The organism is Neorhizobium sp. P12A (genome assembly GCF_008365395.1).
In the GTDB taxonomy this organism is placed as follows: Bacteria; Pseudomonadota; Alphaproteobacteria; order Rhizobiales; family Rhizobiaceae; genus Rhizobium.
This window is the reverse complement of the sequence record NZ_QOVX01000014.1, coordinates 57,672-114,486: the sequence shown is the minus strand read 5'-3', so window position 1 is coordinate 114,486 and position 56,815 is coordinate 57,672. Positions and strand designations below refer to the sequence as shown.

The following is a 56,815-nucleotide window of genomic DNA, read 5'->3' as shown; positions in this document are numbered from 1 at the left end:
AGCCCTCGAGCATACACAGACGCGAACCATAGGCGCCGATCATCGCCGCTGCCTCATCCGTGATCACCCGCTGGTAGCTGTGGGTCTTGAGAAACTTGCCGACCCAGAGGCCACCGGTGTAGCGGCCGGCCTTCTTCGTGGGTAGCGTGTGGTTCGTACCGATAACCTTGTCGCCATTGGCAACGTTGGTACGCGGTCCCAGGAACAGGGCGCCATAGCTATGCATATTTTCCAGATACCAGTCGTCGCGATCGGTCATGACCTGCACATGCTCGCTTGCGATATCGTTCGCAACCGCCAGCATCTCGTCATGGGTATCGCAGAGGATGACCTCGCCGTAATCTTCCCAGCTGCGCGAGGCCGTATCAGCGGTGGGCAGGATTTTCAAAAGCCTGTCGATCTCGGCAAGGGTGCCCTCGGCAAGCTTACGGCTGTTGGTCACAAGAACCGCCGGAGAGTTGTAGCCGTGTTCGGCCTGGCCGAGCAGGTCGGTCGCACAGATTTCGGAATCGACCGTATCGTCCGCGATGACCATCGTCTCCGTTGGGCCGGCAAAGAGATCGATGCCCACGCGGCCGTAGAGCTGGCGTTTCGCTTCCGCGACGAAGGCATTTCCAGGACCGACCAGCATGTCGACCGGCTTGATCGTTTCGGTGCCGAGCGCCATCGCGCCGATCGCCTGAATGCCCCCAAGGACATAGATCTCGTGCGCGCCGCCGAGATGAATGGCCGCTATCACGGCCGGGTTGGGTTCGCCCTTGAAGGGAGGCGTGGCGGCGAGGATGCGCGGAACGCCGGCAACCGACGCGGTTGCGACCGACATGTGGGCGGAAGCGACCATCGGGAACTTGCCACCCGGGATATAGCAGCCGACCGACTGCACGGGTATGTTCTTATGGCCGAGGATGACGCCCGGGAGCGGTTCGACTTCGATATCCAGCATCGAATCCCGCTGAGCCTGCGCGAAATTCCTGACCTGTGCTTGCGCGAACTTGATATCCTCCATGTCGCGGGTGGAAACCCGGCTCATGATGGCTTCAATTTCACCCGGCGAAAGCTTGAACGATGCCGGCGTGTAATGATCGAATTTCTCCGCCATTTCACGAACGGCCGCATCGCCGCGCTTTTCGATATCCTTGAGGATCGCTTCGACGGTCTCACGCACCTTTGCGTCGTCTTCGGACCTCTCCGTCGCCGGCTTGCCCGTCTTCAGATGGTGAATTGCCATATTGCGTCACTCCTTATGAATGGCAAAAAATGCTGCGAGGAAAGCAGGTTCTCGCCTTCGCAGCGGGGATAATCAGGATTGCGACGGTTCCTTCGCGCTGCCGAAGACACGCGTCTTGAACGCACTCAGCTGGGCGAGCTTATGGTCGCGCCAGCGGCGACGCTCGCCGAGGTCCTCGGATTTGAGGCTCTGCCGCCGTTCCTTCTCGGCGGCGGCGACCGTCTCGTTACTCCAGCGCGCCGGGTCTCGTCTGGAGAGCGCCATCTGGTGGTACATAGGGCTTAGCCGTCGGGCATAATCGGCAATGCCGCCTGGCGCATTGAGATCGATCGTTTCGAAAGGCCCCATGAAGGACCAGCGCAGTCCCAGTCCTTGCGACACGGTTGCATCGATGTCGGCGAGGTCCGCATAGCCTTCTGCGTAGAGTGCCCATGCCTCGTTCAGCAACGCTCCCTGCAGGCGATTGAGGATGAAGCCGTCGACCTCCCGCTTCAGCTGGACCGGAACCTGACCGATATCCGCCATCAGCGCCCTGCACGTTTCGACCGCCTTGGGCATCGTCCACGGCGCGGGAACGAGCTCGACGACCGGCACCAGATGCGGCGGGTTGACGGGATGGGCGATCAGGAAGCGTTCACGATTGCGGCACCCCTCGGTGAACTTGGAGGCCGGAATGCCCGATGACGACGAGCCGACGCAGGCATCGGGTGGCAGCAGCGCGTCGATGTCCATCGAAATCCCGATCTTGGCCTCGACCGTTTCGAAGACGGATTCCTGAACGTAGATCGCGTCTTCGACAGCTTCGGCCAGCGTTTTCGCAAGGGTCACGCGAGACAATATCTCGTCGACATTGCCGGCAAGTCCGAGATCATGCAGGCTCGAAAGCTCCTGAGCCATCCAGCCCAAAACGCGATCCGACACCTCTTTGGAGGGATCGAAAACCGAAACCTCGAAGCCTGAGCGAGCGAAGACCAACGCCCACGCCGAGCCGACCAGCCCTGCACCAACGATTGCTACCTTTCCGCCGCTCATCAGGCTTTGATCCTTGTTTCCTCGCCATCGGCAAGGCAGATCTCGGTGATGCGCAGGCCATCTTCGGCAACATGGGACGGAAATGCGTCCCGAAGGCGTTCCTCGTGAACGGGGATGACGCGGCGCACCTCATAGTCGACATGGGAGAGCATCTCCTCGGTCGCAAGAACGAGGTTGGTCTGGCTTCCGACCGCCAAACCAACGGGTAGATAGATGTCGTCGAGATCGACGGCTGGGCCGGCACCCTTCAGGTTGTCGAACACATAGACCAGGTCGCCCGCCAACACCCAGGTGTCATCGGAATTGGGCTTGCCATCGTTTCGCACTTTCACCCACATGGAGCCGTAGGTATGGCTGTCATACGCGACATGCAGGTCGATGCCCGGCAGGACGTTTTCGCGTGCTCCGTCAACGGTAACAAGGCGCCGATCCCTTGCAAGCGCGACGCCACGCACGATGTCGCCCGGATCGACCGCCGTCATCATCCAGCGCATGCGATCAGGCAGCGACATCGCCCAGACCCATTTGGAGATCTCGCGTTCCTGGACGTAGAATGTTGCGTTCGGAAAATCCTCGACATTGCCGAAATGGTCGAAGTGGCAATGTGTGATGAAGCAATGATCGACGTCTTCGGGTTTTACTCCGACCTTTGCCAGAACATCCCTCGGCGAGCGCCAGTTTTCGACTGCGAACTTGTCGCCGAGATGTTTGCCATATTCCTTGTTGTTGTAGCCGACATCGACCATGATCGTATGGCCTTTGCCCTTGATCACGACGTAGCAATAGGGAAGCTTCACATATCCCTGGTTATGGGCGCCATAGATCACGCCGCTTTTGTGGTATTTCGCCACATATGAATATTCGCATACCCAGATCGAATAGTCCGCCATGTCGTACTCCTCCGTATCGTGTCAGTTTTTGGAAATCTGTGTCTCGCAGGAACAGCAGGCGTTCCGGAAATCGATCATCGCAAGGCCGCCCTTGTCCCAGGAGCTCGCCGACAGATGCTGATATGCGGCCCGCAGGCGTTCCTCCATCAGAGCAAATTCGCCATCTGGATCCATGCTGCGTCGCCATTGCGGAAAGAAATCGAGAATCGCCCGGCACAATCGGTGGCACGTATCCAGCGCCCGCACATGCGCTGCAGGAACGCCGCGTTTTTCGGTCAGTGCTCTAAGGCGCTCCTCTGCCTCCTCGCACCGGGCTTGGCAGGCCAGAAGTTCGGGCAATTCCAGCACTTCGGCGCGCCGCGTCAACTGCGCCAGGATCAGGAGACCGGCGATCTGGCCGACGACCCTGCGAAGCGCTTCGTAAATGGGACGAACCTCGACGGCATAGTCCACCAGATGGTCGCTTATCAATCCGGCGAGCCCCGCTTGCGGATCGGCCGGCGGTTCGGTGCCTTCTTGAAGCAGGGAGCAATCGGGACGGTGCAGCATTGCCAACCGCTCGAATTGTTTCGCATTTCCACGCGATGTCATGATGCGTAACCCCGCGCTCTGGTGCTCTGACGCTCGACGAGGGCTCCCGGCGCGATCCGATGGATCTGGGGCGGAAGACGCGGCGAGGAAGACAATTTCGTCGCAAGATCGACCGTGACCGCCAGCATCTGGTCGATCGGCTGTTGCACGGTGGTCAATGAATGGGATGGCCAGGCGGCCATGGAGACATCGTCGAAGCCGACGACAGAGAGATCGGCGGGAATCGACAGGCCCGTCGAACGGAGGCCGTCCGCAAAACCGATGCCGACGATATCGTTTGCACAAAAAACGGCATCGGGCAGGGTTTCAAGTTTTCGCGCGTTGAGCGCGGCCTGAAATCCGGCCTCATAGGTGAAGCTTCCGGCTTCGATGACGATCGGACCGGACAATCCTCTGGCCAACGCCCGATCGGTGAAGCCACGTCCGCGTTCAACGTTGGTCGATGCATCGGGAAAGGCAGAAACATACGCAAGCCGGGTATGCCCCAGATCAGCAAGATAATCCGCTACCATGGCGCCGCCAAGCACGTTGTCGCACGTCACGCCATGCTGGCTTTCCGCCCCCGCCAGGCGATTGAAGAAGATACACGGGCTTCCGGCATTTTCGCACTCGGCGATCGCGTGGGTCGACATGGGCGCGGCAACAATGACCACGAGATCGGGCTGATAGGACAAGAGAACATGGACCGCCGCATCGACTTCGCCCGTTTCGCGTGCGGCGACCAGCATCACGTTCATCCCTTCGCGCTGCAGATCGGCCGTGAGCCGCGTCATAACTTCCGGATAGAACGGGTTGCTGAGATCGGCAACGACAACGCCAACAATCCGCGTCCGCTTGGTGATCAGGCTTTGCGCATAGGGGTTGGGCTTGTAGCCCATGGAGCGTGCCTTTTCGAGCACGACCTCTCGCGTGGCGTCCGCAACAACAGCGTCCGGGTAGAATGCGCGCGATACCGTCGAGACTGACATCCCCAGTTCCCGGGCAACGTCCTTCACGGTAATGCGCTTCTTCGTAAGTGACTGTTTTTCGGGCCTTTTCACTTCAATCTCCGTGCGGTTTATTCTGATGGACGATCCATCGATTCCACGCACACTACTTTCAATTCCAGGTTTATCCAGTTGTTCGGGCCGTCGGGGGCGATGATGCCGACCCTGAGACCGGCATCATCGGTTTTGTTAGTTCACCGTGGCTTCGATCTTGGTGAGCTTGTACTGGTCGGCTGGAGCCTCGCATTTGTCGCAATTGATCCCGGGAGCATCCGGTGCCTTCTTGATGTCCTTCGGCAGCGGCTGGATCGTGGCCCCTGGCGTCGGCGTCCCATTAAGCGCAGACTGGATGGACAGTTCCGGCAGAAGTTCTGGGTTGAGAACTTCCGTGACGAAGGAGGACGGCACCTTGTCAGCCGGGAAAGCGTTGCAACCGTCCTCGAACTTGTCGCCCTTGCAAAGCTTGACCTTGTCGGCCGGTACCCACGGCAGCGGATATTCGATGTTTTCCGGCTTCAGGTCACGCTTCTTCTGCAGGACTTCCATCATCACCTTGAAGGCATAGCCGGCCGTCGCCGGCGGAGAGCCGGCCGAAACACCGGTCAGCCCCTTCGCCTTCATAGCGGGATCGGCGAGCGCCAGGCGGAAGCCATTGGAGTTTTCGCCGGTGACCGGGACGAGCTTTCCGCCCTTGTCGAGGAGAGCCTGGATCGCACCGTATTCACCGGCCTGGGCCCAGATACCGTCAACTTCGGGATGGGCGGCAAGAGCCTTGGCGGTTTCCTGCTGTGTCGTCCGGTCGTCCCAGTAGGAATAATATTCGGCAACGACCTTGATACCCGGATATTTGTTGAAGACACTCATCGCGCCATCCGTGTGGCGCTTGTCGACCGAGTTGCCCGGGACGCCGCGGCTGAGGAAGATGTTGCCCTTGCCGCCCAGCGCGTTGACCAGTGCCTGCGCCGAATTTTCGCCGAAGCCGGCAGTCACGTAGCTGACGTTATAGGCGCACTTTTCGGTCACCGTCGCGTCGTACATGAAGAATAGCGTGCCTTGGTCGCAACCGCGCTTGATCGTGCGGTTCAGCGCGGTCGAGGAAATGGGGAAGCTGATGATGCCGTCGGCCCCATCGTCGATCATGCTTTCATAGGCGGAGATTTGCGCCTGCGGGTCGGTGCCGGAAATGACCTCCTTCAACTCGACTTGGTCATTGTAGGGCGGCGTGGCTGCGAGCGCCTTGACGATATTGGCGGCTTCCGACTGCCAGGCGTTGCCCGAATAGCTCAGGCTCAGATAGATCTTGAGCTTCTTGTCTGCCGCATGCGCGTCAGCGGTCCACATGCCGGCTGCTGCCAGCAGGCCCAAGGCCGTTGCAACGCCACGCGAAAACTTGCTTTTCATGTGTCACTCCTCCGTTGATGATTGGATTTGGGGCGGCTTCCCCTTGACGCGTTACGTCCTGCGGATCGCGCGCAACCGCTCGAAAATCTCGTCGCGTAGAAGAAGCAGGGCGACGAGAATGATGAATCCTTCGATGATGCTCCTCAGGCCGAAGCTGAGGCCGATGGCTGAAATGATGGTTCCAAGCGTGGTCAGCAGGATTGCTCCGCTGACGGTTCCGAGAAACGTTCCGCGACCACCGAGGATGGACGATCCGCCAATGACGACCGCCGCAATCGACGGCAGCAAGTAGTCGTCACCCATGCGAAGTGTTGCGCCGTTGGAATAGCCAACAAGCATCATTCCGACAAAGCCCGAGCAGATGGCGCTGATCACATAGGGAAGGATGCGGGCGAGATTGACCGGGACGCCAGCGATCCTGGCAGCTTCGACGTTGGTTCCAACCGCATACATGTAGCGCCCCAGGACCGTCCGGCTCTGCACGAGCCAGCCGAAGATCACGAAGCCGATCAGAAAGATGATCGACCACTTCAAGCCAAACAGATCGCCCTTCATCAGCGCCTGAAGAGATTCCGGGGCGGCGCCGCGCGGCGTGCCTTCGGTGATTCCGAGCGCGGCGGACGCGACGATGATCGCAACGGCCATGCTCATGATGAACGGCGGCACCCGCAGGAAGACGACGCCCAGTCCCGTCATGAGACCGACCGCACCGCATGCCAGAAGCACGACAGGCAAGAGCAACAGCTGCGCCGGGTTGTGATCGCCCACCAGGCCGGTCGATAAAATTCCTCCGAGCGTGATCAGCGATGGAAGCGAAAGATCGAGACCTCCGGTCAAGACGACAACGCCTTGCCCGAAGCAGAGAACCACGAGGAAGGACCCGAGTACCAGGACGGTCTCCACCTGCGCCCAGGACCCAAGGCCGGGACTGATGAAGCGTGAGCCGAAAAGCATGAGGATGCAGAGTACCGTCACGGTTACCGCGCTGATCGTTTCCCTGCTGACTGTGCTGCTCGCACGCTTGTCGGCGACGGAGCCGAAATCGGCGTTGGATTGGGGAGCCGTCGTCATGCCTTCCTCCCGATTGCGAAGTGTGACAGCAGGCCGCTGAAGACGACCGCGAGGATGAGGACGGCACCTTGAAAGATCCCGGTGTAGAAGGATGAAACGCCACTCGAAAACAGAAGCTTTTGAAGGAGCGTGAGCGTGGCCGCCCCGACGATCGAAGCGAAAAGACCGCCCTTGCCGCCCGAAAGCGAGGTTCCACCGAGCGCAACCGCCGCAAAGGACAGCATCAGCAGAGGGTCACCTGCGGTCGGGCTTCCGGTTGCCGTCTGCGCGCTCAGCATAAAGCCTGCAAGTCCGAAGAGCATTCCCGCGCTGACGAAAGCCATGAAGCGCACCCATCTGACATTCACGCCGGACAGAGCCGCGGCGGTCTCATCGGCCCCGATCGCATACATGGAAATGCCGAGATCCGTCCGGCGCACGAGAAGCCAGACGACTACGACGAGTGCGAGGATCATTCCCGAAACCGGGAGATTGAAGAGACGATCGGTCAGTTCATCGCTGACCCATTCGGCCACCGACCCGCCTGGCGCGTCGAGAATGACGAGGGCCACACCCTTGCAGACGATCATCGTCGCAAGCGTCGCCGCTATCGACTGGATACGCAGATAGGCGACGAGCCAGCCATTTATCGCCCCCACGACAGCACCGATGGCAAGGCAGATAATCAGGGATGCGAAGGCGCCGCCCGGTCCCTCCAACGGATAGACCGCCATCACCACATTGGTGACCGAGACGACACCGGCGAGCGACAGATCGAACCCCTTGACGATGACGACAAAGGCCTGTCCGCCCGCAGCCAGCGCAAGCGGGACGGTGTTGTTGACGAGATTGGCGATCGCGCCGGCATTGAGCGCCCGGGGCTGCTGCGCGACATAGGCTGCGTAAAGCAGGAAGTACAGAATGCAGATCAGGACCGAGCCCTTGATGTAGGACGCGAGCGGCCGGCGATTGCCGGAATAGACCGAACCGCTCATCTGCTTGCCCTCCGGGGCTCTTCGCCATGGCCGATCATCGCCGCAACGATCTGGCGCTCAACGATCGCATCGCCTTCAAACGTCTTGACGACCTTGCCCTGATAGAGAACCAGACACCGGTCAGCGAGCTGAACGATCTCCGGCAGTTCCGATGAGTAGAAGAGGACCGCGCCGCCCTCCTGCGCGAAGGCCCGGATCGCGCTGTAGATCGACTGTTTCGTGCCGACATCCACGCCGCGTGTGGGATCGAAAAGCAGCAGAGTTTGCGCGCCACTGGCAAAAGTGCGCGCGATCAGGGCCTTCTGCTGATTGCCCCCCGACAGATCGCCGATCGCAAACGAGAGATAACGCTCGTTCATGTCGACCTTGGCGGCCTCCTCCTTCGCCAGCCTCGGCTCCGCGCCACGGGCGATAACACCAGCCGCCGAAAGCCTCGGTAGAACGGGGAGAACGACGTTCGTTGCTGCCGTCAGACCCGCGAGGATGCCCTCGGTCTTGCGCTCTTCAGGCAGATAGGCGATGCCCGATCCCGCTTTGAGCGCCTGGCGTGGCGACGAATACGACCGTGTCTTGCCATCGATGCGGATCGTTCCGCTGGATGGCGACTGCAGGCCGCACAGTATCCGGAAAAGCGAGCGTTGTCCCTGACCCTCCAGCGCCGCGACACCGACGATCTCCCCGGGCTCGATGCCGAAGGAAACGCCGCCAAGCATGGAACCAGACAGATCCTCGACATCGATTCTCGGAGCCGGCCTCAAGGCCGTGGCCAAGCGCCGAGCCGGTCGTTGATGGGACACCGGTCGGCCAACCATCATCTCGAATATATTGTCGTCGCTTGCGTCCTTGAGGGAAACGGTTGCAATTGTGCGACCGTTTCGAAGCACGGTGGCGCTTTGGCAGATTTCACGAACCTCTGCGAGCCGATGCGATATATAGAGGACCGCGACACCCTTGGCGGTTACCTTGGCGATTTCACCAAAAAGCCAACCAGTTTCCGCCAGCGCGGCCGTTGGTTCGTCGAGAACCAGAACACGTTCCGCATTCTTGAGCGCCCGCACGATCTCCAGACGTTGGCGATCCGCCATCGGCACGCTTGCCATTTCGGCAGAGGGATCGATGCGCGAAAGCTCGTATTGCGCGAGAACGTCCGTTGCCTGCCGGATCGTTTCACGATGCGAGACCAGGCCTCCCGCCGTCTTGGGAAGTCGCGGCAACAGCAAGTTCTGTGCGACCGACAGGTTCGGTATCAAGCTTAGTTCCTGGAATGCCGTCGCTACGCCAAAGCTGCGTGCTTCGTTGATGGATGTCGGCGCGAAGGGAGTGCCATGCAGCAGCATCCGGCCGCGATTGGCGGTAACGGCGCCCGTAATGATCTTGACCAGGGTCGATTTGCCTGCGCCATTTTCGCCAAGCAACGCATGGACCTCGCCCGCTTTCAGGGCAATGTCAGCCGATTCCAGCGCCACCGTGGCGCCGTAGGACTTGGTTAGTCCCTCCGACAGCAGGGCGACAGTCTCCCCCGACGCCGGGCTCGGCGCCATTGCATTCAATTTTGACACGGCATTCCTCCCGACCCAATGAACGCGGAGATCCATTGGAAACGTTCTCAGCAAACGTTCTCTGAGAACGTTTGCATTAAGCTCTTGCGGAATCGTATCGTCAAGGGGGAAGGGCTATTTGCGTTCAGAATTTTTCTGGGGCGAGTTCACGCAGGACGGACTTCAGTCACACCACGACACAGCTTACGGCCGAGTATCGGTGCATTTCAGTACCGGCGTAAGTTCGTAGACGAATGATTTGGTAAATGAGCTGACACGAAGATCTGCAAAGGTACCGTCACATTGTTCGACGCATGCCCGCATGGGTGTCTGCTTCCGCCACCTCTGATCTGTTCCTTGGGCGACCCAATCGGCCGTTGAGAGTTTGGATTTCCAAGAACGCAGGCCACCCCTCGAGCCGCTGTCGAGAAATTCGAAGCGGATGGCTTTGTGTCTTCGTGGTCGCTGGTTCGGTTCCCTTCAAGAACAGGGAATCAAAAACAAGCGAGAACTGCCTATACCAGGAGTTAGTTGGGAAGATTTGCAGATATGTGCATTCGAGCGCCCGCTCTTTCAGCGGCTGCCTGAAGCCGCTTGTCTCTTGTCCACAAGGCCGCGCGGGGGTCAAGCAGGACCGATGCCAGCAGATGGACATCCGTATAGCCGATACCCATGCTGAAAATGCTGTGGCGATCGATCACCGTCATGACTTCGTCGTGCGTGGCGACGACCGCGCCACGCTGAGCTGCCAAAAAAGAGATGATACTTCCGCGATCTCTGAGGCTGCCGAGGGCCAGTTCGCCGATTACGGCTGGGTGGCAAAGCAGACGGTCCTCCTCGATAATCGTGCGCAACTCGGTATCGCCTTGACGAAAATGATCAATCCAGATCGAGGTATCCGCTAATATCACTTCGCCGCCGCGCTCCGGCGGCGTGGGGCTGCCTCGGCATCGGGCATGGTTCCTCCAAGCGCAATGAGACGCCTTCCCGACTCAACGCGAACAAGAGTTTCCAGCGCTTGACGAACGAGCGTGGCGGTTTCCTTCGTGCCGGTCAGGGAGCGGGCCTTTTCGATAAGCGTGTCATCGAGATTGATAGTCGACCGCATGATCTAACTCCGTTGCTTGATGGCACGAAAATTAGCACCATTTGATGATGAAATCCATGCTCCTTTCAACTCTCATGGCCTTGTCCGGAGACGATCCGCTTCAACTTCGCATTCTCCTCCTTGAGGCAGAGGCTTCATCACTGGCTGCATCAGGCCGGCGTATTTCTTTTATGTATTGTAGAAGGTTGCGTTTGAAATGCCGGCCTTGCGCCGTCGTTAATCGCATGCTTACGTGCACACGCCCGAAATCCGTTCGTCGCATGACAACCAGCCCCTCCTGAACGACGGCATCAAGATCAGAGGCCGAAAATACTCCGATCCCCGCACCAACGCTCTCACGGATCATTCCGTGGCATGGCAACACCTTTGACGCTGACAATGTCAAATTCGCCCCGCACGATGACGTCGATTGTTGGTGGACGCGAATGCTCTCGTGCCTTTGTGCGTACGTCCGTACCCCAACCTTGTCGGATTTCGTCGGAATTTTCCGAGAGTGCATTTCAGTGACCTCGATCATGATCGAGGTCGTGGCAGGGCCCTCCGTTAGTACAGAACGCACCCTGTCCTGTTAACGGAGACCCTCCCATGCTCAAGATCGCATTTTTCATCTTGCTGACGGCTTTCCCTGCCCGTGCCGCCGAGGCAGTTGGATTTCGTCATTTCACAATGTCACAAGGCCACGACCGAACGCTCGACGTTGCCGTCTGGTATCCCACGGATGCCGCCGGTACGCCGGTCCGGCAAGGCGAGGATAACAGCTTCGTCCTGCAGCCCGCCATCACCGACGCCGCCATCCCGCAGGGATTGCATCCGCTCATCATCCTCTCGCATGGCTACGGCGGCAACTGGACGAACCAGGATTGGCTAGCGGCAGACCTCGTGCGCCACGGCTACATCGTGGCCGCAGCCAACCATCCCGGTACGACGTCGTCCAACATGAACCCATCTGTCGGCGCGCGCCTGTGGGAGCGTCCGCGCGATGTCTCAGCGCTTCTTGACAAGCTTACCTCCGATCCCCTCTGGTCTTCAGCCATCGACGCAAACCGCATCGCGGCCATCGGTCATTCGCTTGGGGGCTGGACCGTCGCGGAATTGGCAGGCGGCCGCTTTGATCCCGATGCCTTCGAGAAGGACTGCCGCGACCATAAGGAACTTATTTCCTGCGGGGGTTACATTGCACTCGGTGTTGGCAGGGATGAAACGTCGCGCGCGGCGTTGCGGCAGTCGCTGCAGGATGCTCGCATCAAGGCCGGCGTGACCCTCGATGCTGCTGTCACCCGGGGCTTCGACGTCAAAAGCCTGGCCGCCGTGAAAATTCCCATGCTAGTGATCGCAGCCGGGTCGCCCGTGCGGGATTTGCCAGCGGCGCTGGAATCGCGCCACATGGCAAGCCTGCTACCGGCATCGACCACCCGTTACGTCGAAATCGGCGAAGCCGTGCACTACAGCTTCCTGCCGGTCTGCGTGCCGGGCGCCGCCAAACATTTGAGTGGCCCCAACGCGACGATCTGCGACGACAGAGGCGATCGCGAGAGCATCCACAAACGGACGCGGATGGAAATCGAACGCTTCTTAGCAAAGGTGTTTCATGTGAAGGTCTAAGTGTCGCCCTTTGCAGGGCGGACCGAGCGGCGATATCCACTCGGGTTCAGGCCAGTCACCCGCAGGAACTCGCGGTTGAAGTTGGATTTGGTGAGAAATCCTGCCTCGAACATGATCTCGGTCACCGGTGCGGCGGTGTCGGCAAGGAGCCTTTGGGCCTCCTCCACACGGTATTCGTTAACGATTTGCGATACATTGCGGCCATGGACACGATTTACTGCGGTCGAGATGTGGCGCGCCGGAATGCCTGCCCGGCGCGCCAACCGATCGAGCGTCAGATTGGGATCGCGGTAGAGTTTGCGCTCGCGCATCAGCCGGTCGACGGTGGCCAGTATCTGCGGATCGTCTCCGGTCCCGCCATCCAAGGGGCGCGGGCCCTGCGCTTGTACAGCAACAACCGGGCCGCCCGGCTCTTCGAATACGCGGCTGCGGCCGGCGACTGCGGCAGCATAACCGATGATGATGAGCGCCACGATATTGGCAGAGCCGACGATCATCCCTGCGCCGGAATCGCCGCCAATGTCGAGCGCAATGGCGATCTCGACCACACCGGCGAGGATAAACAGCAAGCCGACGGTCGCCAGCGAGCGGCTGGCGGCAACAGCGTCACCGAAACGGGCGGCGCTCAGGGTATCGGGCCCTTGTCGAGCGACCCATAGCAGGGCGCTGCCATAGCCGAAAAACAGCACGATCAGTGCTATGTCAATCGGATTCGACCAGACAAAGACCATCACCGCAATGACAATCGCTGGAATGGCATGTGGCGAACTCGAATGCTGGATCCTTGCGTCAGGCTGGCGCAAGTCCTCGAAGCCCAGCCAGGCGAGCGGAGGCAGTGTCGCTGCCACGATCGGTTGGAAAAAATGCGCCAGAGACCAGTCGAAATTCCAGCGCAGGCCAAGAACGATCGCCTGCACAGCGCAGAGCGCGACGAACAGTGACAGCGGTCGGCATGAAAGGCCGTCACGACCAACCATGCGTGCCAGCAGCACGACTAGCAGCAAAGCGGTCACGAATGGCAATGGAATTGACGGCATAATTCTTTCCGAAGGAGTACCCGCTTGTGCGTGAAAGGCAGAGGTCCGGTACCGCATTCTGAGGCGGATTCGGAATAGCCCGTCGGCGCATGATGCCGGCATAGTTTGCGGCGCGCTTCATGGCGGCGGGCACTGCGCTCCGTCTTTCGGACAATAAGAGCCATAAACGGCGGCTCGCGATCGCCTGATCATGCTGCGTAAGAGTAAGAGCCTGTTCACATGTAGCCGCTCGACGCTCGTTGGCTGGAAAGGTGATGACGGGCTTGTTCGAACGGAGATCATGGCCGGCATCACTCTCCGGTTCGGGCCTCTTTTTTGTGCGCCGGGAGCGCGACGGCAGCTTCCGTCGTCAGCAGCCGGAAGGTAAAGCTCTCTTGCAGGTACAGCTCGACAACCTTGTCCGTATGACTGAGGTAGCCGATGGAAAGGTCCTGCCCGAGGCACAGCTCGAAATCTCCACCTCGCGCGGTAAGCACAAGTCCGCCTTCAATGCCGGGAGCCCAGACGATTTCGCCTTCCACGAGGCGTCGGATGTGTTGCAGGACAGGGTAACCCTCTTCGCTGCCACCGCTGATCGCTGTGAACGGGTCGTCACCCAACACGAGCCGGTAAGGCCCTTCGACGCCTGCGAGCCGCAATTGATCAACAGCCTGGGCCGCCACCGCTGGATAGTCCGTGGGCGCCGATGGCAGCGCCACCGGGTCGTTGCTGGCGCCGGGACGAATGCCGCCAATCCCAGCGGCGGCATAGCCGTCGAAGACCGCGCGATTTTCGGCATAGGCGATCTTGCGTGCGGCTTCTTTCAGCGGCGACCAGTCGGAATCCTCGGAACCGCGCTCGACGTCGTCTATCGCCCGGCGGGTTAGCGTGAAGGGAACGCGGAGTTCAACGACAGCATTAGCCAGGCGCCGTACTACTTCGACGCCCTCGGCCGGTGACTCGATCGGCTGGGTGTGGCCCGTGCCCACGGCGGCGAGAGTTGGCCCCTTGGCCTCCGGCACATCAACCGCCCGACGCGCGGCCAGATAGCGCTTGAGGGTACGCGAAGCCTCTTGCTCGATTTGCTCCCAGGCCGCGTCGGATATGGGGGCGAGTTCGCGATGGAGATTATTCATGTCTTACCTCGTCTTTCAGAGATCCAATACGCAGGGAGCCATCTGATGACGGCTTCGGCGCGGGTGGCGATTGGATGGCGACCGCCGATTGGTCGCCATCGGTGGTGATCGCGACAGACGGCACTGGCGTTACTGCGTCCAGAAAGTCGGCTGACGGCACGAAATATAGCGAGCCGGTCACCGCCTTGCTGACGTCGAGTAGCCGATCGTAATTGCCGGGCGGTTGGCCAACGAACATGTTGTCGAGCATGCGCTCGATCCGGTCGGGCGAGCGTGCATAGCCGATGAAATAGGTCCCGAACTCGCCCTTGCCGACATCGCCGAACGGCATATTGTCGCGCAGGATCTGCAACTGCTCTCCGTCTTCCTCGATGTTGGTAAGCACGTTATGCGCGAAGCTTGGCTTGGCCTCTTCATCCAGCTCGATGTCCGAGAGTTTCTCTCGCCCGACGATCTTCTCCTGCTGCTCAACCGGGATCGCATTCCACTTGCCGATGTCGTGCAAATATTTCTGGACGATCACATAACTTCCGCCGATGAAGGCAGGGTCTTCCGGCCCGATCACCGTGGCGTCGATCGCCGCCTGTTCGACCGGATTCTCTGTGCCATCGACGAAACCCAGCAAATCGCGATCGTCGAAATATCTAAAGCCATGCACCTCGTCCGTCACCGATGCCACGCCAGCCAGACGCTTCATGATATGGGCCGCCAGTTCAAAACACAGGTCCATGCGCGCGGCGCGGATATGGAACAGCAGGTCGCCCGGGGTGGAGGGGGCATGATGCACGCCGCAGATCTCGCGAAAAGGATGCAACTCCCTGGGTCTCGAGCCTCCAAACAATCGGTCCCAGGCGCCGGAACCAATCCCCATGATGCAAGAGAGCCCGCCATCCGCGGCCCGGAAACCGACGCCGCGCACCAATGAGGACAGACCGGCGCAGAGGCCTCGCACCGTGGGCCCCGCCTCCGCCCCGGCGTCGATGGTGACGACCAGGAAGATGGCGGCGCGGGTGAGCCGCGCATCGACGGCCTGGGAACGCGCTGTGACGTCTTGGGCGACTGTAGAGGGCAAGCTGAACTCCTTGGCGGCTTGATCATCGACCTTCAATGGACAAGACATCAGCACTTAGCCCGAACTCACGCAAGGCCACGGGTCTCGAATCATGTCCACAAATGCCTCAAACAGCTTGCAGGACGTGGCGCCTGGCGCGGCGAGCACGTCGCTCTCGACGTTGAGATGCTCGTTGCGGATCGGGGCTGTCAAATAGCTCTCGAGGATTTCCGGCGCGCCGGCGGTCTGGCACGCCTGTGAACCGTAGGTAGTGGGTTCGATTCCTATCAAGACCATAAAGCGCGCCTACTGCACAGGCGCGCTTTGATTAAGGAGGCGCCTGTTGAAGCAGCCGCTTTCAATTTGCATTCATGGCAGCGTAGATTTCATCATACGTTCCATCGCGTTCGGCCCAACGTCGGGCAAGGTCGCGTTGCAGCAAGACTTCTCCGCGGGGGTGCCCTTGCCTCTCGAGCAGTTCGATAACCTGAGCGACATAGTCGTCGACGGCTACGGCGCGCGGATCGGCGGCCTGAGCGGCCCCGGTCAGCTCTGTCCGCACATAGGGTGGTGCCAGTTCCAACACCTCGATCGCGTCATGGCGGAGCTGATGACGCAGCGATTGCAGCCACGAGTGCAGGAAGGCCTTGCTTGCGCAATAGGTCGGAAAATCGGCGCGCGGCATGAAAGCGAGACTCGAACTCGTCGCAACGATTGCGGCATCCTCCTTGGCTTTCAGCATCGGCAGGATCGCGCCGATCACCCGCAGGACACCGAGAATATTGGTTTCGATGACGTGCTCGGCCTCGGCGGTGTTCCAGTCCTTTGATGTCATGTCCTCGGATCGCGAGATGCCCGCATTGGCGAACAGGACGTTCACCATCGGGAACCGCGTGCGCACCTCGAAGGCGAAGTTTGCCAGTGAAACCGGATCGTTGACGTCGACTGGAATGCCCGACATACCGGGATGGTCGGCGATCATCTGGTTAAGGAGTCCCCGCCTGCGGCCGGCGACAATCACGCGATTGCCGAGCGCGTGGAGAGATTTGGCCAGTTCTTTGCCGATGCCACTGGTTCCACCGACGATGAGGATCGTATTACCCGTGAGTTTCATGGTTATTGCCTTTCGTTGCGATTGTTCATTGCAGGACGATGGTTGAGAAGGTGGGATTTTCCGTAGAGCGACGCGCCCCTATCTCTGGCGAGGTGGCGCATTACGGCTCGCTTGTTCGGCCATCGAGCACATTTCGCAGTTGCAGGCCTAGGGTGATCAGGAAACCCACGCTGGGCCGCCGCCCCGCCGATCAGGAACACGCTGCCGTACCCAGCCTGGTCGGCGAGCAGGCCGACGATCGGGCCGGTTAGTCCGTAGGCGAGGTCCTGGAACGCGCCGAAGCCACCAACGGCTGTGCCACGCAGATGCGGTTCGACCAGTTTGACGACCTCTCGACCCATGGAAGGGTAGATCAGTGAGCAGCCGATGCCGGTCATGAGAGCCCCGACCAGCGCGACGGCCGGGCTCGGTGCTCCCCAGATAGTGAACTGCCCCGCAGCTTCAATGGCAAGCGAGACGATTGCCACCCTAAGACCTCCGATCCGGTCGGGAAGGTGGCCGGCAAACAGCCGTACGAGAACAAAGCCGACGCCGAAAGCAGTTAGCCCGAGGCCGGCGTAAGCCCAGCCCCGATCGAGAAAGGAGAGCGCAAAGAAAGAGCCGATCCCGGCAAATCCGATCCCCTGCAGGAAGACGATCGTTCCATGCGTCCAGATGCGGTTCATGACGCTCAGGAAAGAACTGCGCCGCGTCTCTGGATGGGGGGCGACACCTTCAATCGAGCCGATGGCGACAAGACCAAGGCAGGGCAGGACCAGGCTTGCTGCCATGTCACCGGCAAATCCGATGTGGTCGAGTATGACCAGACCAAGCGGGCCGCCGGCGGCAAGAGCACCATAGATCGCAGCGCCGATCAGGGCGATGACACGGCCAGATCGATCCGGTCCGACGATGCCGATGCCCCAGGCGATGACGCCGACGCCGACAAGGCTTTCGCCGTATCCGACCAACAGTCGCCCGATCATCAGAACCGCCAGGGCAAGGCCGGGCGACAGGACTGGGGGACCGGCAAGGAGCCCAAGCAGTCCGCCGAGCGCATAGAAGACGAGCCCACGCATCGTGGCCACCTTTGCGCCACGTCGGTCCGACAATGCGCCCGCTTGACCGCGTGTTAAAATCGTCGACAGGAACGCGATGCCGACCGCAAGGCCGGCCCAGCCATTTCCAAAACCCAGATGCCCGGTTACGTAAACTGGAACGACAGGCAAAGGTATTGCGACACAGAGGTAAGAGACGAACAGAACCGACCCCAGCAACAGGAGGCGCGCCTGAGCGGGATCGCGGGCCGAAATGTGACCAGATGAGGAAGACATGAGAATACTCCAACGTCGCAATCCGGGACCGGAGTTTTTGCACCCTGGCCCGAAACGATTTGATGCGTTGTCTGACGTGAACGCTTACGGCGTGAAAGCCTTTGGTAAGATTTGTCAGTAGAGCTTCATCGAAAGCTCGATATCCGCGGCAACTGGGAGGGAGAGGTAGCGTTTTCTCGACGCGCGGATGCGTTCAAGATACTCGGGACACATTTCTGCATCATCGGCGAGGATCAACCCACCGATCCCCAGTCTGGGTTCGACAAGGTCGAGGATGTCGACGTAAAGCGCCTTGGCGCCATCGAGCAGAAGCATATCGACCGTTTCCGGCAGATCGCCTGCCAGTGTCTCCATCGCATCGCCAGCGCGAATCTCGACCAGATCGGCGAGGCCAGCCTCTTCCAGGTTTTTCTGTGCTCGCGCGATCTTGCCGGGTTCGAATTCGCTGGAGATCAACCGCCCGCCGCCGTTGTCACGCAGCGCCGCAGCAATATAGAGGCTCGATATGCCAAACGAAGTGCCGAACTCGACAACCGTGCGTGCACCTGTGGCGCGGCCCAGCATATAGAGGAGCTCACCTGTCTCACGAGATACGGGCAGCCATAGGTCTTTCAGCCGACCGTAGAGGTCCAGGTATTGCGTCTTGCTGGCGGTGAGAGCGGCGCGTTCCGCGGGCGTGAACGAATTGATCTCGGGGCTTGTGGCCGCATCAGCCTCGGCGAACAGCCGATCAAACAGAGGCCCAAGCGGGGCCGAGGTAAGGGTGGACATCATTGTCTCCGGTCATGGTGTTGCGTTGGACCTAGAAATACGATTAATTCGTCGCGTTTCCTAATCGCATTGGCATAGAACCGGATGACAGGACGTTTAAAGCCGCGAATTTCCACACGAAAAGAGCCCAAGCAGAACCGCTCGAACGAGCTCGTTTCGGCGATTCTGACGGCGGCTGTTCGTGTTTTGGAAGAGGAAGGTGCACAACGCTTCACCACCGCGCGGGTGGCGGAAAAGGCGGGGGTCAGCGTTGGTTCGCTTTATCAGTATTTCCCGAACAAGGCCTCGATCCTGTTCCGGCTGCAAAGTGATGAATGGCGTGGCTCGACCGAAATCCTCCGTCTCACACTCACCAGCAATGCGTCGCCAAAAGACCGCCTGCGGCGGCTGGTGCATGTCTTCGTCCGCTCCGAGTGCGACGAAGCGCCGGTCCGTCGGGCGCTTGCCGACGCCGCACCGCTCTACCGCGATGCCCCGGAAGCGCGTGCGCTTCGAGCAGAAGGCGATCGGATCTTCGACAGCTTTATCCTGGATCTGCTTCCAGGTATTGCCGATGCGGCCAGAGGTGTCGCCGGCGATCTGATCATCACGACGCTGACCGCCGTGGGCAAAGAGTTTTCGGAAAAGCCGCGGACGGAAAAAGAAATCGACGCTTACGCGGGGGCTATGGCGGATATGTTCTGTGAGTATGTCGATAGACTTACGAGGGGCTGACGCCTTTTCGAGCGGCTGGTTGGAGTGCACGTGGTAAACTGCGTGGTGCACCCCGCCGTCCCCAGGTTTCTCGCGCAGAGTACCATTTTCCGTCCGTGGCATATGACGAAGATGCTGTTCGTTATTCGTCGGCACGAGTGACCATGATGACGTGCCGGAGGTTCTAATTCCATCAAGAGCCAAATTATGGGTACACGACTTCTATCTATTCGATATTCACAGAGCCTCAGGGCAGCAGCCGGACACTGCGTTTGAACCAATAATTCACCGAGTAAGCGTATCGCAATCCGTCGCCGGCGGTCGAGCCTCGACGGTCGACGGCGACACATTACAAACCTTCGAACCTGGCGATCTGGCGGATGTCGTTGCGGAATTTGCCACGTTCCTGATGCCGCACGCAGTTGCCGCTGCGAGCCTGGGCAAATGAGCGGTTATCCTGACCTGGCTCTGCCGGCGCAAAAGCCAACGCAATCTTTTGCTTACGTCAGACGCTGCTATTCGGCCACAACGGTGTTTTCCAACACACCGATGCCAGTGATGGCCACTTCGATCTTGTCGCCGGGTTTAAGCCAGAGCGGCGGCTTGCGGGTAAAGCCTACACCTTCCGGCGTGCCGGTGGCGATCACGTCACCGGGCACAAGCTCCATGAAGCTGGAAACATAGGCGATGATGGCAGGAATATCGAAAATGAAGTCGCCGGTCTTGGTGTGCTGAACCTCCACACCGTTCAAGGTTGTGGTCAACGTCAGCCCCGAAACGTCCGGTATCTCGTCGCGCGTTACAAGCCAGGGACCGATGCTTCCGGTCCTGTCGAAATTCTTGCCCACAGCCAAGGAGTGGTCGAACTGGTAATCGCGGATGCTACCTTCATGTAGGCAGGTATATCCGGCGATATGATCGAAGGCATGTTCGCGCTTGATATGCTTTCCGGCCCTCCCTATCACCAATGCGAGCTCGCCTTCATAGTCGAATTGCTCGGATAGTTTTGGCCGCAACAGCGCTCCGCCAGGAGCAACAAAAGAGCTGTGGAGACGAACGAACGTGCTGGGGGTCTTCGGCAATGGCTGGTTGCCTTCAGCGACATGTCCACGATAGTTGCGACCAATACAGACGATCTTTCCTGCATCCGGCACGGGTATCATCAGCTCGACGTCGGAAAGAGCAAGATCGGGCTTCAGGTCGCCGATGTTGCGTTCAATCGAATCCAGCAGACCGGCGGCAATCGCTGCGCGCAGGGTCGGCTGCCCCAGACGCCCTTTGAGATCAACAATCCCCTCGCTGGTCAATGCGCCGTATGATTGTTTGCCGGCTATCTTGTAGCTCAGAAGCTTCATGACTCCAGACCTTTCAGCGTTTGAAACGCGGCTGCGATTGGATTTCCGCGATCTTCCACCGGCCGTGGAGTGCCACAAAGCGACAACGGTAAAGTACTATCGAAAAAGGGACGTTCATGGGTGACGGCTCATCCTCGCTCACCGGGCCGTCATAGCGATAGGCAACCATGTAGCACCGCGCTTCGGCGGAGATCGCGTCCGCGGAAAGCAGCCGGAAATTGGTGATGAGATGGGCGGTACGCACATCGCGCGTGCGCGCCGCAAGCGCGTCCAGGATCATGCCGCGGCCTCGCAAAACCTTGCCTTGCCGGTGCCATATGCCATCCGGCGCCATGCAATTCACCAAAGCCTCGAAGTCACCTGTGTCGAGGCCCATGAGGAAATCGAGAATGAGTTTTTCCACGGCGCTTGAGACTACGGAATGTGAGGTGTCGCTCATATCAAAACGCCTTCCTTGAACATTTCGGGGAGCAGGATGTTTCGGGTAACCGCCGCCGATGCCTTGGCCTCCAACTCAGTGCGCAGGCGGGGTGTTTCATGGAGGTCGCCTTGGCGGTTCGTGCCATCAATGACCACGCGAATGGTTAGCACTTGCGACTACCGGGTGCTTCATATCTAATGCAATCAAGGCATAACCCCGAGTTATATGATGGACACGCGCAAGCTCCTGCACTTCACTGAAACGGTCGATCAGGGCAGCATCAGCAAGGCGGCACAGTCGCTGCGTATATCGCAGCCGGCTCTCACCAAGAGCCTGCGACTACTGGAGAAAGAGCTTGAGGTCGAGCTGCTGGTGCGGTCGAGTTCCGGGGTGACGGTGACCGAGTTTGGGCGTTCGCTCTATGCCCATGCGCGAGCTGTAGAGGCAGAGATGGAGCATGCACGCGCCGAAATCCGCCAACTCAGTGGAAACGGCAAGTCTCATGTGAAAATCGGTGTCCTACCCAGCATATCCGGTAACCTCTTCGCCCGCGCTATCGCCCAGGTGATCAAGTTTCTGCCGGATCTGGAGATTCGCGTTTATGAGGGTGTCCACTGTGAATTGATGTCGGCCATCCGCCGGCGTGAATACGACTTCGTCGTAGCGATGGCCGATCGTTTCGAGCCGGATCCTGGTCCAACGCTGCGCTACCGGATCGTACTGCGGGACCAACTGCGCATCATCGCAAGGGCAGGCCATCCTTTGGACGGTCTGGATGCGGTCACATGCGCCGATCTGATCAAATTCCCATGGGTGCACCCGGTTATTGGCGCTGCACACCGGCCCATCCTCGGCTTGCTCTTCATGGAATCCGGAATAGAACCGCCTCGCGCGCAGGTCGAATGCGCGTCGGTCCAATTCGCCAAAACCGTCATGGCTACCAGTGACGCGCTCGGGCTAATGCCAGACCATACTATCGAGCCTGATATAAAGGCCGGAACGCTGTGCTGCCTGCCGATAATCTCGGAACATCTGCAAAGAACCGTGGGACTCTACTACAGCGTCCACCGGCCGTTGACGCCGGCGGCGAAAGCCGTAATGCGCGAGATCGAACGCATATGCGGCGGTTCGCTGCACGGCGGTCGCTTCAGCTAGAGCCAGTCTAGTTTAGTTTTACCGATGGCGACGAATGATGTGCGTGTTTGCTATCGCACTTTTGCTTTGAGGTTGGCGCGATGAATTGCCTCTGGCATCTTCCCAAGCAGCCTGCGTTCGAGAGGCCTAGGATTTTGGCGCGTTCACACCAAGCATCGGCCTAGCGTTTGGCCTTTTGCTCTAAATATTCCGCGGTGGTGGCCTCATCTGGTGGAACAAGTCCTGGACGACGTCGTCCATCCAGTACTTTTTGCAGGATCCATACTTCGAGTGCCTCAGCTTCGTGCCCGGCTTCGACGACCGCGTTGACGAAAGCCCCGGGGATGACCACGGCACCGTCACGATCCGTAACCATCACGTCGTTCGGATATATTGCAACACCGCCGCATCCGATTGGCTGTTGCCAGTCAACGAATGTCAGGTGCGCGACTGACGGGGGTGCGCAGATCCCGCTGCACCAGATCGGCAGCCCGGTCTGGCGAATGCCCTCGACGTCTCTCATCGCCCCGTCTGTCACAAGTCCGACCGCGCCCCGCGCGGCCATTCGGATCGACGACAATCAAGCCCGGCAGAGGCAGTGTCTGGGGAATCTTGGTCTCCGTTCTCGTCCTTGCAGTTGGAATATCGGGAGTCCAACAGCTGGGAGGACGCTTCTATGTCGAGCCTCTGTTTAACGGAGGCATGCTGATCGTTGCGATCGCGCTTGCCGGCTACTCTCAAAGAAGCAAGCGCTATGTAAAGGCCACCGACGTCCAGCCCTGAAGGATTTTGGGGAAACCAGCGATCTCCTCGAACATCGGGCAAGCAGCGTACCAGTGCTCGCTTTGACCGCAAAGCAGGCTGATGCGGGTTTGGACGTCTTGGAAAACGCTGACCTCGTTCACGGCGCTTCCGTTTTCAATTGGGCAGACTGTCTGACGCTACTATCCTCGGGGACCCTCTCGATCTATTTGCGCTCCCCAAGTGGCGCGGCGCATTGGCCAACGCCGAACGGTAAAGTTCGACAGAATTTCCCCTGCGCCACGACTTTCGCGAAGCCTGAGCGCAGTTGCGCCCGTATAACATTAGGAGCGCCTTGCCCAAACAAGACTTGGACTGGCAGGCCGTCCATTTTCACCCGCATCACGGAGGACATGGCTTGTTTCCGTTACCCCCAGCCTGAATTGCGACACCAGCGACCGAAGGCGACTGACCTCCGATGCCAAGGTTGCGCTTGCCGCGTTGCTTTCCTCTACCATCGCCGCGTTCTTTTGAGTGACCTGGTCCATCTGGTTCACCGCCATGTTGACTTCGGAAAGGCCTGTCGATTGTTCTCGCGCGGAGGTGGCGATCGCATCCATGTGAAGGTTTATCTCGACGATATGGCTCTCGATGGTCTTCAACGCATTCCCCGTCTCACTGACAAGCTTTACCCCTCCCTCAACTTCGTCGGAGGAGTTGCGGATCAATTCCTTGATTTCCCGTGCAGCCTGCGCCGACCGTTGTGCCAGCTCGCGTACCTCCTGGGCCACGACCGCGAAGCCCTTGCCTGCTTCGCCGGCCCGTGCCGCTTCAACGCCGGCATTCAGGGCGAGAAGATTGGTTTGAAACGCGATGTCGTCGATGACGCCGATGATGCTGGAAATCTGCTGCGAGGAGCTTTCGATGTTGTGCATGGCCTCGACTGCGTTGGCGACGATGATGCCGGACTGAACGGCGCTTTCATTCGCCTGTTTCGCAAGCAGCCGAGCATCGTCCGTTCTTTTCGACGCATTGGCGACGTTCGTGGTGATCTGATCGAGAGCAGCTGCGGTTTCTTCCAGGGATGCGGCCTGCTGCTCTGTGCGTCTGGAAAGGTCGTCAGCGCTGAGACTGATCTCTCTTGTGCCATTGTCGATGGAACCGGTTGCTTCGGCAACGGCGGCAAGCGTTTGTCGCAGCTGATCGGCAGCAGCGTTATAATCGGAGCGCAGGCTTTCGAAATCGCGCGCAAAGGGCTCGCTGAGCTGGAAGGTGAGATCACCCGCTGAAAGCCGCTGCAGGCCGCCGGCGAGATTCGACGTCGCCATTGCCATCTCCTCAGACCTCGCGCGTTCGATCGCCGCGTTGTGTTCGCGTTCCCTCTCGCTTTCATCACGCATTGCACTGGCTTCAGCCTCGATGTGACGGGCACGCAGACCGTTGTCCTTGAAGACCTGCACTGCCTTGGCCATGCCGCCAACCTCGTCTTTGCGATCCGCGCCCGCCACCGACACAGCAAGGTCGCCATTCGCGAGTTGCACCATCGTCGCGGCCAGTTGCTTGATCGGCTGAACGAGCCAGCCTCGGATTGCGAAAAACGATGTCGTCATGACCGCCATCAAGCCCGCGATGATGATAGCGAAAGTCGCGCGTATGGTGTCTTGAGAGATGGCCGAGAGTTCAAGGTTTCTGGTTTGAACCTGATCCTTCAGCCGTTTTGCCGCGTCGCTGATCTTGACGCTCAGTGCCGGAAATTGCGGCTGACAATCGCGGAGGAAAATCGATTGCGAGGCAGCTACATCGGCTGCAGCAGTCGCAACCATCGCTTTCTCTATGGTCACTTTGCAGACATTGTCTAGCACATTCAGCCCGGCGGCCTTGAGGTCAACAAGCGCTGCCTCCCGTGGGGCGGCCGCGATCGCGCGATCCATGTCTCCCTGAAACTCGTCGTGCGCGTTCTTCAGTTCCTTGATCGCTTTGGCATTGAGCGCATCGTCAGTCAACATCAGAAGATCGCCAATCGCGGCCCGACCGTTTTCAAATGCCTTGTCGGCCTTGCCGAGGGCGAGTGCTGCAATCGAGTCATGCTTCAATAGATCGGTATAGCTCTCGTCGATCTTCGATATCTGGCTCGCAGAATAGGTGGCGACACCGAGTGTGAATACCGCAAAGGCCGCCATAAGCGTGGCAAACTTGCCTGTGATAGAAATGTTTTTCATGCCAGAGTTCCTCTACGCCTGCCGGGTCAGCGACAAGCCTGCTGGTTTCGGAAATGTCAGGACGGGCCCACCAGCAAAATCATTCTGCCGCGGGTACCGGACGAGGCGAGGAGGGTCATGTCTCGTGAATGCAGGAGATCAGCTCACAGAAAGAGAGCTAATTTTTCTTCCGCGAAAATTACAGTCAAAACCTTTACGGCTCGTTAAGTTTCTGTATTTTGGCGCAAGAAATAAAAGTATTGTCGGATAATCTAAAAGATGCGTTTAAGTATATTTTAAATAAATCAGATTTTATCTGTCGACTTTTCAATAGGAAGCGGGCGGCCAAATAGAAATCCCTGCATCTCCTGGCAGTTCAATCGTAAAAGCCAATCACGCTGTTGCTCTGTTTCTACCCCCTCCACTGTGACCGAGATACCAAGCGATCTCAGAAGCCCAGTCATTGCTTCCAGTATTTTCTCGGATTGCGGCGAGGTTCCAAGGTGTTGAACAAAGGAGCGATCGATCTTGACCTTGTCGAAGGGAAAGCTCTGGAGGTAGCTAAGCGACGAAAAGCCCGTTCCGAAATCGTCCAGGGCGATGGCAACGCCAAGCGCGCGAATCCGGTGCAGCATTTCCAAGTTCGCGTCCGTCTCATGCAGCAGAATGGATTCGGTGATCTCCAGGACAAGCCGGCCGGGAGCCAACCGGGTCGCCTGAAGTGCCGCCTCAACGATCGAAGGGACGGAGCCGTCTCGAAATTGCCGCGGCGATACATTCACGGAGACGCTTATCGATTCCGACCATGTCTCGGCATCGCGGCATGCCTGGTGAAGCACCCATTCGCCGATCGATGATATCAGGCCGTTTTCTTCTGCCAGCGGTATGAACTCCGCCGGCGATATCATCCCATGTTGTGGATGCATCCATCGTAGCAAGGCCTCGTATGAGCACGTCTTGCCTGACCTGCTGTTCACAAGGGGCTGATAGAAGATGCGAAACTGTCCCAGTTTCAGCGCATGCCGAAGGTCTTCCAGGAGTATTTGCCGCCGCCGAAATTCTTCTTCCATGACTGGATCATAAAGAAGGGAGCAACTACCGTGCTCCGATTTTGCGCGATAGAGAGCGATGTCGGCCTTTCTCAGTAGTTCGTTCGTCGAGGTCCCTTGGCCGGGTATTTCGACAACACCGATGGAGACTTCCGCCATTAGTTCGACGCCGTCGATTTCTATCGGCTCGCTGATCGCAGCGATCAATCGAGACGCAACGTCGAGTGCGGCGTTGGGCCAGTCCTGGATCTTGAGAATGATGGCGAACTCGTCGCCTCCGAGCCTGCCAACGGTGCCAACATTCTGTACGACCTGGCGCATGCGTGCCGCCACCGTTTTCAAGAACTCGTCACCGACTCCATGACCGTGAACGTCGTTGATTTCTTTGAAATGGTCGAAATCAAGCAGCAGCACGGCGCCAATGGGGTCGTTGTCGACCACCATCGTTGTCAGAATTGCCAGCTCTTCTTCGAGCGATCGGCGGTTTCCCAAGCCCGTTAGGCTGTCGTGGTAGGCGAGGTGCCGAGCACGCCGCTCGGCGATGATGCGCCGTTCGATCTCCTGCCGCTGGGAGACATATTGCCATGCCCCAAACGCCAGCAGCGCCATCGTGATCACGAGCCCGAGCGACAGAGCTTCGTCGAGCTGTATTGAAATATGCCTTGGGCTGACACGCTTCTTTTCATCAAAGACGCTAATCGCCCAAGCAAAGTAGCAGATAAAAGTACCTCCCAACAATGAGAGGGTGCGAAACCAAGACTTTGTCTGCTTGGCTGCAAAGGAATGCGCTGTAAGCATGCGGCTGCCAGGAGTGAAACTGGGGTTCGCTCCTACTTTCTTCGATGTATCGTTTAACTCTAAAGAAAAATGCAGTTAAATTACTAACGCGCCATTAATTATATGACTTCTCACGGATGTGTGATTGCGTAACACGTGCCTTGATCAGTCAACTGATCAAGGCACGTCGAATGGCTTCTGCGACCGCTTCGACGCGATTGGACGCGTCCAGCTTTTTCGTCACGGACCTGATGTAGTTGTCGACGGTCCGAATCTCGTAGCCGCTTTCAGCGGCAATCTCGTCGCTTGTGAACCCTCGGCTGGCAAGCCGCAAACAGAGCAATTCGCCCGGTGTAATCTCAAGATATTGGGCTGCATATCGGTCCATGATCGGCTTCTTAACGGCGGTATGCAGCGGTGGTGATATGAATGACAGAAACTGCTTCTCGTCATTCGTGAAGGCCTGCTGTCGCGCAAAGATCACGCAGCCGTAGATGCCTTCCTCGCTCCTGATCGGGACCAGCGTTCGATTTCTGACGCCAAACTGGCGGAACAATGCCCGCAACTCGTCCGACAACTCAAATTGGTCGTAGGCCTCGACGTCGGTAACGATGCCACGAGCTGCGAAGGCCGCCAACACCAATGGGTCTGATTTACCCACACCTCGGTCAAAGTATTGTTCAAGCATCAATGGCGGCATATCGGAATCGATTGATCGAGCGTTTCCGAATTCGAACCCAGTGAGTCTGAGGCCGCCGATAGACACATAGTCGAACGCGATGCTGGTGCGCAGAAACTCCGTCAGAAAATTGAGACGCAAATGTCGAAGCGGCGGCAGTGAGGACAAATCCATATAGTTGGTAAAGGAATTGGGGTCAAAAAGCGAAAATGGAACGACTGGCATTTCTACGGCAACTACTTTCAGATGTGGCACGACTCTCGAACAATCTAGACGGAATGAGCAGACAGATAAAATCAAATTGCAAGGAGATCGATTTGAGCGACCGCTCGGCATCGCTACGCGCTTAGTTGCGATAGCGTGACGCTGCGGCCGGGCGGAGCCTGTCTTTTGAAGCGTCTTGCCGACCATTGCTTGTGGCTTTCTGCGGGAACTCTTCAAACTTCAACGAGCATTGGGACAGGTTTACTCATAGGTTCACTAGGGTGGTCAAAGAACTATCGTCGCCCGCTATGGTCGAATCTTGCCAGAAATCAACCTCACAGGAGGCCTCGCGAGCCTCGTCGCGGCATTCGCAAATCGCTCTTGCGCGTAATCTTCCTGTCACGATCGAAGGCTAGATCAAGGTGTCTCAACACCGTCACCTGCCGCTGCCGACGCCAATCGTCGATCAGCGGTTAAAACATCGGGGTAATACGTACCACCATGGGAAGCATGCGAAACATGGCAACATTCGAATGCATCTATGGCGACGTCCGGGCCCTGTGAGTGATGGTTTTCGATAAGTCACGGAGCTTGCGCTCCATTACCTCAAGGGACGTCGCCAAGGCGGCGAATGTTTCCCAGGCATTGGTCAGCCGTGCTTTCAGTGGAAACGGCCGCATCGCGCCGGAGACGCGAAATCGTATTCTGGCGATTGCCGAGGAAATCGGCTGGCAGCCCAACGCGCTCGCTCGCAGCATGGTGACGGGCGACGCGCCCCTTGTTGCGGTCATAACCACTCGCCTGCATTTCGACTGGCGCGCCCAGGTACTCTCGCATCTGCTCAATACTATCCAGCAATGGCACCTGAAGCCGCTGCTTTTTTACGCCGAAAGCGACGATGATGTGGACCGCCTGCTGGAGGAAACATTAAGCTGGCGAACGCGCGGCGTGATCGTCACTGCCGGTATCGTCCAGCCTCGGCGGGCGAAAGCGATCGTCTCGCGCGGCCAGTTTCTCGCCGCTCTCAACCGCCCAGCTCATCATCCCAATGCCTTTTCAGTCGCCACGGACAACCTGCAGGGCGGTGCCATGGCGGCAGCCCTGCTGCTTGATGAGGCAGGACGGGATGCTCTTGTTTTGAGCGGCCGGCAAGGCGATTGGGCGAGCTCGCTTCGCACGAAGGGATTTGTCGACGCTGTAGCCGTCCGTGGCGGCACCGCGCGGGTCTGGCACAACGAAACAATGTCAACGGAGGCCGGAAAGCAATGTGCGGCCGCCTATCTGGACCTGCCGGCGGGCGAACGGCCGAAAGCAGTCTTCTCCACCAACGATGCGATGGCGCTCGGGTTTATGGACGGGTTGCGCGGTCAGTTGAGCGCCCCTTCGGATTTCTCCCTGATCGGGTTTGACAATCTGCCATCATCCTCGTGGACGCCATACGAACTGACCACCTTCGAGCAACCGCTCGAAGAAATGGTCCTCCGCATCGTCGGCTACGTCAACAATCACCAGCAAAATGCCGGCCGCAATTTTCCTGCGCACAATCCGGAGAGGGTTGCGGGCGACGAAATTATCTACTGCGCTCCGAAGATCGTGCTGCGCTCGACAACGAAGGCCAAGCAATGAATGAAATGACTCAACCCCGCATGCTTCTGGGGCGGAACGTGGTGGAAAGGGCCAGCGCGATGGCCCTCGACTATTATTCCGCCGCCCGGCTCGCCGTCGAGGACAAGGGACCGGGCGACGTGGTCACCGAAGCTGATTTCGCCATCGAGCGCGCCGCGCGAGAGGCGGTGGTGACGGCATTCCCCGAAGACAGGTTCGTTGGCGAGGAGTTCGGGGGCGATGCGACCGACGAAGGCTTCAGCTGGCTCATCGATCCTATTGACGGAACCGTAAACTTTGCGCGGCGCATCGGCTATTTCTGCGTCTCGCTGGCCCTGCTGCAGGATGGCCGTCCGATTGCCGCCTGGATATACGACCCGGCGTCGAAGGAGCTGTTCTGGGCCGGCCCGGACGGGTGCGCACTTCTTGGGGAAGAGCCGCTTCGCTGCGCAACGGAAGCCAATTTCGCCTCGACGATCATCGGCCTTGGTTTTTCAACCCGCCACGACAAAGCCCTGCACGCGACAGTGACCGCCAATATCATCGCCGCGGGCGCGGACTATCGGCGGTTGGGAGCCGGCGCACTCTGCCTCGCGCATGTCGCCGCCGGCAGGCTGGACGCCTATGTCGAGCCGCACATGAACCCTTGGGACGCCGTTGGTGGCCTCTACATCGCCGCCTGCGCCGGGGCGGTCACGCTGGATTACCTTGCAGCCGGCGGATTGCGAAATGGCGCGCCGGTTTTCGCCGCGTCGCCTTCCATCGCCACCCAATTGCTGGGCCTTCTGCCCGAACCGTTTTCCGGCACCCCGCTTCATCGGGAAAATGACCTGCGGAGTGCCGGAGAAGCCGCGACTTGAGATCGCGTCCTCAACCCATGGAGACGACACGAATGAAAGCCTTCATTGCAGCGTCCATCGCTGTCCTTCTGAGCACCGCAGCCTATGCGGCAGAGCCCGTAGGGTCAGACAAGTTCAATACAGAACCGGGTTTTGATCTGTCAAAGCTAACGGCAAGCAATTTTTACGATACGATCGTTCCTCTGGCGAAAAAGGAAGGAAGCGTCACCTTTTTCGACTTTACCGACTCCTTCGGCCCGTTGTTTTCGGATCACCTGATTCCGGAATTCGAAAGCAAATACGGCATTCACGTCGACTACGTTAGAGGTAACGGCGAAGCCGCGATCCAGCAGCTGATCGCCGCCCACAATTCCAACGCCAAGAGCCCTGCCGATGCCTATTTCATAAGCTCCGGCAACCTTGGCTCGGTGCTTGGAGCGGGCGTTGTTGCAAACATTCCGCTGAACGCCGCTCTTCCGAACGGCACCGCGCTGAATACCGCCATCGCCACCAACACGGGCGGCTACCAGCACGGTGGCGCCTTCGTTCCCTATCACCGCAACCAGACCAGCATCGTCTACGATACGCGCACGATATCGGCCGACAAGGTTCCGACCGATCTCGACGCGCTGCTCTCCTGGGCGAAGGCCAATCCGGGAAAGTTCATCGTCACCTCGCCAGATGGCGGCGGTTCGGGCAGCGGCTTCATGCAGTCGATCGCCTATGACAAGGTGACCGGCGATAGTTGCCGCGCCACGCTGACGAACTTTTCGATCACCGCGGATCAGGCCAAGCAGTTTGCTGCAAGCGACTGCATGAAGCCCGCCTGGGACTTCTACAAGGACGTTTTGAAGGTCTCTGAGGTCGCCAAGGGCAATTCCGATACGCTGAGCCTGCTCGCCAATGGCGCCGGCTCCATTGGCACGGCATGGGAAGACATGACCTATGACTTCATTGGCCGCGGCCTTCTGCCCCCCACCACCCGTCAGGAAATTCTGACGAGCGGCGAAGTCGGCGGCGGCGACGGTATCTTCCTGCCGGTCGGCGGTGAACATCCGGCAGCCGGCCTGCTGCTGATCGATTTCCTGATTTCGCACGACGCGCAGATGGAAAAGCTATTGATCAACGGCTCGCGGTCGGCTCGCACGGATATCGATCCGGCGAAAAGTTTCACGCCCGCCCAGGTCGCACGGCTGATCCCGACCGACCAGTTCGCCAGCCGCGCGTTGCAGAGCATGCCGAGCACGCTCAACACCGCCCTCGTCGGCTACGCCATGGCGAATCTCCTGAGCGCCAACAACTGATCAAGTCACCATTGGTGGCGCTGCCCGCAACGCCACCACATCGGAGCGATTCAGCTTTCCACCCGAAATGGTGAACCGCTCCTTTTCTTCGCTTTTGCGCAATCGGTAACACATCATGGACACGTCCCTTTCCATACGGCGGCTCGTCAAGGATTTTGACGGCACGCGTGCCCTTAAGGGCATCGATCTCGAGATTCCCTCTGGTCGTTTCGTGACGCTCCTTGGCCCCTCCGGCTGTGGAAAGACGACGCTCCTGCGCTCGGTCGCCGGCATCTCCGACCCCAGTTCGGGAGAGATCTGGCTCGCGGGCCGGAGAATAGACGGGGTAGTGCCGGAGAGGCGCAATTTTGGGATGGTTTTTCAGACCTATGCGCTTTTCCCCCACATGAGCGTTGAGAAGAACGTCGCCTTCGGTCTGGAGATGCGTCGTATCGCCAGGGCCGAGATAGCGCGTCGCGTGAGCGCCGCCCTCGATATCGTTGGCCTCGGCGCTTTCGGAACGAGATTGCCCAAGCAATTGTCCGGCGGTCAGCAGCAGCGCGTGGCACTCGCCCGCGCCATTGTCATCGAACCCGACGTCCTGCTCTTCGACGAACCGCTCTCTAATCTGGATGCCCGCCTTCGCGACAGTTTGCGTGACGAGCTGCGCGTTCTGCAAAACAAGCTCGGCATCACCTCGCTCTATGTTACCCACGACCAGTCGGAAGCCATGGCGCTCGCCGACGAGATCGTCGTGATGAAGGATGGAGAGATCGTCGAGCGTGGCACGCCCATCGATCTCTACCGCCGACCCGCCTATCGCTTCACCGCCGAATTTCTCGGCTTGACCAACGTCATCACAGGCGAAATCTCGGGCGAGGAATGCCGTTTGCCCTGGGGCGCGGTCAGACCGGTGGAAAATGCCGGTGACAGCGATAGCGAAGGTATCGCCATCCGCCCCGAGGATATTGCCATTGCCCCGACCGACGACAGGGCTGACGGTATTGTCGAACAGGCCATGTTCATGGGTGCCGCGACGCACTATCAGGTCCGCGCCGCCGGCCAGTCGCTGAGGATCGTCACCACGGGCGGACAGACCGGCGTCCTGGCCGTCGGACAGCCCGTGACACTCACCCCGCCGCCGGTCCTGCACCTGCTTAAGTCTTTCCGCCCGGCTGAGGAAGCAGCCGCATGAAACCCGTAGCCGGCGTTCGCACCACGACGATCCTGCTCTATCTCCTGCCCGGGGTCGGCTATCTCTTGCTCTTCTTCGGTCTGCCGCTGGCGCGGATCGTGCTTGGCAGCTTTGCCGGCCAGGGCCAGAATGCACCGGCCTTTACCTTCGACAACTGGATCGCTCTTCTGACCACGAAGGTCTATCTCGACGGCTTGTGGTATTCCCTCTGGCTCGGCATAGCGCCCACCGCACTGAGCCTGGTCATCAGCCTGCCTTTGTCGGCGCTGATGCAGATGAACGAAACGAGCCGGAAACTCTTCGGCATGCTGTATCGAATTCCGCTGGTCGTGCCCAGCATCGTCGCAGCCTTCCTCGTTCTCGTTATGCTTGACCGGGGCGGGATGACATCACGCGTGCTTGCTCCACTCGGTGTCGCTCTTCCGAGGATGGTACGCGACTATTGGGGCTTCGGCATCATCATTGCATCCTCCTGGAAAAACATTCCCTTCATGACGCTGATCATCTCGGGCGCCATGGCATCGATCAACCGGGACGTTCTCCTGGCCGCACGTACTCTGGGGGCGGGGCGCTTCACGATTCTTCGGCGGGTACAATTGCCGCTTGCCCAACCAGGCATCACTGCCGCCGTGCTTTTGACCTTCATCGGTTCGCTCGGTTCCTTCGTCATCCCCAATCTCCTGGGTCCCGCTTACCCGCTGCCGCTCAGCGTCCAGATGTACGGTGAAGGTTTCCTCAAGGCGGACTGGCCGATGGTCTATGCCATGGGCACGCTTCTGAGCGCCGTGGCCGTCGTCGTTCTCCTGATCTACTACGCGATCATCGGCTCGCTGGGTCGCGGCGCGTCGAAGATCCGAATGGAACGCTAGGGGGGTGGCAATGCGGTCGAAGCACCAACGCAACACGCAGTTCTGGACCGGAGCCGGGCTCTATGGATACCTTATCGTGACCCTGTTTCTGCCCCTTCTGGTCATCGCCCTCTGGGCCTTCTACGATCCCGCTGTCGGCTGGTTTCCACCCGATATCGTACCTCGGTCCTATTCCGTTTCTGCCTGGAAGGAGGTCCTGTCCGACCGGCAGATCGTTCCCTCCGTGTTTCTGAGCCTTTTTGTCTCGGTCATGGTCACGCTCATCACCTGCGTCCTGGCATTTCCCACCGCCTGGGCGCTGGCGCAGTTTCAGTTTCGGTTCAAGCGGCTGCTCGAAGTCTTCATCCTCGCGCCGCTGATCGTTCCGGGGATCGTCATCGCCGTCAGCCTCGGCGAGTTGTTCTTTGCTTTCGGCCTTGCCGGCACGGTCCTCGGCGTCATCCTGGTGCAGACGGTAGGCACTTTGCCTCTGATGATCCGGATCCTGACGGCAACCCTTGAAGGCATTCCGAATGAGCTGATCCTTGCCGCCCGCACGCTCGGCGCATCGCCGCGCGTGGCCGTCGTGCGCATCGCTTTGCCATTGGCGTGGCCGGGCCTTCTCGCCGGCAGCCTTCTTAACTTCATCGCCTCGTTCGAGGAATTTGAAAAGAGCTTTATGGTCGGCGCCCCGAAGATCCAGACGCTGGCAGTCCGGCTCTGGAGCTATCTTGGTGGCCAGATCGTCGTGTTGCCAACCGCTGCCGTCGTCACCTTCCTTCTTCTCATTCCGATGCTCGCCATCTTCCTTCTCACCGAAAGGCTGATGAAGGAGGACGTCATGGCTGCGGGCCTCGGCAAGCTCTAACCCAAGGAATCTTGCAATGACCTTTAGTTTTTTCGCCAAGCAGGCCGGCCACATCCACGTCTGCGGACATCGCGGTCACAGCCTCGGAGCCCCGGAGAATACCATCGCCGCCATCCGCGCGACCCGTGACTTGGGAGGCACGACCTGCGAGATCGACACGGTCCTGGCGCGCGACAACGAAATTGTCGTTCTCCACGATCTGTTCGTCGACCGAACCAGCAATGGCGCGGGTGCTGCAAAGGATTTGACAAGTGCTGAAATCGCCGCCCTTGATGCCGGTTCATGGTTCGGTGAGGATTTTGCCGGCGAGCGCATTCCGACACTACGCGAGGCGATTGCGGCGGCCCGTGAGCTCGACCTGGGGCTTGAAGTCGAGGTCAAGGAAAAGCGTGATCTGGAGACGTTCATTGCCGTTTTGAAGGACGTCGTGGCCGACCCGGCGGATCTCGATCGGGTGATGATGATCTCCTTCGATCATGTCAGCCTGAAGGCCGTCAAGGCCGCCGTTCCCGGCATCAAGACCGGCGGCATCATACAGGAGCGCCTGGGCGATCCGCTGGCTGTCGCGCGCGCTGCTGATCTCGACCAGATGTGCATCGACCTCGCTGTCTTCGACCCACGAGAGGCCGAGCGCCTTCACGCGGCCGGCATCTCCATCCGTTGCCACGCCTATCGCCCCTCTACAATGGAACGATCGGTCAAAGCCGGACTCGACTGGACAAATGTTCTGGCCTCGTCGCTCCGCGCCGGTCTGATCGACACAGTCTCGGGCGACGATGTCGCCTGGTTGCGCAAGTTCGTCGATCAGACCTTTGCCTGAGCTCGGCCTGTCGTTCGAGATCGGTTAATGGTCGGCTGGGCGCAAGGATGCTGACGCTGCACAGTCATCGAAAGGACCCGGAGGAGCTCCGGTGTGCAAGGCACTCCGTCGGCCGACTGGACCAATTCATTGCCTCATTTGTAATGGGGAACCTGGCGTTGACGCTTCCCTCTGCCACGGACAGTATCTCGCTCGGGCGTGGCGGTGTGCGAAGAAGGCGGCCGGCATAGTCTGGACCGAACTTCTTTGCCCAGTATCTGATGGTTTCGTAGGAAACCTCGATGCCACGCTCTAGCAGCATTTCTTCGACCAGACGTAGGCTCAGGGAACAGGAAATAAAGCCAAACCGCATGCGCAATGACAGCCGGTGGAAAGCGATGGCGTTTATAACGGACGGCGGCTTGGGTCATGACCCGTAAATTTCAGCCAAGCGTCTGATCAACAGTTAACCTGACATCACCCCGGAAATCATTGCCGCTTAACCTGCCCGATTGAGTGATGCCCAGAGGCCGGGCACAACGGCGATATCCACGGTCCCTCGCGATGGGAAAACGGACGGCATTCCGACAATTTTCCCATGCGAAATTGAAATCATGTGAGAACCCCCAGCCATTTCTCCCTTGGCTAATCGATTTTCTAATCGTGCCGAACGTTGTTTTGGTATCATGGGCGCGTGATGCTCAATGGTGATGCTCAAGCCGCGATCGGAAACGCGCCGCTGTGGCTGCGCCGCAAAGACCATTGCTCTCAAGTGTCACAGGAGCGCGGATTGTGATCGGCGCATGCCTTGATCCAAAGCGCTTTCGCCCGCAAGGGCATCGATCACAAAATCCCTTACTGCCCGGACACGCCATATTAGCTGCCGCCGGGGCGGATAGACGAGCTGAACCGGGGCACCGGGCGCGTCCTGGCCTGCCAAGACTTGCACCAGCGCGCCGGTGCGCACGGCCTGCCTGGCGTAGATCTCCGGCGCCTGCACAATACCGATGCCGGTGATCGCGGCGTCGATCATGGCCTCACCATTGGTAAAGGTTGCGACCGCCCCCGCGGGTATCGATCGCAATGTCGTTTCCCCCTGTCGAATAGACCATGGGTCTGTGCCGGCCCGAGGGCGGCGCCAGGCTGATCAATCGATGCGAGAGAAGGTCGTTCGGTAGCTCTGGACGGCCATAGCGTGAAAGACAGTCCGGACATGCGTAGGTGCCCTGCCGAAGAAATCCAAGCGGCTTTGCGACCAGATCTTCGTTTGAAAGCTGGCCCACCCGCAAGGCCAAATCCGCCCCTTCCGCGACGAGGTTCACGTGATGGTCGTTCATGCGAACTTCGATCTTGAGTTTCGGATGACTTGAGAGGAAACGGCCCAGCAGAGGCAGGATCAGGATGCGACCGAGCGATAGCGGCATTTCGAGACGGATCAGGCCCCCAATTCTTCCGGGTCTTGCAGAAACGCGCTCTGCATGTCTTCCAGTTCCTCGGCCCATCGGCTTGCCCGCCCATAGAAAAGAACCCCTTCGTCGGTCAATTTGACACTGCGCGTGGTGCGATGAAAGAGGCGGACCCCGAGCCGGTCTTAAAGGCGGGCAATGGATTTGGAGGTGGCCGATGACGCCTGTCCGAGCGATTCCGCAGCCCGGCCGAAGCTTAGGGCCTCCGCGACGCGCAGGAACACCTCGATGCCAGCAGTCTTGTGCTGCAAACGCCGATTGCTTCCCATTAGGAACCCGCAGTGCTCGGATCGGATTTTGCAGGAACGGTCGAGGCCGTTGGCCCGGGTGTCACGCGCTTTGCTCCCGATGGACGATGTGTTCGGTTTTGCGGGCGGTTTCCAAAGCCGCCAAAATGCCTCAGAATGTCGATTATCGCACTGCCGCCGCACTGCAGCTCACGGCAACAACTGCTTGGATCGCTCTGTTCGAAAAGCTGACGATCACACCAAGCACGCGTGTTCTGATCACCGGTGGCGCAGGCGGGGTCGGGTATATGGCCGTGCAACTTGCAAATGCCGCTGGCGCTGACGTCGTTGCTGTCACAAGGTCAAAGACGAGCGCCGATGCTGCGATTTCCGCTGGTGCCCGTGCATGCTTTGATCTGGCCGAAACCACACCGCAGGAGATTGTCGAGAGCCACACCGGCGGGCATGGCTTCGACGTGATCTTTGACACGGTCGGGGGGCCACGCTCGACGCCGCGTTCCAGATGGTCAAACCGACGGGCGACATCGTGACCGTCGTTGGCGCGGCAAGCCACAATCTTGCGTCGCTTTATCTCAAGGGTGCCAACCTGCACATGGTTCTGGTCCTTGTTCCGATCATGTTTGGAATGGCGCGGCCGCAGCAGGGGCAGGTGCTCGAACAGATCGCTCGACTGGTTGAGGATGGAAAGCTCACGCCACGGCTGGATCCTCAGCGCTTTGGTCTTGAAGCGACTGCAGACGCCCATCGCAAACTGGAAGCGGGCGAAGCCAAGGGTAAGCTGATCATAGATTTAGATTGACAACTGACCGCCCAAAAGAACGCCGCGCCATGTTTGCGAACCGAGCATTGTTGCCATTCTCCGGCAAAGTGTTGCCGTTTCTCGCCGTGGCGCACGGCTGCTGGAATGCAGACCTGTCTTCTGCGTGCAAAGTCTCAGTGGAATACCAGGCTGCGCCGGGTCTTTCTGATCCAATCGCCTCGACTGGCTTCACGCCGCAAAAGTTTGGGGTGGCTTGCGGAAGCGGCAGGGCCGACCGGCGACTTCTAGGAGATCCTACGGACAGAAGCAACATCCGAAATGGGGGCGCGAAGCCGCCGTTACGAGTTAACCGTGATTGGCACCAGCCGCTGTGCCGGGCGAGCTTCTTAAGCTGGAAAGGGTTCGAACCCACGGCCGCCAAGCTCAACAGGATCAATCGTCTGGAAAATGGATGTCTTTCAGGTGGATCCCGTTCTCATCGAACTAGCCCGAAAGCGGGCATTCGGCTAATTTCATACACTTTTATCTGCTCGCGTAGGTTGAGCAAGCCGTGCGACCTGCAGCCGATGATGTATTAAACGTAGATGGCAGATTTGAGCTTACCGCAAGTATCCGTTGTACGCATTGATTACCGGCTTGCCAGCCGGCGCGCTCGGCTAACGTCATGCGATTTGGTGACACCGAGCCCCTGGTCGCTCCGGTGTCCTCCAGATACTTTCAACGCGCTTGGTCGGGATCCGCTACGTCGTTGTACCAGCGTAGGAGCCGCAGGCGCCACGCTCGTGATGGGCAGGGGCCATTTCTGGATGGTTTCCTCCCCACCCACGGATGGCAGCCGATATGATCCCGTGATCGAGAGTTCGGGCCAAGATCGACGCCGCCAGCAACCAGCCCTGCCGTCAGATTGTTGACAAGGTTCACAACGAGCGCGACCACGCAGCTCACGCCCAGAGGCGGGGGCGCGTTCGCGGCTGACACGATCAGAAGCCACGAACCCGAGTTTAAAAACCCGTCAGGCCTGCACGCCAACCCCGAGCAAGGCTTCTCCCTCGTTTACGGACAGGCTTGACATGCGGTAAAGAATGAAACCATCATTTTCCGATGTGATCCGCGCCAGCGTCTCACCGAAAACGTTTCTGATCTCGCCGAGCAAATCGCCGTTCGAAATTGTCTCCGAAAGCTCCTTGTTGGAATACCAGAGCCCCGAAACCGGAGCGGTCGGAACCCACATGGTGCATACCTTCATCGGTTCGTCCGTCGCCGGCTTTGGCGCCTCATTGATCATGCCGATGTGCTTCATGACACGTCGAATGCCGTCCAACATCATGCCGACTGTGGTCTCGTTCCATAGACCATTTCCGCTGATCTCTGGCAAGATACTGGGAACGCCGACGCCATAGGCGCCGTTGATGCTGTTACCGGGTCGCGCAGATGCGACAGCGACCGGCAGACCAAAGGCTTCGGCCATCGCCTTCGACTTTTCGCAGGCGCCGGGGAAGATGGTGAACGGCGCCAGGCTTTCGTCGAGGTCGCCGCCGTGCAGATCCATATAGGCATCGACTTTCGGATAGACCTCGCTCACCAGCCAATGCGCTAGGCGCTCGCCGAGCGTACCGTCTGGATTGCCGGGGAACATACGATTCAGGTTATTTCCGTCCTGCGGCATGATGTAGATGCTGCGCTTGCTGAAGCCCTCGACATTCAGGATAGGCAGGATGACGAGCGTGCCCTTGATCTCCTCAGGCTTCGTCTGGATCATCCGGACCGCAGCCTCGATGGAGCAGAATTCCGATGCGTGAACGCCGGCGGTGATCAGCAGGGTTGGCCCGCTCTGTGCCCCCTCGATAATGGCAAACGGGATTTCAAGGTCTTGGACGGGCTTGATATAACCGAATTTGGTCCTCGATTGACCCGTTTTGAAGACTGGTAAACTTGCCATGGAAAAATCCTCTGCTTGAATATTGGCGGCCTGAGCTAGCCTGCAAAATGGCAGGCAGCCCAGTGATTGGGACGAACTTCCCGAAGCTTCGGCACGTCTTTCGAGCAGACAGTCGTGGCCATCCAGCAACGGGTACGGAAGGGGCAGCCGGAAGGTGGGTTAAGGGGGCTGGGGACATCGCCGTGAAGTACAATGCGATCCTTGCCGCTTGTCTCCTTCGTTCCGGGTATCGCCGACAGCAATGCCTGCGTGTAGGGCATCCTGGGGTCAGCATAGAGGTCTTCGGCGGATCCGACTTCGACCAGCTTGCCGAGATACATGACGCCGACACGATCGCTGAAATACTCGATCACCGACAGGTCGTGAGCGATGAACAGGTATGTCAGGCCGAATTCTTTCTGCAAATCGGCCAGCAGGTTCAGGACTTGCGCCTGTACGGAGACATCGAGCGCCGAGACAGGCTCGTCGGCCAGGACGAATTTCGGCCGCAACGCCAGGGCGCGGGCGATGCCGATGCGTTGGCGCTGGCCGCCGCTGAATTCATGCGGATAGCGGTCGAGATGCTCCTTGCGCAGGCCGACTACCTCGATCAGGGATTCGACCCGCTCATTGCGTTCGTCGCGGCCCATGCCCTGGATTGTCAGACCCTCGGCGATGATACTGCGGATGGTCATCCGCGGATCCAGGCTTCCATGGGGATCCTGGAAGATCATCTGCATATTCCGCCGCAGCGCCTTGAGCCGGGAGGGAGAGGCTGCGAGCACATTCTCGCCCTCGAACAGAACCTCGCCGGATTGCGACCGTTCAAGCCGCATGATCGAGCGGCCGAGCGTCGATTTTCCGCAGCCGGATTCACCGACGAGACCGAAGGTCTCACCCCGGCGGATACTGAAGGAAACGTCGTCCAGTGCCTTCACCCAATCGGTCTTCTGGCTGAGCACGCCGCTCCGACTGGGATAATGTGTCTTCAGATTCCGCACTTCGAGTAGGACATCGTCGGAGACGCTTCTCTGGATCGGGGGGGCCTGGTCTTGCGCCGGTACGGTCATGGCGTCCTCATTTCTCGGCACATCAATAAAGCCAGCAGGCGACCAGCCGGCCGTCGCCGCAATCCTTCATATCCGGCATTTGCGAACAGGCAGGCATTGCCCGGGAGCATCGCGGTTGGAAGGGGCAGCCCGACGGCATATGCAGCGGACTGGGTACCGCCCCGCCGATCGCACTGAGCCGATGCCCGCGCATCCTGGGGTCGGGAATGGATGAGAGAAGACCGACGGTATAGGGATGCTTCGGATCATCGGTCACCTGGCCAACCGTTCCCTTCTCCATGACCTTGCCGGCATACATCACCACGACATCCTCGCACATTTCCCGGACGACGCCGATATCGTGGGTGATCAACAGAACTGCGGTATTGATGCGCTGACGCAGGTCCTTGATAAGGTCTAGGATTTGCGCCTGAATGGTAACATCGAGCGCTGTAGTCGGCTCATCGAGGATGAGCAGATCCGGCTCGTTTGCGAGCGCGATGGCGATAGTCACGCGCTGTCGCATGCCGCCGCTCAGGCGATGCGGATATTCGTGGACCCGGCGTTCCGGCGCGGGAATTCCGACGAGCCGGAATAGCTCGATCGCACGCTCCATGGCCTCCCGCTGGCTGATTGGCCGATGCGCCTGCAATGCCTCGACCATCTGCGCGCCGACGGTATAGACGGGATTGAGCGCAGTCATCGGATCCTGAAAGACCAGACAGATCTCGCGTCCGCGCATGCTGCGGATTTCGCGTTCGCGAAAGGTGACGATATCTCTTCCCTTGAAGAGGATCTGCCCGCCGGCAACGAAACCCGGCGGCTCGATCAGCCGCATGATCGACAGCGACGTGACGCTCTTGCCCGAACCCGACTCGCCGACGATTCCCAGGCTGGCGCCGACGGCAAGACCGAAGCTTACACCGTTCACGGCCTTCACTGTGCCTCGCGACGTCCTGAAATGCGTCTGCAAGTCCCGAACCTTGAGGAGTGGAGCGGTATCAGCATTCCGCTCGGCATTGGCGCTCAACATCATACTCTCCGAAATAATGACACGGTTCCATCCGTGCCGGCTGGTCGAAATAAGAGGCTTGCGGGCGCCAGGATCGCGCCCGCGCCTTTCTCCTATTGCGCCCGGCTGCGGACCTTTCCGCCCTGAATGACGAGCTTGAGATCGCGAAGCGCGCCGAGATTGTCGAGCGGGTTGCCGCCAACGACAATGACATCGGCCGCCAGTCCCTTCGTCAGGGTTCCGACCTTGTCGTCGATGCCGATGACCTTGGCCGCAAAACCGGTTCCAGAGACGATCGCTTCCATTGTCGTCATGCCGCCACGATGCATGAGCTCAAGCTCGAGCGGCAGTCCCTCGAAAGGAGTGAAGCGCCAGCCGGCATCCGTGCCTGCCACGAAGGACACGCCGGCCTCCCGCAGCTTGCGGAACTGAGAGAGGTTGTCGTCCAGCATCCTGATCCAGCGTTCGAGGAACGCGTCCTCCGTCGGCGTGCGATCCTTCTTCGCCGTCATGATCTCGACGACGGAGCCGCCAACCGCTAGCGTGCTCGTAACCGGAATGCCTGATTTGCCAAGCTTTTCCGCGACTTCAGGGACGTATTTCTGGTTACCCTTGGAGTCGGTGATGAAGCCGGCATGCTCGATCTGGTCGACGCCGGCGTCGATCGCATAGTCGATGGAGTCCGCGCACAGGCAATGCACGGCGATCTTGCGGTCGAGCGCATGTGCCTCATCCGCCAGAGCGCGCATCTCCTCACGGTTATAGGCCGGCCGCCACGAGAGCGTGTTGACAGTCCCGCCGCCGCTTCCCATGACCTTGATGAAATTGGCGCCGATCTTCGCCATTTGGCGAACCTTCAGTCGCAGCCCGTCGATGCCGTCGGCCTCACCGCCAAAATACCAGGTGTGGCCACCGGTGATGGTAATCGGCTGGCCACAGGAGAGGATGCGTGGGCCTACGCCATGACCAAGTTCCAGCGCGCGCTGGAGATTGATGACGGTGGTGCCCGAGGCGCCGAGATCGCGCACGGTGGTTATGCCGGCGGCAAGCGCGCGTTGTGCCGTAAACGCGGAGGTGGCCACAAGGACCCCCTCCGGTTCGCGAACAACTGTCTCCAGCAACGTGCCGTCACCGGGCATGTTGAGGTGCACATGGGTGTCGATCATCCCCGGCATGATGGTGCAGCCGGGAAAATCGAGAATTTCGGCATCAGGCGAGACGACTGAATCGGGCGCTTGACTGGGATAGACACCGACAACCTTGCCCTCTTCGATAACGAGGACGGCATTCTCAACGACCGCGGAGCCGGTTCCGTCGATCAGCCTGTCTGCACGGATAAGAGTAGTCATCTCAAGAACTCCTTGCGTTTACGCAACAATCACTCAGTCGGCGAGCGAGGCCGGCAGGAGGTATTCAAAGCCGCCGCCCGAATAGGTGACGCCCGTCAGTTTCTTGGAGGTCATGACAAGATCGATGTTCTGGCGGATCGGCATGATCACGGCCTGATCCATCAGTGTCTTCTGCACCTGATGATAGATATCGACGCGCTTCGCCGGATCCGCTTCCTGCTGTCCCTGGCTAATCAGCTGCGACAGCGCCGGATCGGAATATTTGCTCCAGTTGAAATACTGCCCGGGCAGGAACCAGAAATGCAGCGCATCCGGGTCGACTGCGATATATTGCAGCGGCGTGATCGACATGTCGCCGTTGATATTGGCGTTCAACCATGCCGGAACCGCAAGCTGTTGAACCTGGACATCCATCCCGACCTTGCGCAGATAGCCCTGCATCGCCTGGGCGAGCAGGGGATAGGAAGGAACGGTCGAGATCGCATTGATGGTGAAGGCGAGCCGCTTGCCGTCCTTTTCCCAGAAATCGCCGTTCTTCGTCCAGCCGCCGTCCTTCAGCGTCGCCTCGGCCTTGGCCGGATCGTAGGGATAGGCATTTTCAAGAGATGCATCGTAGGCGGTCATGCCCTGCTGCAGCGGCGTGTTGCTCGGCGGGAAGACGCCGGCCTCGGCGAGCTGGATGACACCCTTCTTGTCGATGGCGTACATGATCGCCTTGCGCACGGCGATATCGCTGGTGGGGAATTTCGAGGCGTTGATTGGCGCGAAAATGCCCATGCCGCTGATCGGCACTGGCAGCGCACCATAAGTTCCCGCCTTCTTAAAAGCGTTCCAATAAACGCCGGGCGTCTCCTGCATCAGCTGCGACTGGCCGCTCTGGAACTGGCTGACGCGCGCCTGCGAATTCGGAACGATCTGGAAGGTCACCTCGGCGATATCGGCCGGGCCGGCGTGCTTCACCGCTTCCGGTCCCCAATTATAGGCATCGTAGCGCTTCAGGACGACGCGCTGATCCGGTTGGTAGCTGACGAATTCGAAGGGGCCGGTGCCGGTCGGATGAAGGCCGAGATCCTTGCCATACTGCGCAATGGCTTTCGGCGACTGGATACCCATGTAGGGTTCGCCAAGCTGCGCCAGGAAGGGAGCATAGGGGGTCGTACAGGTGAACTGCACGGTATATTTGTCGACGGCCGTCGCTGTCGTGCAGGGACCGAGGAGACCGATCGATATTTTCGACTGCGTATCCTTGCTGGTAATGTATTTTACGTTGGCGACGACGGCGTCGGCATCAAACGGCGTGCCGTCATGGAAGGTCACGCCCTGTCGAAGGGTAAACGTATAGGTCTTGCCGTCATTGGAGACGGCCCATTTCGTCGCGAGATGCGGGGTGATCTGAAAATCGGGTGTCAGCCAGACGAGCGTGTCGAAGATGTTGGCATCGATCGGACCGACGTCGCGGGCGCCGGTCGTTGCCGGGTTGAGTGAATCGACCGGCTCCGCCCAGCCGATGGTCAATTTGGCGTTCTTGTTGGGCGCCGCGGTTTGCGCATTCGCGGTGACGGCGAAAGCAAGGCTCCCGGCTGCAACGAAGGTCGTCATCAGTTTTTTCATTTGCTCACACCTCTTTATAATTGTCGAATAATTGCTGGTTGATCGAAAGCTGTCGTTCTGCGCGCTCACCTCTTGGCAAGCGTCGGATCGAGTTCGTCACGCAAGCCGTCGCCGATCAGGTTGACGCCAATGACGAAGAGACAGAGGAAGATGCCGGGGAAGACGGTTATCCACCATGCGAGCGTGATGTAGGTCTGGCCGTCATTGAGGATGGCGCCCCATTCCGGCGTCGGCGGCTGCACGCCGAGACCGATGAAGCCAAGGGCGGTGATCCACAGGGCCGCGATGCCGAGCCAGGTCGTGGTCAGCACGATGATGCCAGACATGACGTTCGGAAGGATATGCCGCATGATGATCCAGCCGTGACCGGATCCGAGCGTGGTCGCTGCGTCGACGAAGGGCAGATGTCGCACCTCTGCCGAGGCACCTTCGACCAGTCGCGCATAGATCGGCACCAGTACCACCGCGATGGCGATCACGCCGTTTATCAGGCCCGGCCCCAGAATGGCGGTGACCGCGAGCGCGAGTAGAATGCCGGGAAATGCCAGGAACAGGTCCACGATACGCATGATCGTGAAGCCGACAACGCCGCCGAAATAGCCGGCGACCAGGCCGATGGCGGTGCCGGCAACGCCGCCAATAGTCACCACCAGCAGGCTCGACAGCATCGTGACGCGACCGCCATAGAGGACGCGAGAGAGCATGTCTCGGCCAAACGCGTCTGCGCCCATCAGATGGTCCATCGAAGGTGGGGAGAAGGTCGCCATCGGATCCTGGGCATTGGGATCGATCGAGGTAAGCAGAGGAGCGCCAGCCACCAGAAAGATAAGGACGATGCAGATAATCGACCCGATCAGCAGGCTCGGATGGCTGAAGGCCTTTGCGATCGTCCTAATTCGGGAGAGCTTTGGAGAGATTGCTTCCGCTGCGTTGCCGGTGGCTGGCGCCTGGCTCTGATGGGACATGTTCGCGTCTATGCTCATCGTCGTTTCTCCGCCTATCGGTTCGCTATTCGAGGGTCGAGGACCGGGTAGAGAAGGTCGACGATGAAATTCGTCAGCGCATAGATGATGGCGATGATCAGAACGACGGCCTGGACCGTCAGATAGTCCTTGGCGAGAATGGACTGTACGAGGAGCCGGCCGATCCCGGGGCGGGAAAATACCGTCTCGATGATCACCGTGCCCGAGAGAAGCTGGCCAACCTGTATCCCGACAATGGTCAGGATCGGCAGCAGTGCGTTGCGAAGGATATGGCGAAAAAGACCCGCAACCGCGTCAAGCCCTTCGCGCGAGCGGTTATGACGTGGCGCTGGACCTGTGCGGCGATGATGCTGGATCGGACGAAACGGGCATTGAAGCCGATCGAGCCCAGGGCCAGCGTGATAGACGGCAATACCAGCCCCTTGAGCGACGTTCCGCCGACGACGTCGAACCACGGAATGGTGACGGCGAAGGCGAGGATGAGAAGCAGCCCGAGCCAGAAGCTCGGGATCGACATGAAGGTCAATGCAATACCCATTACGGCGGTATCGGCGGCGCGATTGCGCCTTAGTGCGGCGATGACACCGAAGATGAGGCCGAAGATCACTGAGAGGCCGAGGCCGGCGATGGTCAGCTGGATGGTGGCGGGGAAATTATCGGCTAGCAGAGAGCTCACCGACTGCTGGTAGCCATAGGAATAGCCGAAATCGCCCTGGAAGACGTTGGATATCCAAAGCCAATATTGGACGATCAGCGGCTTATCGAGGCCGAGCTGTGTACGCAACCGCTCGACGACCGTCGGATCGCTGGCATTGGTCCCGAGCAGGGTTATGACCGGATCACCAGGAATGAGGCGGATGATCATGAAGACAACGACACTGATGCCGAAGGCCAGTGCCACGATCGCAATAACGCGTCTCAGGACATAGCTCGTCATGATTTTGAGCCCTTCGATGCGGATTGGCCCGCAAGCTCCCGACCGGCCGCAAGCGTTGCGATCTTCGGCCGCAAATTCCGGTGCGGCGTCCTTTCCTCCAGAGCATGGGCTGCGTCCAAAATGGTATTCTCCTGAAGGGCAGAACCGGCAAACTGAATGCCGGTCGGCAGACAACCCTCTCCAAGGCCGTTGATGATCGATACCGTGGGCGTGCCCGCCAGAACGCCGGCCAGATTGAGCGGCCGCCGACCCGAGGCACGGGGAAGGCCGTATTCGAAATCCTTGTCGATATCGGACGCAAGTGCTCCGAGCGAAGGGGCGAGAAGCGCATCGTACTGGCCGGCGATCTTTGCAAAGCTCTCGGCAATCACACGCCTGATCCGCTGCGCCCGGATGTAATCGTGAGCAGGGAGAACGGCGGCGGCCATTCTGAGTCCGGCGGCCTTAAGGGCAGTTAATTCCACCGTGCGGCCCGCGGCAACGAAATCGTCGAACGCCGCATAGGCTTCGGCTGCTGTCACCACCTGCGCGACTTCGGCGTAGGGGAAATCCGGCAGACTGACTTCTTCAACCGTGCCGATGTCCGCAAGCGTATGCAACGAATTGCGGAAATTGGCCTCGACGTCCGGATGAGCGCCTTCGCAGCATCCTTCCACGACACCGAAGCGGAAGCCACGCTTGCGCCTTTGGCGATCGTGATACCGATAGCTGCGCTTAAGGCTGGAAGGATCGTTGACGTCATGCCCGGCGATGGCCTCGAGCACGAGCCCGCAATCTTCTGCGCTCCGGCACATGGGGCCGAGGCGATCGAGCGTCCAGCAAAGCGTCATCGCACCAAAGCGGCTGACACGGCCAGAGGTCGCCCGCCGGCAAACGACCGAAACCCTGCAGGTCTTTGCCCGCAGCTTTGTGAACTGCGATAGCGGCCAAAAGCGCTTCTTCACTCCAATTGTCCCGCAAGGTGCCCCTTGAAATTCCTGGAAGGAGTGAACCAATTTTGATTGGTTCAATTGATTGCATATCCTGATCGCCCGTCAAACGCTTTTTTGTGCAATTTTGCATTCGCACAATTATTATGCGTTGCGATTAAATCCTCGCCTTGGTTTGCCTTCAGGGGGCGCATCGTCGTGTTGATGCGTTGAGGAAATCGTCAGCCCGAGGTCGTTTGTTCACGCCCTGCAGACGGATCAGCCCGTCGGGGACGGGGACGACGCCGTCGACATTCTTCTTGGCTGACCATAGCGACTTATAGTAGTAAAGGAGGAAATTCGGCGTGTCCGCAAGTAGATGGTGGTCGCCGCGAATAGAGCTTGGCCCGCTCGCTGGCATCGGTCGTCTGCCATGCCTGCATCAGGATCTTGTCGAGATCGGCGTTGCAATAATGCCCCCAGTTCAGGTATCCGTCGCAGGTGATCCAGGGGCTGATATTGCGATCGGGATCCGGTCGTCCGCTCCAGATCGCCATGGAGGCCTGATATTTCCGGCGTCCGAGTTTACGGCGAGCGTCGCGGATTCCAGCGTCTGAATTTTGCCGTTGAAGCCGCCTCCGATGCCATCGACTGAATCATCTGGCCGATCTGCTCCAGCGTCGGGCTATTGGCGACGGAAGCGTGAAGGACGGGCTCGGCGTCCCTGTCTGCGCCAGCAGCGCCTTCTCCTTGTCGACGTCTCGCCGCATGAGGTGCGCCTTGTCATAGAACTGCGTTCCGACAGGTTCTGTCTGGCTTGCCGGCACGAACAGGCCCTCATAGGTCACCTGGTTGAGGGCGTCGCGGTCCAGCGAAAGCTCGAATGCCTGGCCCACCCGGGGATCCATGCCCAGAGGATTTCTGCGCCGTGTCGCCCTGATTGACGTTAATGGAAACCAGGTCGAAAGCCGTCGAAGGCCTCTTGGATGACCCTCAGACCGGCATCGCCAGCGACGGTCGCCATATCGCTCGGCGAAAGCCGCTGGATCAGGTCTGGATTCGCCCGAGCCTAGGCGGATGAGCCGGACGCTATCGTCCGGGATCGTGCGGTAGGCCACGGAATGCGGCGAGATGGGGGCGGCGTTCCAATAGCGATCGAACCGCTGCAACGTGAGTGATCCTGTGAAACGCGATCGGCGAATTCGAAGGGACCGCCGCGGTTGGGAGCACGCTGACGAGCGGCGCGTACGCCTGGTGCGACAGTCGAGGGATCGACGGCATTGCGACGGGCTTCAGCTCGAATTTCCGCCTGGAGATAGGATCATTGCGCTACCGATCGAGGTTGATCCCGCCGCGTTCATCGACGCGCCGTCCCGAAAAAAACGTGGTCTCGAAACTTAGGCGTGAGCGTCAGATTGTCGGGCGACCAGCTCCAGTGGTCGAGAACCGCGGCTGAAGCTTTCCATCCGGGGTGATGTCGACCAGCTTGTCACACAAGCCGCAAGGACCAAGAAATTCACGTCAGGGCTACTAGCATGCGCGTTCGGATTTGCACAGACCAGGGCGCGGCCTGGTTTTTAGGAATAACGGAGAAATGAATTTTGGAATTTCCTTATTAAAGGCTTGGATATCTGGCACGCCATTTGCGTGACCCACGGGCACGTCCCGAAATTTGGCTTTTGACACGCCGTTCCGTTTTACTTGGCAGGACGGTTTGTCGACCAATGCGCGGACGTATGACGTGCATATCTTGCGTATGACGATGGGGCAGGGCAGCCGCTGTTATTGCCCGCGGCAACACCAAGCGCCGGCTCCTGTCAAGACCATATTCAGCCAGCAATTAGGAGAGCGTAATGAGATTTTCTTATCTGCTTCCAATCATGGGAGCGATGCTGCTTGCGAGCGGCGCCTCGGCCAGCGAATTGAAGATCGGCCTTCAGGACGATCTCGACGGCCTCGACCCCGCGCGCTCGCGCACCTTCGTCGGCGAAGTCGTTTTTGAATCGCTGTGCGACAGCTTGGTCGCGGTCGGCGCGGATCTGGAAGCGAAGCCCGAGCTTGTGGAAAAATGGTCGTGGAGTGCCGACAAAACCGAACTGACGATGACGCTGCTGCCCAATCTCAAGTTTCACGACGAAAAGCCGATCGATGCCGCAGCCGTCAAAGCCAATCTTGACCGAGCGCGAACCATGCCGGACAGCATGCGCAAATCGGAGCTGCAATCGGTCGTCAGCGTTGATGTTCTCGATAATCTGAGCTTTAAAATCAAGCTGAAGCAGCCCGATCCCACCTTGCTGCCGCAGCTGTCGAACCGCGCCGGGATGATGCTTTCGCCAGCCAGCTTCGACAGCGCCGTCACCGCGCCGGTGTGCTCCGGCCCCTATAAGTTCGTGACGCGCCAGCAGAACTACAGCATCACGCTGGAGAAATTCGCGGACTATCGCAATGCCGCCGACTACCATTTCGACAAGGTGACCTTCATGATCATGCCCGATACGACGGTGCGCCTCGCGAACCTGAAATCGGGCGGGCTCGACATGCTAGAACGGCTGGCGCCGACGGATATTCCCTCGGTGAAGAGCGATCCGACACTGCAGCTCGCGCAGATCACCAGCGTCGGCTATCAGGGCATCACCATCAATGTCGGCAATGGCAACCGCGCCAGCGGGCCGCTGGCAAAGGACAAGCGCGTGCGCCAGGCGCTGGAGCTGGCGATCGACCGCAACGTCATCAACGATGTCGTCGGCGCGGGCACGTTCGAACCGGCGCAGCAGCCATTCACACCGATCAGCCCCTATCACGACACGGCGTTTCCCGTCACCACACGCGATGTCGCGAAAGCCAAGGCACTGCTGAAGGAGGCTGGGGTCGACCGCGTCTCGTTCGAACTGATGTTTGCCAATTCGACGACCAGCGAGCAGATCGCCGAGATGATCCAGGCGATGGCCGCGGAGGCAGGCTTCGATATCAAGCTCCACGCGGTCGAGTTCACGACGATGCTGCAGCAGGCGCAGCAGGGCAATTTCGATGCGTTGCTCACCGGTTGGTCGGGCCGCTACGATCCGGACGGCAATATCCACGACTTCGTCGTCTGCAAGGCCGGGCTCAATTATGCAGGGCTTTGCAACGATCAGGTCGACAAGGATCTGAACCAGGCTAAGGTGACGCCTGATTTCGATGCGCGCAAGAAGCTCTATGATGATGCTCAATCCGTCCTGCAGGACGAATTGCCGATCATCTATCTCTACCATCAGCCGTGGCCCTTCGTACTCTCGAAGGATATCAAGGGCTTCACGCCTCTGCCGACCGGATTGATCAGCCTCAAGGGCGTCACCAAGGGGGCGTGAAAGCCGGTCTCAAGATGGAGAAAAAGGAGCCGGGAATCCTCCGGCTCCAGCGGTCAGCCGCGATCCACGAGGTTCTTCGCCATCATCATATGGACGCCCTTGCAGCCGTTGACGGTCTGGGTGATCCTGAGATCGCCGGCGAGGCTGCAGAGCGTATAGGCATCCTCGCGCGACAGGCCGCCCTTGTGTCCCAGCAACGTGATCATATCGCGCAGCGCCATCACCGCGCACTGGTCGAGATCGGGGTCCATGCCCATGGTAATGTAGTGGGTCGGCGTTTCCGCCTGCGGATAGGTGAGTTCCAGATCGTCGCGGACGATCATCTCGAAGGTGCCGCTGAGGGCGGTCTCGATCGCCGTGATGCAGACCTCGCCATCGCCCTGCGCGCCATGTCCGTCGCCGCAGGAAAATAGCGCGCCCTCGTTGAAGACAGGAAGGTAAAGCGTTGTTCCTGCGACCAATTCCTTGTTGTCGATATTGCCGGCATGCGCGCGTGGCATAATTGAGGAAATGCGGCCCCAATTGGCGGGCGGCGCGACGCCCATCACGCCGAAGAAGGGCGCGAGCGGCAGATCAAGGCCCCAGGGCAGGCGGGCGACGCCCGCTTCGGCATCGAGGGGAATGTTCAACAGCCGTGCCGTCTCGAAGTCGTAGGGTAGCGTTCCGGCGAGCGGCCGGATCACGTTATATCCCCAGTCCTGTCGAAGCCGGACATCCTTGATCCGTACTTCCAGTACATGGCCGGGCTTCGCGCCGAGTACCGCAATCGGACCGGTCAGAATATGCCCCGGCATTTCCTGTCTGCTTCTCGCGTGAATATCAAGAAGCTCCGGCGGGATATGAAAATCACCCTTTGGCAGCACATCGGGGCCACCCGAGACGGTCTCGATGGTGACGGTATCGCCGCTGTCGATGGTCAGGGCTGGCGGTTGGGCGGGGTCGAAATAGCCCCAGGCGCAGTTTTCGGGCGAAGCATGCAAGGTATGAAACATAATAATAAATCCTCGATTTTCGCGCAGGCCGGTGAGCCTGCCGGCCTGAGCGGCCAAGATCCTTAAGGTGCGGCAGACGACCGCTGATGTAGTCATGCAATCGCGATGCCATTCGCCGGCTTAAGCGCCATTTTAGTCTGCCGGGAGGGGAAGCTTGTCGCGCAGTCGATCAAAAGCAGGTATCGCCTGCAGCGGCGTCATTCAGGACTTACAAACGTCTGGATGCAGAAGCGAGCGGCGTTGGTGCGCTGCGGCCGCGATAGCTTCGGCGATTCCAGCATCCGGGCAGGGGTCATTGTACATCAGAACGTGATCCAAGAGCCGTCCTGACATCGTGTCGGGCGATCCGATCCGCGCCAAGGCGAGCGGCATCTCCGGCATATACCAGGCTTTCGCTCGCGCCGAATCTCACTGCCGCCCAGAACATGTTTTTGGGTGCTATGCCTTCACGTACGGAGTGCTAGACAAGGCGACGACCCGCGCCCGCGCCCGGCCAATCCTGACGCCTGGGAATCGAATTCTGTCCCAATGAGTTGGTCGCCGCACTGTCCCCCGGTGAGCGGCAGATGGTCGAAATCGCAAGAGCGCTGACGACCAACGCCCGCATCATCGTCATGGACGAGCCGACGACGTCACCGACGTCTCGCGAGACGGATCGCCTGTTCGAAGTCATCGCCGGGTTGAAGGCGCAGGGTGCCATCATCTACATCAACCATCGCATGGAGGAGATCTATCAGCTTGCCGACCGTGTCAGCGTCCTGCGCGACAGCAGCTACGTCGGTACTCTCGATCGCCAGGATCTCTCCGCGTCCAAACTGGTCTCGATGATGGTCGGTCGCGGCCTTTCCTCCGTGCTCTCAAACGGCCTCATTCTCGTCGGCGTCTCCGACATCTGGCAGTACATCATCAAAGGGCTCGTCATCATCGTCTCCGTGACGCTCGACCGCTACAGGCTAAAAGGACTTAGCCGTACATGACATACGGCTCAGGGGACCGGAATCTGCCGGAAAACTAGGTGCGCCGGGAGCGTCACCAACATGGAGGAATAATATGCGTGCACTTTCGAAACTGCTTGTCGGCACCGCACTCGCGGCCGCCATCGCGATGCCTGCTGCCGCCAAGGGCTTGAACAAGATCGGCATCTCTGTCGGCCCGTTCGGCAACCCGTTCTTCGTCGCGACCATCAAGGGCATCGGGAACAGCGCCAAGAAGATCAATCCGAATGTTCAGGTCACATTCGTATCGGCCGACTATGACCTCAACAAGCAGGTCTCGCAGATCGACAGCTTCATCGCAGGCGTCGACATCATCATGCTGAGGGCCTTCTGACTCGCTTCGACAAGATTGACGCGGTCTTCGCGATCGACGACCCGACGGGCATTGGTGCGGAGCTCGCCGCAAAGCAGCTGAACCGAAACGAGTTCTTCATCACATCGGTCGACGGCGCGCCCGACATCGAGAAGTCGCTGGCAAGCGGCAAGTCGATGATCAAGGCGTCCGCTTCACAGGACCCATACACAATGGCCGGCGACTCCCTGAAGATGGCCGTCGACGTTCTGAACGGCAAGAAGCCGTCCGAGCCGACCGTTCTGCTCGATCCGAAGCTGATCACTGCGGACAACATCAAGGACTACAAGGGCCGGACTGCTGCTCGATAAGGGCGCCGCACGGAAAGGACCCGCTTGGTCGCGGGCCCCGATCTCTATCTGAACGAAAGGATTGGTCGTCACATGTCGAAAATCGGTGCTCACTCGTTTGTCTGGAGCGCAGGCTCGTCCAAGAGCTGGGCTACAAACTGATCGAGTTCTCCTATCTCGATCCAAAGCAGGTCGACGTGAAATGGCTCGCAGAACGCATCAAGGAGCTCAATCTCGATGTGGCGATCAGCATGGGACTACCTCCGGAAGGCGACATCTCGAGTGCGGACGCGCCTATCATAGCCAATGGCCAGGACATCCTCGACCGGGCAGTGGCCCTGGTGCGCGACCTTGGCGGCACTAAATTGGCCGGGATCCTGAGCTCGGCCCACGGCAAACAGGAACAGGCGTTGACGAGGCAGGCGTGGGATATCAGTGTCTCCGCCCTGTCGAAGGTAGCGGACCGGGCAAGGGCGTCCGGCGTCACGCTTAATCTTGAGATCGTCAATCGCTTCGAAAGCAACATGCTGAACATGGCCGCACAGGGTATGCAATATATGACGGACACGGGCGCTTCTAATGTCTTTCTTCGCCCTTATACGTTCCATATGAATATCGAGGAGGCGGACGTCGGGCTTGTTCCGTCATGCAGCCGACAAGATTGGCTATGTTCATATCGGCGAAAGCCACCGTGGCTATCTCGGGACTGGCAACATCAATTTCGCAGCAATTTTTGATGCGCCCGTCGCCATCGCCTGGCAAGCATTATTAGGGCAGGAAGCCCGAGCTTTGAGAAACCTGCCAGCGCCGCCGGAAGGTTTGCGGCAAGCGACGGGCCTTCAGGCAGGAAGATCAGAGACAGCAATAGTCTGCGCCAGAGGCAGAACGAAATGGCGTCTTCATGGCGAAGTCGAGCGGGAGCGGTGGGTTTCCGTGTGTGCGACAGGTGAAATTGGGGGGTCATCCAAGCCGATTTCCCTTGATCTGCCGCATGGCCTCGAGGAAATCATCGCCAGCAGCGCGAACGTGACGCCTAGCAGCGTCTGCTGCAACCGTTGGGTCACCAGCCTCAAATGCTGCGAGAATGGCGCGGTGTTCCTCGATCCTGGCCCGCATTCGATATGGAATTGAGGGCAGGCGCCGACGGAAGGACTCCAGCAAATCTGCATATCGTTCCAGGACTTCAATGGCCTCCGTGTTGGGATCGGAGCGGAAGATCAGATCGTGGAACTTCGAATTGGCAGATTCAACTATGTCTGCATTTTCGTCGCGTACGGCAATCTCGAAGTCCAGTTGCACCCCCTTCAGCTCTTCGATCATCGCAGATGTGCAATATCTGCAAAATCTTTCGACCAGAAGCGGCTCCAAGAGCGCACGGATCTCAAAGATATTGCGCACAAAGCTTTCATCAAGGATGCGGACGCTGGCCCCTCGATTGGGGCTGATAAGTATGAAGCCTTCACCCTGGAGTTGATTCAGCGCATCGCGCACCGGTTGGGGGCTGGTATTGTACCGTTTGATGAGCTCGCCGACGACAAGCCGTTGTCCTGGCTTGAAAAAGGATGACGTGATGTCAGCGCGAATGAGATCGCGCAACGTATCGTAATGCGTCGCGGACTTTTCTTTGGCCATGCCCTCGAACGGCGGAGCGGGTTCGTCGCGATTTGTCCTAGGCGTGTTTTCTTCAATGTCCATCTGCGCTCTCTGCTTTCTGCCGATATTCGCACAATCATCAACTCCGATCTACCGCACGCAATATCGAAAATCTTCTGTTGATTTTATAAAATAGTCGGATAATTTTGGATAAAGACGCACGTTGAGGTATGGGCCGTGAAAAATCGAACACCGAAGGCGATCAGGATAGAAACATTCCTGGTGGGAAGGCCCTGGAACAATCTTCTGATTGTCAGAATCACGGCGGACAACGGCCTGACCGGCCTTGGTGAAGGCACCATGCAATGGCAGGCGAAAACCGTCGAAACGGCGGTGGTCACTCTCTTCCGCCGCTACGTCATTGGCAATTCTGTTTTCGAGATCGAGCGTCTCGTCCAGGCGATGTATCGCAACGAATATGCTCGCGGGGGACCTGTTCTGAACAGTGCCATCGCAGCTATTGAAATGGCCCTGTGGGACATCTGCGGAAAGCATTTGGGGCGGCCGGTCCACGATCTGCTTGGCGGAAGGGTGCGCGACTCGATGCCGGCATACGCCAACGGATGGACGGGAGCGGGAAAGGATCCTGACGACCTACACGGCGCAGCCCGCGAAGTTGTCGCCCAGGGGTTTACAGCACTTAAATTCGATCCCTTCTGGGCCCTCGGCCGAGATCCCGCGACGGCGGATATCCGACGTGGCATGGAGAAGGTCGCGGTTGTACGTGACGCTGTTGGTCCGGACGTAGATATCCTCGTCGACGGGCACGGGCGCTTTAGCATCGGCACCGCAATCGACGTCGGTCGCAGGCTGGCGGACTACGATGTCTATTGGTTCGAAGAGCCTGTCGACCCCGAAAACGCCCAGGCACTTGCGAAGGTCGGCCGGTCCATACCCGTCCGTCTTGCCACCGGCGAACGATGCTATTCCCGTTACCACGTGCCGCAATTACTCGCGGCGTCCGAGGTTGCTATCCTACAGCCAGATCCAATCCAGGTCGGTGGGATACTCGAATCGCGCAAGATTGCGGCCATAGCAGATTCGGCATACGTCACTGTCTCTTTTCATTCCCCATTCGGGCCTGTCGCGACGGCCGCCGCGCTGCAGATCGACGCATGCACGACAAATGTTTGGAAGCAGGAATCGTTTAGCGCTTTCGATGTGCCCTGGCGACAGCAGCTGGTGAGAAATTGTCCGATGCCCAACGACGGGTCCTATGCGATCTCATCTGAACCGGGGCTAGGTGGGATCGAACTCAACGATGAAGTCGCACGCGAACATCCTTATCGGGAAGAGGGGCTCGAATCGATGTGGCAAGAGAATGGCGGCATGACCGCGTGGTTGGACACGTTGATGTGACGCAAAAAGCAGCTGCGAAAATCGGCTTCCGCCGTCGTAAGGAGGCAGAAGGGCGTTTCCGCGACGACCTTCGCGA

The 56,815-nt window shown here is 59.2% G+C and carries 53 protein-coding genes and 6 pseudogenes (1 of these 59 running past the window's edge); 18 read left to right on the top strand and 41 right to left on the bottom strand.

Annotation, left to right across the window (positions count from 1 at the left end; translation table 11 throughout):
• The 11 genes from hisD to DTW90_RS27490 all read right to left on the bottom strand — a co-directional run.
• A protein-coding gene (gene hisD / locus DTW90_RS27540) for a histidinol dehydrogenase (RefSeq protein ID WP_149342511.1) crosses the window boundary here: on the bottom strand, positions 1-1,228 show its 5' portion. The gene continues 83 nt to the left of window position 1, outside the view; 1,228 of the gene's 1,311 nt are visible here — the first part of the coding sequence; it begins with the start codon at positions 1,226-1,228; the stop codon falls past the left edge of the window.
• Between the two features lie 72 nt (positions 1,229-1,300).
• Positions 1,301-2,260: a 3-hydroxyacyl-CoA dehydrogenase gene (locus DTW90_RS27535; RefSeq protein ID WP_149342510.1), complete on the bottom strand. Its 960-nt coding sequence runs from the start codon at positions 2,258-2,260 to the stop codon at positions 1,301-1,303.
• The gene (locus tag DTW90_RS27530) at positions 2,260-3,150 is read right to left on the bottom strand and encodes an N-acyl homoserine lactonase family protein (protein ID WP_132527880.1); all 891 of its coding nucleotides are present in this window, start codon (positions 3,148-3,150) and stop codon (positions 2,260-2,262) included. The genes DTW90_RS27535 and DTW90_RS27530 overlap by 1 nt, the downstream gene beginning before the upstream one ends.
• A 21-nt stretch (positions 3,151-3,171) precedes the next feature.
• A complete protein-coding gene (locus DTW90_RS27525; RefSeq protein ID WP_149342508.1) occupies positions 3,172-3,741 on the bottom strand; it encodes a hypothetical protein in 570 nt (189 codons plus the stop codon).
• A complete protein-coding gene (locus tag DTW90_RS27520; protein WP_149342507.1) occupies positions 3,738-4,781 on the bottom strand; it encodes a LacI family DNA-binding transcriptional regulator in 1,044 nt (347 codons plus the stop codon). Before DTW90_RS27520 ends, DTW90_RS27525 begins: the two co-directional genes overlap by 4 nt.
• Before the next feature lie 135 nt (positions 4,782-4,916).
• Complete coding sequence (locus tag DTW90_RS27515; RefSeq protein ID WP_149342506.1) at positions 4,917-6,128, bottom strand: sugar ABC transporter substrate-binding protein; 1,212 nt, start codon at positions 6,126-6,128, stop codon at positions 4,917-4,919.
• A 51-nt stretch (positions 6,129-6,179) separates the two neighbouring features.
• A complete protein-coding gene (locus DTW90_RS27510) occupies positions 6,180-7,199 on the bottom strand; it encodes an ABC transporter permease (protein WP_149342505.1) in 1,020 nt (339 codons plus the stop codon).
• Positions 7,196-8,173 (bottom strand): ABC transporter permease, encoded by a 978-nt coding sequence (locus DTW90_RS27505; RefSeq protein ID WP_149342503.1) that lies wholly within the window; start codon positions 8,171-8,173, stop codon positions 7,196-7,198. Before DTW90_RS27505 ends, DTW90_RS27510 begins: the two co-directional genes overlap by 4 nt.
• Positions 8,170-9,732 (bottom strand): sugar ABC transporter ATP-binding protein, encoded by a 1,563-nt coding sequence (locus DTW90_RS27500; protein WP_246665067.1) that lies wholly within the window; start codon positions 9,730-9,732, stop codon positions 8,170-8,172. The genes DTW90_RS27505 and DTW90_RS27500 overlap by 4 nt, the downstream gene beginning before the upstream one ends.
• 506 nt (positions 9,733-10,238) lie before the next feature.
• Entirely contained in the window at positions 10,239-10,622 is a 384-nt protein-coding gene (locus DTW90_RS37765; protein ID WP_149342502.1) for a type II toxin-antitoxin system VapC family toxin, read from the bottom strand.
• Positions 10,619-10,819 (bottom strand): type II toxin-antitoxin system VapB family antitoxin, encoded by a 201-nt coding sequence (locus tag DTW90_RS27490; protein WP_149342500.1) that lies wholly within the window; start codon positions 10,817-10,819, stop codon positions 10,619-10,621. Before DTW90_RS27490 ends, DTW90_RS37765 begins: the two co-directional genes overlap by 4 nt.
• Before the next feature lie 585 nt (positions 10,820-11,404).
• Between DTW90_RS27490 and DTW90_RS27485 the strand changes: the two genes are divergently transcribed.
• Entirely contained in the window at positions 11,405-12,421 is a 1,017-nt protein-coding gene (locus tag DTW90_RS27485; protein WP_149342498.1) for an alpha/beta hydrolase, read from the top strand.
• Here DTW90_RS27485 and DTW90_RS27480 read toward each other — a convergent pair.
• The 7 genes from DTW90_RS27480 to DTW90_RS27450 form a co-directional block, all read right to left on the bottom strand.
• Entirely contained in the window at positions 12,418-13,458 is a 1,041-nt protein-coding gene (locus tag DTW90_RS27480; protein WP_149342496.1) for an AraC family transcriptional regulator, read from the bottom strand. The genes DTW90_RS27485 and DTW90_RS27480 overlap by 4 nt on opposite strands.
• 290 nt (positions 13,459-13,748) lie before the next feature.
• Positions 13,749-14,573: a family 1 encapsulin nanocompartment shell protein gene (locus DTW90_RS27475; RefSeq protein ID WP_149342494.1), complete on the bottom strand. Its 825-nt coding sequence runs from the start codon at positions 14,571-14,573 to the stop codon at positions 13,749-13,751.
• Complete coding sequence (locus DTW90_RS27470) at positions 14,566-15,645, bottom strand: Dyp-type peroxidase (protein WP_246665066.1); 1,080 nt, start codon at positions 15,643-15,645, stop codon at positions 14,566-14,568. Before DTW90_RS27470 ends, DTW90_RS27475 begins: the two co-directional genes overlap by 8 nt.
• A 54-nt stretch (positions 15,646-15,699) precedes the next feature.
• Positions 15,700-15,921: a hypothetical protein gene (locus DTW90_RS27465; RefSeq protein ID WP_149342491.1), complete on the bottom strand. Its 222-nt coding sequence runs from the start codon at positions 15,919-15,921 to the stop codon at positions 15,700-15,702.
• Positions 15,922-15,982: 61 nt separating this feature from the next.
• Positions 15,983-16,738: an SDR family NAD(P)-dependent oxidoreductase gene (locus DTW90_RS27460; protein ID WP_149342489.1), complete on the bottom strand. Its 756-nt coding sequence runs from the start codon at positions 16,736-16,738 to the stop codon at positions 15,983-15,985.
• Between the two features lie 2 nt (positions 16,739-16,740).
• Positions 16,741-18,051: an arabinose transporter gene (locus DTW90_RS27455; RefSeq protein ID WP_149342487.1), complete on the bottom strand. Its 1,311-nt coding sequence runs from the start codon at positions 18,049-18,051 to the stop codon at positions 16,741-16,743.
• 114 nt (positions 18,052-18,165) lie between these two features.
• Positions 18,166-18,822, bottom strand: coding sequence for a class I SAM-dependent methyltransferase (locus DTW90_RS27450; protein WP_149342485.1), 657 nt, complete (start codon positions 18,820-18,822; stop codon positions 18,166-18,168).
• A gap of 84 nt (positions 18,823-18,906) precedes the next feature.
• Here DTW90_RS27450 and DTW90_RS27445 point away from each other — a divergent pair, with 84 nt between their 5' ends.
• Positions 18,907-19,536 carry a TetR family transcriptional regulator gene (locus DTW90_RS27445; protein ID WP_149342483.1) on the top strand — a complete coding sequence of 210 codons (630 nt, stop codon included), beginning with the start codon at positions 18,907-18,909 and terminating at the stop codon, positions 19,534-19,536.
• 494 nt (positions 19,537-20,030) lie between these two features.
• Here DTW90_RS27445 and DTW90_RS27435 read toward each other — a convergent pair whose 3' ends face one another.
• Together DTW90_RS27435 and DTW90_RS27430 are read right to left on the bottom strand one after the other, a co-directional pair.
• Entirely contained in the window at positions 20,031-20,870 is an 840-nt protein-coding gene (locus DTW90_RS27435; RefSeq protein WP_149342480.1) for a fumarylacetoacetate hydrolase family protein, read from the bottom strand.
• A 13-nt stretch (positions 20,871-20,883) separates the two neighbouring features.
• Positions 20,884-21,309: a nuclear transport factor 2 family protein gene (locus DTW90_RS27430; protein WP_149342478.1), complete on the bottom strand. Its 426-nt coding sequence runs from the start codon at positions 21,307-21,309 to the stop codon at positions 20,884-20,886.
• Positions 21,310-21,519: 210 nt separating this feature from the next.
• Between DTW90_RS27430 and DTW90_RS27425 the strand changes: the two genes are divergently transcribed.
• Complete coding sequence (locus tag DTW90_RS27425; protein WP_188080077.1) at positions 21,520-22,446, top strand: LysR family transcriptional regulator; 927 nt, start codon at positions 21,520-21,522, stop codon at positions 22,444-22,446.
• Positions 22,447-22,606: 160 nt separating this feature from the next.
• Here the strand turns inward: DTW90_RS27425 and DTW90_RS27420 are convergent, their stop codons facing one another.
• The gene (locus DTW90_RS27420; protein WP_246665065.1) at positions 22,607-22,948 is read right to left on the bottom strand and encodes a hypothetical protein; all 342 of its coding nucleotides are present in this window, start codon (positions 22,946-22,948) and stop codon (positions 22,607-22,609) included.
• Positions 22,949-22,989: 41 nt separating this feature from the next.
• Here DTW90_RS27420 and DTW90_RS37760 point away from each other — a divergent pair.
• A pseudogene (locus tag DTW90_RS37760) lies at positions 22,990-23,208 on the top strand (ABC transporter permease); the annotation flags it as partial.
• Here the strand turns inward: DTW90_RS37760 and DTW90_RS37280 are convergent.
• The 4 genes from DTW90_RS37280 to DTW90_RS27400 form a co-directional block, all read right to left on the bottom strand.
• A complete protein-coding gene (locus tag DTW90_RS37280; RefSeq protein WP_188080076.1) occupies positions 23,178-23,330 on the bottom strand; it encodes a hypothetical protein in 153 nt (50 codons plus the stop codon). The pseudogene DTW90_RS37760 and the gene DTW90_RS37280 sit on opposite strands and share 31 nt — an antisense overlap.
• Positions 23,331-23,510: 180 nt before the next feature.
• Positions 23,511-25,385, bottom strand: a complete 1,875-nt coding sequence (locus DTW90_RS27410) for a methyl-accepting chemotaxis protein (RefSeq protein WP_149342472.1) — start codon at positions 25,383-25,385, stop codon at positions 23,511-23,513.
• A 284-nt stretch (positions 25,386-25,669) separates the two neighbouring features.
• Positions 25,670-27,211: a bifunctional diguanylate cyclase/phosphodiesterase gene (locus tag DTW90_RS27405; protein ID WP_149342470.1), complete on the bottom strand. Its 1,542-nt coding sequence runs from the start codon at positions 27,209-27,211 to the stop codon at positions 25,670-25,672.
• Positions 27,212-27,359: 148 nt separating this feature from the next.
• Positions 27,360-28,280 (bottom strand): LuxR C-terminal-related transcriptional regulator, encoded by a 921-nt coding sequence (locus DTW90_RS27400; RefSeq protein ID WP_149342468.1) that lies wholly within the window; start codon positions 28,278-28,280, stop codon positions 27,360-27,362.
• A gap of 360 nt (positions 28,281-28,640) precedes the next feature.
• Here DTW90_RS27400 and DTW90_RS27395 point away from each other — a divergent pair, with 360 nt between their 5' ends.
• From DTW90_RS27395 to DTW90_RS27365, 7 genes are all read left to right on the top strand, one after another.
• Complete coding sequence (locus DTW90_RS27395; RefSeq protein ID WP_246665076.1) at positions 28,641-29,699, top strand: LacI family DNA-binding transcriptional regulator; 1,059 nt, start codon at positions 28,641-28,643, stop codon at positions 29,697-29,699.
• Positions 29,696-30,538, top strand: a complete 843-nt coding sequence (locus DTW90_RS27390; protein WP_149342464.1) for an inositol monophosphatase — start codon at positions 29,696-29,698, stop codon at positions 30,536-30,538. The genes DTW90_RS27395 and DTW90_RS27390 overlap by 4 nt, the downstream gene beginning before the upstream one ends.
• A 32-nt stretch (positions 30,539-30,570) precedes the next feature.
• Positions 30,571-31,821 carry an extracellular solute-binding protein gene (locus tag DTW90_RS27385; RefSeq protein ID WP_188080075.1) on the top strand — a complete coding sequence of 417 codons (1,251 nt, stop codon included), beginning with the start codon at positions 30,571-30,573 and terminating at the stop codon, positions 31,819-31,821.
• A 115-nt stretch (positions 31,822-31,936) separates the two neighbouring features.
• Positions 31,937-32,995: an ABC transporter ATP-binding protein gene (locus DTW90_RS27380; protein ID WP_149342461.1), complete on the top strand. Its 1,059-nt coding sequence runs from the start codon at positions 31,937-31,939 to the stop codon at positions 32,993-32,995.
• Positions 32,992-33,864, top strand: a complete 873-nt coding sequence (locus tag DTW90_RS27375) for an ABC transporter permease (protein ID WP_149342459.1) — start codon at positions 32,992-32,994, stop codon at positions 33,862-33,864. The genes DTW90_RS27380 and DTW90_RS27375 overlap by 4 nt, the downstream gene beginning before the upstream one ends.
• Before the next feature lie 10 nt (positions 33,865-33,874).
• A complete protein-coding gene (locus DTW90_RS27370; RefSeq protein WP_210251436.1) occupies positions 33,875-34,711 on the top strand; it encodes an ABC transporter permease in 837 nt (278 codons plus the stop codon).
• 16 nt (positions 34,712-34,727) lie between these two features.
• Complete coding sequence (locus DTW90_RS27365; protein WP_149342457.1) at positions 34,728-35,531, top strand: glycerophosphodiester phosphodiesterase family protein; 804 nt, start codon at positions 34,728-34,730, stop codon at positions 35,529-35,531.
• A 208-nt stretch (positions 35,532-35,739) separates the two neighbouring features.
• On the opposite strand, the pseudogene DTW90_RS27360 reads toward DTW90_RS27365, so the two are convergent.
• The 3 genes and pseudogenes from DTW90_RS27360 to DTW90_RS38080 form a co-directional block, all read right to left on the bottom strand.
• A pseudogene (locus DTW90_RS27360) lies at positions 35,740-35,941 on the bottom strand (IS6 family transposase); the annotation flags it as partial.
• A 344-nt stretch (positions 35,942-36,285) separates the two neighbouring features.
• On the bottom strand, positions 36,286-36,543 hold the full coding sequence (locus DTW90_RS38085) for a LysR substrate-binding domain-containing protein (RefSeq protein WP_149342455.1): 258 nt from the start codon (positions 36,541-36,543) through the stop codon (positions 36,286-36,288).
• Between the two features lie 4 nt (positions 36,544-36,547).
• Positions 36,548-37,012, bottom strand: coding sequence for a LysR substrate-binding domain-containing protein (locus DTW90_RS38080; protein ID WP_149342453.1), 465 nt, complete (start codon positions 37,010-37,012; stop codon positions 36,548-36,550).
• Positions 37,013-37,370: 358 nt separating this feature from the next.
• Between DTW90_RS38080 and DTW90_RS37275 the strand changes: the two genes are divergently transcribed.
• Positions 37,371-37,754, top strand: a complete 384-nt coding sequence (locus DTW90_RS37275) for a zinc-binding dehydrogenase (protein ID WP_188080072.1) — start codon at positions 37,371-37,373, stop codon at positions 37,752-37,754.
• Positions 37,727-38,023: a zinc-binding dehydrogenase gene (locus DTW90_RS27340; protein ID WP_149342449.1), complete on the top strand. Its 297-nt coding sequence runs from the start codon at positions 37,727-37,729 to the stop codon at positions 38,021-38,023. Before DTW90_RS37275 ends, DTW90_RS27340 begins: the two co-directional genes overlap by 28 nt.
• Before the next feature lie 973 nt (positions 38,024-38,996).
• Here DTW90_RS27340 and DTW90_RS27335 read toward each other — a convergent pair.
• The 10 genes and pseudogenes from DTW90_RS27335 to DTW90_RS27285 form a co-directional block, all read right to left on the bottom strand.
• The gene (locus tag DTW90_RS27335; RefSeq protein WP_149342447.1) at positions 38,997-39,923 is read right to left on the bottom strand and encodes a M14 family metallopeptidase; all 927 of its coding nucleotides are present in this window, start codon (positions 39,921-39,923) and stop codon (positions 38,997-38,999) included.
• A gap of 35 nt (positions 39,924-39,958) precedes the next feature.
• Positions 39,959-40,972 carry a dipeptide ABC transporter ATP-binding protein gene (locus tag DTW90_RS27330; RefSeq protein ID WP_149342446.1) on the bottom strand — a complete coding sequence of 338 codons (1,014 nt, stop codon included), beginning with the start codon at positions 40,970-40,972 and terminating at the stop codon, positions 39,959-39,961.
• Between the two features lie 22 nt (positions 40,973-40,994).
• Positions 40,995-41,984 (bottom strand): ABC transporter ATP-binding protein, encoded by a 990-nt coding sequence (locus tag DTW90_RS27325; RefSeq protein WP_132527924.1) that lies wholly within the window; start codon positions 41,982-41,984, stop codon positions 40,995-40,997.
• Positions 41,985-42,076: 92 nt separating this feature from the next.
• Positions 42,077-43,312, bottom strand: a complete 1,236-nt coding sequence (locus DTW90_RS27320; protein WP_149342444.1) for an amidohydrolase family protein — start codon at positions 43,310-43,312, stop codon at positions 42,077-42,079.
• 33 nt (positions 43,313-43,345) lie between these two features.
• Positions 43,346-44,923 carry an ABC transporter substrate-binding protein gene (locus tag DTW90_RS27315; RefSeq protein WP_149342442.1) on the bottom strand — a complete coding sequence of 526 codons (1,578 nt, stop codon included), beginning with the start codon at positions 44,921-44,923 and terminating at the stop codon, positions 43,346-43,348.
• Positions 44,924-44,988: 65 nt separating this feature from the next.
• Positions 44,989-45,906 (bottom strand): ABC transporter permease, encoded by a 918-nt coding sequence (locus DTW90_RS27310; RefSeq protein ID WP_149342440.1) that lies wholly within the window; start codon positions 45,904-45,906, stop codon positions 44,989-44,991.
• A 14-nt stretch (positions 45,907-45,920) separates the two neighbouring features.
• Positions 45,921-46,843 (bottom strand): annotated as a pseudogene (locus tag DTW90_RS27300) (ABC transporter permease).
• Positions 46,840-47,787: an amidase family protein gene (locus DTW90_RS27295; RefSeq protein ID WP_149342436.1), complete on the bottom strand. Its 948-nt coding sequence runs from the start codon at positions 47,785-47,787 to the stop codon at positions 46,840-46,842. The pseudogene DTW90_RS27300 and the gene DTW90_RS27295 overlap by 4 nt, the downstream one beginning before the upstream one ends.
• Before the next feature lie 302 nt (positions 47,788-48,089).
• Positions 48,090-48,308 carry a hypothetical protein gene (locus DTW90_RS27290; RefSeq protein ID WP_149342434.1) on the bottom strand — a complete coding sequence of 73 codons (219 nt, stop codon included), beginning with the start codon at positions 48,306-48,308 and terminating at the stop codon, positions 48,090-48,092.
• A 99-nt stretch (positions 48,309-48,407) separates the two neighbouring features.
• Complete coding sequence (locus DTW90_RS27285; protein WP_188080071.1) at positions 48,408-48,920, bottom strand: ABC transporter substrate-binding protein; 513 nt, start codon at positions 48,918-48,920, stop codon at positions 48,408-48,410.
• 684 nt (positions 48,921-49,604) lie between these two features.
• Between DTW90_RS27285 and DTW90_RS27280 the strand changes: the two genes are divergently transcribed.
• Positions 49,605-51,098: an ABC transporter substrate-binding protein gene (locus tag DTW90_RS27280; RefSeq protein ID WP_132527915.1), complete on the top strand. Its 1,494-nt coding sequence runs from the start codon at positions 49,605-49,607 to the stop codon at positions 51,096-51,098.
• Positions 51,099-51,151: 53 nt separating this feature from the next.
• Here DTW90_RS27280 and DTW90_RS27275 read toward each other — a convergent pair whose 3' ends face one another.
• Positions 51,152-52,093 (bottom strand): acetamidase/formamidase family protein, encoded by a 942-nt coding sequence (locus DTW90_RS27275; protein WP_188080080.1) that lies wholly within the window; start codon positions 52,091-52,093, stop codon positions 51,152-51,154.
• 563 nt (positions 52,094-52,656) lie between these two features.
• On the opposite strand from DTW90_RS27275, the gene DTW90_RS27270 reads away from it, so the two are divergent.
• The 3 genes and pseudogenes from DTW90_RS27270 to DTW90_RS27260 all read left to right on the top strand — a co-directional run.
• Positions 52,657-53,067, top strand: coding sequence for a hypothetical protein (locus tag DTW90_RS27270; protein WP_246665064.1), 411 nt, complete (start codon positions 52,657-52,659; stop codon positions 53,065-53,067).
• A 73-nt stretch (positions 53,068-53,140) separates the two neighbouring features.
• A pseudogene (locus tag DTW90_RS27265) lies at positions 53,141-53,748 on the top strand (substrate-binding domain-containing protein).
• 72 nt (positions 53,749-53,820) lie between these two features.
• A pseudogene (locus DTW90_RS27260) lies at positions 53,821-54,480 on the top strand (sugar phosphate isomerase/epimerase family protein); the annotation flags it as partial.
• 4 nt (positions 54,481-54,484) lie between these two features.
• Here DTW90_RS27260 and DTW90_RS37750 read toward each other — a convergent pair.
• Positions 54,485-54,619, bottom strand: a pseudogene (locus DTW90_RS37750) (quinol oxidase); the annotation flags it as partial.
• A gap of 68 nt (positions 54,620-54,687) precedes the next feature.
• Positions 54,688-55,422: a GntR family transcriptional regulator gene (locus tag DTW90_RS27250; protein ID WP_149342428.1), complete on the bottom strand. Its 735-nt coding sequence runs from the start codon at positions 55,420-55,422 to the stop codon at positions 54,688-54,690.
• A gap of 135 nt (positions 55,423-55,557) precedes the next feature.
• Here DTW90_RS27250 and DTW90_RS27245 point away from each other — a divergent pair, with 135 nt between their 5' ends.
• Positions 55,558-56,739: a mandelate racemase/muconate lactonizing enzyme family protein gene (locus DTW90_RS27245; RefSeq protein WP_188080070.1), complete on the top strand. Its 1,182-nt coding sequence runs from the start codon at positions 55,558-55,560 to the stop codon at positions 56,737-56,739.
• Positions 56,740-56,815: the final 76 nt, after the last annotated feature.

What these genes read in the sequence shown, in the direction of transcription:
- DTW90_RS27535 (WP_149342510.1), bottom strand. Translation starts at nt 2,260, where the DNA reads ATGAGCGGCGGAAAGGTAGCAATCGTTGGTGCAGGGCTGGTCGGCTCG.
- DTW90_RS27530 (WP_132527880.1), bottom strand. Translation starts at nt 3,150, where the DNA reads ATGGCGGACTATTCGATCTGGGTATGCGAATATTCATATGTGGCGAAA.
- DTW90_RS27525 (WP_149342508.1), bottom strand. Translation starts at nt 3,741, where the DNA reads ATGACATCGCGTGGAAATGCGAAACAATTCGAGCGGTTGGCAATGCTG.
- DTW90_RS27515 (WP_149342506.1), bottom strand. Translation starts at nt 6,128, where the DNA reads ATGAAAAGCAAGTTTTCGCGTGGCGTTGCAACGGCCTTGGGCCTGCTG.
- DTW90_RS27510 (WP_149342505.1), bottom strand. Translation starts at nt 7,199, where the DNA reads ATGACGACGGCTCCCCAATCCAACGCCGATTTCGGCTCCGTCGCCGAC.
- DTW90_RS27505 (WP_149342503.1), bottom strand. Translation starts at nt 8,173, where the DNA reads ATGAGCGGTTCGGTCTATTCCGGCAATCGCCGGCCGCTCGCGTCCTAC.
- DTW90_RS27490 (WP_149342500.1), bottom strand. Translation starts at nt 10,819, where the DNA reads ATGCGGTCGACTATCAATCTCGATGACACGCTTATCGAAAAGGCCCGC.
- DTW90_RS27485 (WP_149342498.1), top strand. Translation starts at nt 11,405, where the DNA reads ATGCTCAAGATCGCATTTTTCATCTTGCTGACGGCTTTCCCTGCCCGT.
- DTW90_RS27480 (WP_149342496.1), bottom strand. Translation starts at nt 13,458, where the DNA reads ATGCCGTCAATTCCATTGCCATTCGTGACCGCTTTGCTGCTAGTCGTG.
- DTW90_RS27475 (WP_149342494.1), bottom strand. Translation starts at nt 14,573, where the DNA reads ATGAATAATCTCCATCGCGAACTCGCCCCCATATCCGACGCGGCCTGG.
- DTW90_RS27465 (WP_149342491.1), bottom strand. Translation starts at nt 15,921, where the DNA reads ATGGTCTTGATAGGAATCGAACCCACTACCTACGGTTCACAGGCGTGC.
- DTW90_RS27460 (WP_149342489.1), bottom strand. Translation starts at nt 16,738, where the DNA reads ATGAAACTCACGGGTAATACGATCCTCATCGTCGGTGGAACCAGTGGC.
- DTW90_RS27455 (WP_149342487.1), bottom strand. Translation starts at nt 18,051, where the DNA reads ATGTCTTCCTCATCTGGTCACATTTCGGCCCGCGATCCCGCTCAGGCG.
- DTW90_RS27450 (WP_149342485.1), bottom strand. Translation starts at nt 18,822, where the DNA reads ATGTCCACCCTTACCTCGGCCCCGCTTGGGCCTCTGTTTGATCGGCTG.
- DTW90_RS27445 (WP_149342483.1), top strand. Translation starts at nt 18,907, where the DNA reads ATGACAGGACGTTTAAAGCCGCGAATTTCCACACGAAAAGAGCCCAAG.
- DTW90_RS27435 (WP_149342480.1), bottom strand. Translation starts at nt 20,870, where the DNA reads ATGAAGCTTCTGAGCTACAAGATAGCCGGCAAACAATCATACGGCGCA.
- DTW90_RS27430 (WP_149342478.1), bottom strand. Translation starts at nt 21,309, where the DNA reads ATGAGCGACACCTCACATTCCGTAGTCTCAAGCGCCGTGGAAAAACTC.
- DTW90_RS27425 (WP_188080077.1), top strand. Translation starts at nt 21,520, where the DNA reads ATGGACACGCGCAAGCTCCTGCACTTCACTGAAACGGTCGATCAGGGC.
- DTW90_RS27420 (WP_246665065.1), bottom strand. Translation starts at nt 22,948, where the DNA reads ATGAGAGACGTCGAGGGCATTCGCCAGACCGGGCTGCCGATCTGGTGC.
- DTW90_RS27410 (WP_149342472.1), bottom strand. Translation starts at nt 25,385, where the DNA reads ATGAAAAACATTTCTATCACAGGCAAGTTTGCCACGCTTATGGCGGCC.
- DTW90_RS27405 (WP_149342470.1), bottom strand. Translation starts at nt 27,211, where the DNA reads ATGCTTACAGCGCATTCCTTTGCAGCCAAGCAGACAAAGTCTTGGTTT.
- DTW90_RS27400 (WP_149342468.1), bottom strand. Translation starts at nt 28,280, where the DNA reads ATGGTCGGCAAGACGCTTCAAAAGACAGGCTCCGCCCGGCCGCAGCGT.
- DTW90_RS27395 (WP_246665076.1), top strand. Translation starts at nt 28,641, where the DNA reads ATGGTTTTCGATAAGTCACGGAGCTTGCGCTCCATTACCTCAAGGGAC.
- DTW90_RS27390 (WP_149342464.1), top strand. Translation starts at nt 29,696, where the DNA reads ATGAATGAAATGACTCAACCCCGCATGCTTCTGGGGCGGAACGTGGTG.
- DTW90_RS27385 (WP_188080075.1), top strand. Translation starts at nt 30,571, where the DNA reads ATGAAAGCCTTCATTGCAGCGTCCATCGCTGTCCTTCTGAGCACCGCA.
- DTW90_RS27380 (WP_149342461.1), top strand. Translation starts at nt 31,937, where the DNA reads ATGGACACGTCCCTTTCCATACGGCGGCTCGTCAAGGATTTTGACGGC.
- DTW90_RS27375 (WP_149342459.1), top strand. Translation starts at nt 32,992, where the DNA reads ATGAAACCCGTAGCCGGCGTTCGCACCACGACGATCCTGCTCTATCTC.
- DTW90_RS27370 (WP_210251436.1), top strand. Translation starts at nt 33,875, where the DNA reads ATGCGGTCGAAGCACCAACGCAACACGCAGTTCTGGACCGGAGCCGGG.
- DTW90_RS27365 (WP_149342457.1), top strand. Translation starts at nt 34,728, where the DNA reads ATGACCTTTAGTTTTTTCGCCAAGCAGGCCGGCCACATCCACGTCTGC.
- DTW90_RS38085 (WP_149342455.1), bottom strand. Translation starts at nt 36,543, where the DNA reads ATGATCGACGCCGCGATCACCGGCATCGGTATTGTGCAGGCGCCGGAG.
- DTW90_RS38080 (WP_149342453.1), bottom strand. Translation starts at nt 37,012, where the DNA reads ATGGGCCGAGGAACTGGAAGACATGCAGAGCGCGTTTCTGCAAGACCC.
- DTW90_RS37275 (WP_188080072.1), top strand. Translation starts at nt 37,371, where the DNA reads ATGCCTCAGAATGTCGATTATCGCACTGCCGCCGCACTGCAGCTCACG.
- DTW90_RS27340 (WP_149342449.1), top strand. Translation starts at nt 37,727, where the DNA reads ATGGTCAAACCGACGGGCGACATCGTGACCGTCGTTGGCGCGGCAAGC.
- DTW90_RS27335 (WP_149342447.1), bottom strand. Translation starts at nt 39,923, where the DNA reads ATGGCAAGTTTACCAGTCTTCAAAACGGGTCAATCGAGGACCAAATTC.
- DTW90_RS27330 (WP_149342446.1), bottom strand. Translation starts at nt 40,972, where the DNA reads ATGACCGTACCGGCGCAAGACCAGGCCCCCCCGATCCAGAGAAGCGTC.
- DTW90_RS27325 (WP_132527924.1), bottom strand. Translation starts at nt 41,984, where the DNA reads ATGTTGAGCGCCAATGCCGAGCGGAATGCTGATACCGCTCCACTCCTC.
- DTW90_RS27320 (WP_149342444.1), bottom strand. Translation starts at nt 43,312, where the DNA reads ATGACTACTCTTATCCGTGCAGACAGGCTGATCGACGGAACCGGCTCC.
- DTW90_RS27315 (WP_149342442.1), bottom strand. Translation starts at nt 44,923, where the DNA reads ATGAAAAAACTGATGACGACCTTCGTTGCAGCCGGGAGCCTTGCTTTC.
- DTW90_RS27310 (WP_149342440.1), bottom strand. Translation starts at nt 45,906, where the DNA reads ATGAGCATAGACGCGAACATGTCCCATCAGAGCCAGGCGCCAGCCACC.
- DTW90_RS27290 (WP_149342434.1), bottom strand. Translation starts at nt 48,308, where the DNA reads ATGGCGATCTGGAGCGGACGACCGGATCCCGATCGCAATATCAGCCCC.
- DTW90_RS27280 (WP_132527915.1), top strand. Translation starts at nt 49,605, where the DNA reads ATGAGATTTTCTTATCTGCTTCCAATCATGGGAGCGATGCTGCTTGCG.
- DTW90_RS27270 (WP_246665064.1), top strand. Translation starts at nt 52,657, where the DNA reads ATGGTCGAAATCGCAAGAGCGCTGACGACCAACGCCCGCATCATCGTC.
- DTW90_RS27250 (WP_149342428.1), bottom strand. Translation starts at nt 55,422, where the DNA reads ATGGACATTGAAGAAAACACGCCTAGGACAAATCGCGACGAACCCGCT.